Genomic DNA, 56,364 nt, shown 5'->3' with positions numbered 1-56,364 from the left:
CGCGAGACGGGCTACGACCGGGTGCCGCTGCACGCCGCGCATTCGCTGCGCCGGTTCTTCCGGATGGTCGACGGCGATCTGCCCCAGGTGACACAGCCGTTGCTGCTGCTGCACAGTCCGCAGGACCACGTGGTGCCCCCGGCCGACTCGACGCGCGTCCTGAGCCGCGTCTCCTCCCAGGACGTGACGGAAACGCTGCTGGAGCGCAGCTACCACGTCGCGACCCTCGACCACGACGCCGAGCGGATCTTCCGGGACAGCTACGAATTCGTCGTGCGCCTGGCCCCGGAGGCCGCGGCGGCGGACGGTGCGAAGGGCACGGCGAGCGGTGGCTGAGCGCGGCACCGGCCCCGGCCGGGGGGACGGCCCCGAGCCCGTCGACGAGGATGCGGCGTGGGCCGCGATCGTGGCGGGCTACGACGAGGAGGCTCCGGACGGCGGTGAGGACGGGGCCGGCCGGGCCCCCCTCTCCGAGGGCGCCGGAGACGGTCCGGCACACCGCGCGGCCGGCGGGCCGACCGGCACCGCTTCCGGAACGGCGGACACTCCGGGCACGCCCGACACGCCGGGCAGTGCCGCCGGGTCCGGCCCTGTCGCCCCCGTGAACCGGCCCCTCGGTTCCGGCATCACCGTTCACCCGGTGGGCATCGGTCCCCGGGACTGGAGCACGCCGGAGCCGCCGGGCGGTGACGACGACCACTTCGTGCCGCCCGAGCCCCCGCCCCTTCCCGAGGTCGACACCACGACGAAGTTCGCCTGGCTCGCGGTACTGGGCGGCCCGCTGCTGCTCCTCCTCACGGTGGTGCTGCAGTGGGACATGACGTGGTGGATCCTCACCCTCGGCATCGGCGGCTTCCTCGGGGGCTTCGCCACCCTGGTCGCCCGCATGAACGACGACGACGGGGACGACTACGACGATCCCGGCCGCGGCGCGGTCGTGTGAGTCGCCGCTCCGGCGCCGGTCACGTCGGACCGACGCGCGCGGCCCGGGTCCGGCCCGGTCCGGGCGGGGTCAGCCGGTGGCCGGCACCCGCAGCGCCGCGAGCACCGGCAGATGATCGGAGGCCGCGGAGAGGTCCGCGTCGGTGACCCCGGGCAGGCCCGCCGGAACACCACATCCCAGTACCTCGATGCCCGCAGTGGTGAGGACGGCGTCGATGCGCTGGTGCGGGCGCCGCGGTGTGGACGTGAACTCCCCGCCCCAGGGCCGGACCGCCCAGCCGTCCCGGAGCTGCCGGGTCAGCCGCTTGAAGGCCCGGCCGTCGGGGCGCTCGTTGAGATCGCCGGCGGCCACGGCGTGGCGGACGTCCATCGCCTCGAGCCGTTCGAGCAACAGCCTCGCCTGCGCGTCGCGCTCCCGGGCGCTGAGGCTCAGATGGCAGCTCACCACCCCCAGTCGCGCCTTGCCGAAGCGGACGACGGCGGTGGCGAATCCGCGCTGGTGCAGTCCGGGGGTGCGGGGCAGCAGCACGTCTTCGGTGTGCTCGACACGGGCCCGCAGCGAGCAGAGCAGCAACGGCCCGGCGGCGGTGGCCCCGCCGCTGAGAACCACCAGATCCGAGGCCGCCGCCAGCCATGCCGCGTGCTTGCGCCAGCGGAAGAAGCGCGGCGCCTCCTGGACACAGACGAGATCGGTGGCGCAGGCCCGGATCACCCGGGCCAGCGCCTCCCGATCGTCGCGCATCGAGCGGATGTTGTAGCTGAGAACGCGGATCACAGCCGCCCCGTCGGACTCGGTACGGGACTCGTCCAGGTCCTGGAGCACTGCCGCGTCCTCTCGTCCGCCTGCGCCGGTTCGGCGGCCGCTTCCGGCTGCCGTTCCCACCCTGCCGGATCAGCCCTGCCGGGCCAGGTCGGCCGCGCCGACCAGCCCCGCCTTCCCGCCGAGTCGTGCGGCGAGAACCTGGGCGTGCGGCCGGTACTGCCCGCCGACGAGCCAGCGGCGGAACGACTTGCGGATCGGGTCGAGGACCAGGTCACCCTCGTCGGAGACGCCGCCGCCCACGATGAATGCCGACGGGTCGAACAGCGAGGCCAGGTCGGCCAGCCCGGACCCGGCCCAACGGGCCAGCTCCCGGAAGGAGTCGACGGCCACCTTGTCGCCCTGCCGGGCCGCCTCGCTGACGTGCCGGCCCTCGATGCCCTCGGCGGTGCCGTCGCCCAGCCCCAGCAGGATCCCGGCGGCGTCGGGCGTGGCCACCGCACGCTGCCGGGCGTAGCGCAGGAGAGCGCGCCCGGAGGCGTACTGCTCCCAGCAGCCCTGGCTTCCGCAGCCGCACAGCAGTCCGTCCGGCACCACCCGGATGTGGCCGAACTCCCCTGCGACGCCGAAGCGTCCGCGGCGGAGCTTGTTGCCGATGATGATGCCGCCCCCGAGGCCGGTTCCGAGGGTGATGCAGATGACGTCCTCGTGGCCCTGGCCCGCGCCGAAGCGGTACTCGCCCCAGGCGGCCGCGTTCGCGTCGTTCTCGACCACGACGGGCAGGTCGACGCGCTGCTCGACCTTGTCCTTCAGCGCCTCGTGCCGCCAGTTGATGTTGGGGGCGAAGAGCACCGTGGCCCGTTTGTCGTCCACGTATCCGGCGGCACCGATGCCGACCGCCTCGACCTGGTGACCGGTGCTGACCGTGCGCACCGCGTCGGCGATGGCGTCCACGACCCCTTCCGGCGTGTTCGGAGTCGCGACCTTGCTCGTCTCGAGAATCGAGCCCTCTTCGTCGACCACGCCCGCCGCGATCTTCGTCCCGCCGATGTCGACGCCGATGGTGAGTCCCATGTGTCCCTCAGTTTTCGGTCGAACCCCGCCGTGGCCAACCGTACCGGAGGAGGTACGGGGCGCCGTCAACCAGGCAGCCGTCCGGCGGCCGGGCTCCCGGGTATCGCCGGGGCCCGTCAGTCGAGATCGATCCGCTCGGTGCCCGGGGGGCCGTCGTCGCCGCGGTCGGTGCCGTCGGCAGGCGTGCCGCGCGTCCAGCGGCGCTCCTGGCCCTCGACGGCGGCGCGGTAGGCGGCGAGCAGTTCGGAACCCGCGGCGGCCAGGTGCCCGAAGACCTCCGGGTTGCGTTCCACGACCGGTTCGACGGCCGCCCTGGCCTGGGTGACCAGTTGCTGCACGGCCTCCTGCGCGGCCATGCCGTACGGGGTCCGCAGAGCGCCGATCCGGTCGGCGACGGCGTCCGCCAGCCGGCGCAGTTCCTCGGCCGGGCTGCCGGGTTCCGCACCTTCGCGGCGGCGTCGGCGCTGCTTCTCGGCGGCGAGATCCTCCGCGCATGCCTGCGCCCAGGCATCGGCGTCCGCCCGGTTGCGGTCGGCTTCCGGGCGCTCGGTGGCATCGCTCATGGCGGGCTCCTGGGAGTACGGGACGATGTCTCGACCGTACCTTGGATGCGCACCTGCGCCGGGGCATGTCGGTGGTTCTCCGGTCCGCCCCGGGCGGGCGGCCCCCGTCACTCCTGCGGCCCGGCGGACCGCTCCTCCCCGGGCGGCCCGCCGGGCCACAGGGCGGTGTCGGGGGTGAACCTGACCTCCAGGACCTCGGCGTGCAGGCCGGCACCGGAGACCGTGCAGCGGCGCAGGGCGGACGGCAACGGCAGGACGCGCCGGAAGGGGCCGGTGGTGACCACGAGTTCGTCGCCGTGCCGCACCAGTCCGAGACCGTTCCGGTCCGCTCCGGGCAGGGGCAGACGCCACACCAGGACGCCGTCCTGTGCTAGCCGGTCCTCCACCTGCCGGTCCGCCGGGCCCGCGCGGCCGTCCTCGCGGGGTCCGCGGGGCCCCTCCGGGTGGACGGGGAGGACCGCCCGGCAGGCCAGCTCGGCGAGGTCGTCCCGGCCGCGCGGGTCACGCCCGAGGTGCGGCAGTTCGTGCAGGGCGAAGCCGCCGTCCCGCGCCGCGCGCCGGTGTTCCCCGAGCGCGGCCCGTTGCTGTCCGGACAGAGCGGCGAGCCAGGGATCCGGCGAGTCAGCGGGCAACAGCCGGTTCGCGACGACCGCGTCGAGCCGGTGGCCGTGGAGCGCCAGACCGGCCCGCGCACTGCGCACCGCAAGGTCCGCGCTCGGGCCGGGGTCGACGACGAGCCGCACGGTGGTGCCGACTGCCTCCACCGCTGCCTGGGCGGCGGCCAGTTCGGTCTCGATGCGCGCGGCGGTTCCGTACAGCGACTCGGCGGGCATGGCCACTCCGACGAGCTGCGCGAGCAGGGGGCGCAGCGCCCGGGCGGCCTGTCGTTCGGCGGGCAGCAGCCGCCGCAGGTAGCGCCGCAGCTGTTCGGGCAGGGCCAGCAGCGCGATCGTCTCCGGCGTCGGCGGCATGTCGACCACGACGAGGTCCCACGGCGGGGCCGACGGGCACGCGTCCTGGAGGGGAGTGTCCGGCGCCGTGTGCAGCAGGCGCAGGGCCCGGAGGACGGCGAGCGCCCGCGATCCGGGCAGTTCGGTCAGTTCGTCGTGGGCGAGAGGGGTCGAGCCGAGCAGGTCGAGGGCGGAACGGCAGCTCTCCTGGAGGGCGAGGAAACCGTCGCGGAAGCACGCGCCCGCGTCGAGTTGCGCGGCCCAGAGTCCGGGGGCGGCTTCGACGGGAGGCGTCCAGGGACTGCGGGGTTCCCGTGTTCCCGCCCGGCGGGCGGCGGGCAGTCCGCCGGGGCCGGACGGCCGACAGCCGAGGAGTGCCTCGAGCGGGCCGTCGGTGTCGGTGGTGAGCAGCAGCGTGCGCAGGCCGCGCCGGGAGTGTGCGAGCGCTGTCACCGCAGCGGTCGTGGTACGCCCGGCCCCTCCCCCGCCGGTGACGAGGACCGTGCGCACACCGCGGACCGCGTTCAGACCTGGCCGCCCGCTCCGGCGGCGCCGCTCTCGACCCGCTTCTTCAGCCCGGAAAGTGCCCGGTCGATGATGACCTTCTCGGCCTTGCGCTTGATCATGCCGAGCATGGGGATCTTGACGTCCACGGTCAGCTGGTAGGTGACCTCGGTGCGGTCGCCCGCGGCGAGGGACTCCAGGACGTACGAACCGTCGAGCTCGCGGAGCATCTGGGACTTGACGAGGGTCCAGCTGACCTCGTTCTCGCCGGTCCAGGTGTAGGCGAGGGTGTGGTCGTCCCGGATGGCGCCGGCATCGAGGAGCAGCCTCACCTGTTCGGCCCGGCCCTGGGCGTTTCGGGCGACGATCTCGGTCTCCTTGACCTCCCCGGTCCACTCGGGGTAGCGCTCGAAGTCGGCGATGACGGCCATGACCTCGGCCGGTGACGCCTCGATCGTGATGCTCGAACTGGTGTGTTCTGCCATCGCCGTGGATCCTCCTGGGTTCCGGGGACACCCCCGGGACTGCGCGGACCGGTCGCTGTCCGGCCGCTGCCTGGACTGCCTGCTGCTGAAGGCTATCGTGCGCAGATGAGCGCCCGGGCCGCCGGACCGTGTGTCACCACTCCAGGGCCCAGGGCGCGCCCGAGGACGCGAAGTGACCGACGTTCACGCACTCGGTGACGCCGATCCGCATCCGCTGGGCCAGGGGTTGGTGGACATGTCCGAACAGGGCGTAGCGCGGGCGGGTGCGGCGGATCGCGCCGAGCAGTGCGGAGCTGCCGCGTTCGAACCGGCGGGCCACGGTGTCGTAGCAGAGCTCCGGCACCTCGGGCGGTATGTGCGAGCAGAGGACGTCGACCTCACCGAGCGCCTCGACCTTGGCGGCGTACGTTTCGTCGTCGATCTCGTAGGGGGTGCGCATCGGGGTGCGCAGTCCCCCGCCGACGAACCCGAACACCAGGCCGCCGAGCTCCACCCGCTCGCCGTCCAGGACGCGGGTGCCGGGGCGGGCGTATTCCGCCCACAACTGGGGCATGTCGACGTTTCCGTAGGTGGCGTACGTGCGGTCCGGGAACGCGGCGAACATCTGGGCGTACTGCTTGCGCACGGCGGCCTCGATGGCGCTGCCGCGGTCGACTCCCGCCCAGAGCCGGGCGGCGAACTCACGCGCCTCGGCGAAGCGGCGGGCGGTGCGGAGTTCCACGATGCGGTCGGCGTTCTCCCGCCCGAAGAGGTCGGGGAAGATGCCGCGCGAATGGTCGGCGTAATCGAGGAACAGGACGAGGTCGCCGAGGCACAGCAGTGCGTCGGCCCCGTTGCCCGCCCGCGCGAGGTCCTCGCTGTTGCCGTGCACGTCGCTGACCACATGGACTCGCATGCGCCGACCCTACGCCGCCGGGGCCGCTACGGGAACGGCGCCCACCTGCGCTTACTTGGGGGTCGACACCCGGGTGGACTAGTCTTCGCTGTGCACCCCCGGACATGTGACGCATCGAACAACTGCCCTGCACCACTATCGGGAACCTTCTACCCGCGGGTAACGTCCGGTGGCGTCCCTTGCATGATCATGGACTGACAGCCGGCCCAGCACGCCGGAGCACCGTAACGCCGCCGGCGTCCGACGAGGAGCAGCAGTTTTGCGCGAGTTCAGCCTTCCGGCCCTGTACGAGGTTCCCGCCGACGGCAATCTGACGGACCTCATCCGGCGCAATGCCGCCCAGCATCCCGACGTCGCGGTCATCGGACGCAAACGGAACGGGCGTTGGGAGGACGTGACTGCGGCCGCCTTCCTCACCGAGGTACGCGAGGCCGCGAAGGGCCTGATCGCCGCCGGCGTGCAGCCCGGCGACCGGGTCGGCCTGCTGTCGCGCACCCGGTACGAGTGGACGCTCTTCGACTTCGCGGTGTGGAGCGCCGGTGCGGTGACCGTCCCCGTGTACGAGACCAGCTCGCCGGAGCAGATCGCCTGGATCCTCGGCGACGCCGGCGCGGTCGCGTGCTTCGTGGAGACCGACGCTCACGAGTTCGCGGTGGAATCCGTCCGGCACGGGCTGCCGCACCTCAAGCACGTGTGGCGGATCGAGGGCGGACCGGCCGGCCGGGGCGCCGTCGAGCAGCTGCGTCACGACGGCTCGGACGTGTCCGAGGCCGAGGTCGACCGGCGCAGTGCTCATGCCAAGGCCGATTCCCCCGCCACCATCGTGTACACCTCCGGCACCACCGGTCGCCCCAAGGGCTGCGTCCTGACGCATCGGAACTTCTTCGCCGAATGCGGCAACGTGGTCGAGCGCATGGGCCCGCTGTTCCAGGTGGGGGATTCGTCCGTGCTGCTTTTCCTTCCCGTCGCGCACGTCTTCGGGCGTCTGGTGGAGGTCGCGTCCGTCCTCGCCCCGATCAAGCTCGGGCACGTCGCCGACATCAAGAACCTCACCGACGAGCTCGCCGCCTTCCGGCCCACCATGATCCTCGGCGTGCCCCGCGTCTTCGAGAAGGTCTACAACTCGGCGCGGGCCAAGGCCCAGGCCGAGGGCAAGGGCAAGATCTTCGACAAGGCCGCGGACACCGCGATCGCGTACAGCCGCGCCCTCGACAACCCCGCCGGACCGTCGATCGGCCTGCGGTTCAAACACCGGGTCTTCGACCGGCTCGTGTACAGCAAGCTGCGGGCCGTCCTGGGCGGGCGGGCCACCCACGCCATCTCCGGCGGCGCGGCCCTCGGCGAGCGGCTCGGCCACTTCTACCGCGGCATCGGCTTCAGCGTCCTCGAGGGCTACGGCCTCACCGAGTCCTGCGCCGCGACCGCGTTCAACCCGTGGGACCGCCAGAAGATCGGCACGGTGGGCCAGCCCCTGCCGGGTTCCGTGGTGCGCATCGCCGACGACGGCGAGGTCCTGCTCCACGGCGAGCACATCTTCACCGGCTACTGGAACAACGAGACCGCCACCGCCGACGCGCTGTCCGACGGCTGGTTCCACACCGGTGACATCGGCACGCTCGACGAGGACGGCTACCTCGCGATCACCGGCCGCAAGAAGGAGATCATCGTCACCGCCGGCGGCAAGAACGTCGCCCCCGCAGTGATCGAGGACCGGATCCGGGCCCACGCCCTGGTCGCCGAGTGCATGGTGGTCGGCGACGCCCGTCCGTTCATCGGCGCGCTGATCACGCTCGACGAGGAGTTCCTGCCCCGCTGGGCCGAGGACCACGGCAAGCCGGCCGGTGCGACGGTCGCCGAACTGCGCACCGACCCCGATCTGCTGGCCGCGATCCAGCAGGCGGTGGACGAGGGCAACGCTGCGGTCTCCAAGGCCGAGTCGGTGCGCAAGTTCCGTATCCTGCCGACCCAGTTCACCGAGGAGGCCGGGCACATCACCCCCTCGCTGAAGCTGAAGCGGGGCGTCGTGACCAAGGAGTTCGCGGACGAGATCGAGGCCATCTACAGCGCCTGACCGCACCCCTGGCCCGGCTGAGGGGCCGTACCGGGAGCACCCTCCCGGTACGGCCCCTCAGCCGTGTTCCCGTGCCCCCGGTAGGGGTTCGGGATGCGCCGGTTGACCAGGCCCGAGTCCAGGACTCACCCCTGCTCACTGATCAGGAACGGTCAGAGGAGTTCGCGCAGACGTTCCGCGATCAGGTCCCAGCGCCAGCGGTCCTCCACCCACGCCCGGCCACGCTCGCCCATCCGCCTCCGCAGTGCCGGGTCACCGAGCAGCGTGACAATGCGTTCGGCCGCGTCCTGGGCCGACCCGCCGGGCACCACCCAGCCCGTCTCGCCGTCGAGCACCGCGTCCGGGGCGCCGCCGGAATCTCCCGCCACGACGGGCAGACCGGTGGCGGACGCCTCCAGGTAGACGATGCCCAGCCCCTCGACGTCAAGCCCGCCCCGGCGGGTCCGGCACGGCATGGCGAACACGTCGCCCGCACCGTAGTGGGCGGGCAGTTCCTCCCAGGGAACGGCTCCGGTGAAGCGCACGGAGTCGGCCACCCCCAGCTGAGCGGCCAGCTTCTCCAGCTCCCGGCGGTGGGGCCCGCCACCGACGACGAGCAGGACGGTCCCGGGTTCGGCCGCCAGGATCCGCGGCATCGCACGGATCAGCGTGTCCTGGCCCTTGCGCGCGACGAGCCGCGAGACGCACACCACGACAGGACGGTCGGACAGCCCCAGGCGCGCCCTGACCTCGTCACCCCCCGACTCCGGGTGGAACGTCTTCTCGTCGACACCGGGCGGGAGTTGGACCATCCGTTCCGCGGTCCGCGGGGTGAGGGCGGTGGCGATCCGCGAGCGCGTGTACTCGCCGAGGTAGGTGATGGTGTCGGTGCCCTCCCCGATCCGCCGGAGCAGCTGCCGGGCCCCGGGGAGCTGGGCCCAGCCCGCCTCGTGTCCGTGCGTCGTGGCCACCAGGCGGCGTGCCCCGGCCTTCCGCAGCGTCGGCGCCATCAGGCCCAGCGGCGCCGCGGCACCGAACCAGACGGACGTGCAGCCGTGTTCGCGCAGCAGGCCGGCGGCGCGGCGGGCGACCCGCGGGGTGGGCAGCAGCATCGTCGTCCGGTCACGGACGACGGGGAAGGGCTGCTCGGCGTCGAAGGCGGCGACTTCGCCGTCCTGCCCGCCGTTCCAGGTGGAGGCGTAGACCACCACCTCGGCCGGATCCAGACGCAGGGCCATGGAGTGCAGGAACGCCTGGATGCCGCCGGGCCGGGGCGGGAAGTCGTTGGTGACGATCAGGGTCTTGTCCATCGCCGCCGACAGTACCCCTCCCCGTGTCGTGCAGAATGCTGGGGACCACCGGGGGCGATGTGAACGAGGACGACATGGCAGGCACGGACATCCGCGACCGGGCCGGCGAGGGGCGTCGCCCCGAACCGCGAGGATCGGCTTCCGCGCCGCCCGGCCCCCGGACCGCGATCGTGGTCTGGGCGGTGACCCGCTCCCTGCTCCTGCTGCTGGTCTTCAAGCTGGTGACGCTGCCCGGCCCGGACGTGACCAGCGACATCTCGGTGATCTACCAGCGCTGGTACGGCGTCCTGCTCACGGGTGCCTTCCCCCTCGACGACGTGTCCTGGCAGTACCCGCCGCTGGCCGCGCTCGCGGTGCTGTCCCCGGCCCTGCTGCCGTTCCTCGACTACGCCTCCGCGTTCTTCCTGCTCGCGTTCGCGGCGGACGCGGTGGTCCTGGTGCTGCTGATCACCGTGGGCCGTCGGCCCGGGCGCCGGCTCTCCGGGGCCTGGGTGTGGATTGCCGGGGTGGCGCTCCTCGGCCCCACCGCGTACGCCCGTTACGACCTGATGGTGACCGCGGTCGCCGTCGCCGCGCTGCTGACGGCCGCCCGGCATCCGGCAACTGCGGGCGCGCTCACCGCCGTCGGCGCCCTGCTCAAGGTGTGGCCCGCCCTGCTGCTGGCCGGATTCGCGCCGGGCCGCCCCACCCGGCGGGCGTGGGCCGCGGCGACGGCCGCAGCCCTCCTCGCCACGGCTGCCTTCGCCGTGACGATGCCCGGCGCCCTCGCCTTCCTGACCTTCCAGCGCGACCGCGGTACGGAGGTCGAGTCACTCGGCTCGCTGGTCTTCCACGTCGCCCGCCACACCGGCTGGGACGGCCAGGTCCTGCTGAACTACGGCTCGGTGGAGTTCCTCGGCCCGTACGTCTCCGTGGTGAGCCGGATCGCGCTCGTGCTGACGTGCCTGGCCCTGGGCTGGATACTGCTGTGGCGGCTGCGGGCCCGCACCTGGACGTCCGCGACGGTCGCCGACGCGGCGTTCACGGCCGTACTGCTCTTCACCGTCACGAGCCGGGTGATCAGCCCGCAGTACATGGCGTGGCTGATCGGGATCGCCGCAGTGTGCATGACGACGCGCAGCACCTGCCAGCGCCTTCCCGCCCTGCTCGTCGTGGTCGCGACCGGGGTCACGCTCCTGGAGTTCCCGGTCTGGTTCGCGCACGTCGTCGCCAGTGACGCCCTCGGCATCACCCTCATCGCGGTGCGCAACGGCCTGCTCGTCGCCGCAACGCTCCTCGCCTGCCGGGGTCTGTGGCGGACGGCCGTGCACGGACAGCGGGCATCGGCAGCCGCCTGACCACGGCGCACGAGCCGGGCCCCTCAGCCCAGCTCGTGCGCCGCGAACCGGCGCCAGCGAGCGGTGAACTCCGCCCGGCTCAAGCCGAGTTCGCTGCGCAGGACGTGATCCGCCGCGCCCCGTCCCGTGGTTGCCGAGCCCATCGCCCGGTAGAAGCCGGTCAGCCGCCGCTCCCCCCAGTGGTCGGCGATCATCCTGCAGGCCAGCCAGCCGCGTTCGTAGGCCGACGCCCGGCTGCCGGAGTCGCCGTCGAAGCCGAACTCCTCGTCCCCTGGGAGCCCTCCGATCGCCTGCCCCGCTGCGATCCGGCGGGCGAGACCGGGAGCGATCCGTTCGGCCGGGCGTCGGGCGGTGCGGTAACCGGCCCAGTCGGCAAAGCCCTCGGACAGCCACATCGGCGTGGCGGACGAGGTGCTCGGGCGAGTCGCCACATGGGCGGTCTCGTGGGTGAGGACGACCTGCCGTCCGAAGTCCCCCAGGCTCGCGTACGCCTCCGGGTTGACGACGACCTGCCCCGACCGGTCCGCCCCCACCCGGCCTGCCTCCCCCGTGGTGACCGCCGCGATGTCCCGGACGGCCGGGGCCGGGCGGCCGAGCAGCGCGGCCATCTCCTCCTGGGTGCGCGGCACGAGCACCACCACATGCCGGTCCCAGCCGCGGGGCCACACCTCGGAGATCTCGTCCACCGCACGGTCGGCCCGGCGCGCCATCACCCTCAGGGCACCCGGATCGCGTCCCACCCCCAGGACCAGGCTGCGGCGGCCGCTGACCGCCGTGATCGGCCCCTGGTCCCACAGTTGCTGGACGCTGCGCCGGCCACCCGTCTCCGACCGGTCCTCGGCGGCGACGTACCAGCGGCCGGCCCGCTCGGTGAGCGTCAGTCGCTGCACGACGGTCAGGGGGGCCTCGGCCCTTCCCTGGCGGTGCGCGGCGGGACGGTGCTCGCCCAGCCGGAAGGCGAGCCGGACGTCCGCGGCGACCCGCTTGCCGTCCCCGGCGGCCGGGACGAACCGGCCGGTGTCCAGCAGCCGGTAGCGCCAACTGCGCAGCGGGACCCCGGAGAGGTTGCCGATCACCCTGCGCTGCTCCGCGCGGTAGCCGGTGGCCGAGCGGTCGACCACCGCCAGGAAACCGTCGGCGTCGTGGCGCAGCACAGCGGCGGCGCGCCGGTCGAGCATCCGTTGGATGTCACGGGCTTCGTCCTGCGGCGAGTCCGCCGGGCCGCAGCCCGCGCAGAGCGCGCCGATCAGGAGCAGGAGGGCCAGCACCGGCTGCCGCACCCGTGCCAGTCCCGGCCTGGTTCTCCGCTCCTCCATCCGGATGATGCTACGGGGGGCCGTACCGCCGCTCACCACCACTCCCGTCCCCGGCCGCGCGAGGCGGGGCGCACCGGGCCCGTGGACGCTTCGGGCCCCGCCCGTCAGGGCCGGGTGACGGAGGCGATCGGCATCATGGCGACCGGGTCGTAGCGGACCCTGGCCCCGGGGTGCGGCGCATGAACCACCTGTCCGTTGCCGACATACATGCCGATGTGGCTCGCATCGTCGCGGTAGACGACCAGGTCGCCTGGCCTGGCCTGGTCCAGCGGGACCTGACGGCCGGCGTGCCGCTGCGCCTGCGAGGTGCGCGGAAGCCCCACCCCGGCCTGCGCGTAGGCCCACTGTGTGAGCCCGGAGCAGTCGAAGGAGCCCGGCCCGCTGGCACCCCAGACGTACGGGGCGCCCACCGCGCGCCGGGCCGCCGCGACCGCTGCCGCGGCACGGGACGAGGAAGGAGCGGCCGCCCCGACGAGCGAGAGCGGATCGGTACGCCAGTCGGAGCGGGAGGACCGGAGGTAGGCCGCGCGCTCGTCCTCGGGAAGGGAGTTGAGCAGCCGTCGCGCCTTGGCGAGCTTGGCCGCCACGGCCTTCCGGTAGCGGGTGACGTCGGCGTGACTCCGCTCCAGTTCGGCGATCTCCGCAAGGGCCTCGGCCCGCTGCTGCATCAGGCGCTGCTGCATCAGCTGGAGGGCACGGAGCCGTCCGACCTGCTGGCTGCCGATGCGTCGTAGGACGGCCGCCTTGTCGAGGTAGCTGTCCGGGTCGGAGGACAGCAGGAGCTGGAGGGCCGGGTCCATCCCGGCGGAGCGGTACTGTGCGCCCGCCAGCGAGGCCAGGCCGTCCCGCATCCGGTTGATCTTCTCCTGGCTGCGGGCCACCCGGCCCCGTTGGTGCTCGACCCTCTCCCGCAGCGCGTCGGTGCGTTCGTCGGCCTCGTTGAACTTCTCGGTGACCCGCTCCGCCTGGGCGTAGAGGCGTTCCACCTCGGCCGCGGCACCGGAGCGGTCGCGCGGTTCGGCCTTCGCGGGTGCGGCGGACAGGGCCGCGGCCGTGGCCGCCACAGCGGACAGAACGGTCAGCCGGGTCGTCCGGGCCGGACCGGACGGCGTGGAACGGCGATGGGACGCCACGGGAAGCCGCACTCCTTCCACTGCGCCGCCCCGCCGCCCGGACGGGCGGATGTGCTCACGGGAGCCGCGCGCTGGCAGACAGTAGCCGTGCGACTGCGGGGCGTCCAAAAGCTGTTTCCGGGCACGCACAGTGACGCCCCGCCGGTTGTGCAGGTCACCGGCGGGGCGTGAGGTCAGCAGAGGCCGACGCGATTCGCCCGATCGGGCGCTGTGCGGGGGACCGTCAGATGCGTACGCCGAACATGAACGGCATGTTGTTGATCGACTCGTAGCGCACCGCAGCACCGGGCTTGGGGGCGTGGAGGATCTGACCATTACCCGCGTAGAGGCCTATGTGGTGCAGGTCGCTGTAGAAGAGCACCAGATCACCGGGCTTGAGCTGGGCCCGGGAGACACGGCTTCCGTTGTTCGCCTGGGCCTGGGACGTGCGGTCGAGCTGCACACCGGCCTGGCTGTAGGCCCACTGGGTCAGTCCGGAGCAGTCGAACGAGCTCGGCCCGGTGGCACCCCACACGTAGGGAGAACCGATCTTGGTCTTGGCGGCGGACAGCGCGGCGCCCGCACGCTGGGACTCGGGCACGTCGCTGCCGAGGTTCACGTTGGTGGAACCGCCGGCCGACATGAGCGAGGCCCGCTCCTTGGCGGTGAGGGTGTTGAGAAGGTCCCGGGCCTTGGCGAGCCTGCCCTGGATCTCGTCCTTCTTCTCGCCGAGCGCCTTGCGCGTGCTCTCGAGGTCCTCGAGCTTTCCGGCGGCCTCGGCGCGCTGCTGCGCGAGCATGCGCTGCTTCTCGGCGATCTTCCGGAGGGAGCCGGCCTGCTTCGTGCTCAACTGGTCGAGCGTGGAGGCCCGGTCGAGGTAGTTGTCGGGGTTGGAGGAGAGCAGCAGCTGGACCGAAGGGTCGATGCCGCCGGTACGGTACTGCGCCGTGGCCATCGAACCGAGGCCGTTGCGGAGCTGGTTCAGCTCGTCCTGGCCGCGCGCCACCTTGTCGCGGAGATCGTCGACCTGCTTCTGGAGCTCGGCCTGCCGCTCCTTTGCACCGTTGTATTTCTCGGTCGCAACCTCGGCCTCTTCGTAGAGCTTGTCGACCTTGGCCTTGACTTCCTTCTTCGTCGGCTTCGGGTCGGCGTGAGCAGCCTGGGACGTGAGGGCGACGGCAGCCGCCGCGGTCGCGGTCAGAACGGTGACGCGGGTGCGGCTCGGCTGCTTGGGTCGACGGTGGGACGCCACGAAGGCGAGCTCCTCTTCCTCCAGCCGCCTACCGGGTGAGTGGGGCTTGTCGACCCCGGCTCCGCAACTCGGCTCCCCCGTGGAGCTCTGCCGTTCAGCCGCGGACTCGGCGGTACCTTCGCCGACTATCCCGGATGGATTATCGACCGCGCGAAGGTTCGAACGTCGACCTTAGTAACCTTCGCTTGATCGGTTCAAATCCTGTGGGGAAAATCCTCCGTCAGGTCGCGTTTTCTTTACCGATTTCGTACGGGTAGTGGCTGCGCTCTCACGCTCCGTTGATTCCGGAGCGCATTCGGGACCCCGCCGGATCCGCGACGCGGGATCTCGACACGCTCTCAGGTCCGGGCAAGTCGCTTGAGGAGCAAGGCGGATGCCACGGGCCGCGCGCCGGCGCGCGCCACACCGTCCGCCACTTCACGGTCCGACGACACCACGACCACCGGACGTCCTGCGGGCTCCGCGCGCACCAGCCGCCGGATCAGCTCGTCCGCCGTCTGCCCGGGCCGGCTGAACAGCACACGGACGCCGCGGGGCGGAGCCAGGAGCACGGGCGCGGCCAGTTCGGCGCCGTCGAACACGCAGGTCATCTCGGCTCCGGTCTGCGCCGCGAGCACCGCGAGGCCACCGAGCAGCCGCAGCCGCTGCTTCTCCAACGGCATGGTCGGATAACCCGTTTTAGTCACGTTGTATCCGTCGACGACCAAATGTGCCTGCGGGAGCGCCAGCAATTGGTCGAGCAGCGCGGGGTCAGTGTCCGAAAGCGCACGGCTCGCAACGTCCTTGGGCGTCATGCGTCCCGGCTCGACGGCGTCGACCAGGTCGGCAGGGTGCTGGGCGGCCGGCGGGAGCGCCAGCTCACGGCGCAGACCCTGGGCAGCGTCGAGCACGGTGTCGAGGAGCAGCCGCACCCGCATGTCCTCGACGCTCCGCCCCTCGCGCGCCGCCCGGCGGCTCGCCTCCAGCGCCGACTCGGTCTCGGCCAACCGGGCCTTGACGCGCCGCATCTCGCTGTCGGCCGCAGCCTTCTCGACCGCGGCGGCGTTGCGGACGGACTCCAGCTCCGCGGTGAGCTTGCGCAGCGCCGCCTCGCCGCGCCGCACATCGCTCACCGCGCTGCGCAGCTTGCGATGGAGGACGTCCGCCTCCTTGCGGGCAGCGTCGAGTTCGGTCCGGGCCCGCTCACCCTCGGTGCGGGCGGCGCCCTGCGCCTCCGCCAACTCCTTGCGCAGCTTGCGGAGTTCACGGGCCGCCTCTTCGTCCATCCGTTCCGCACGGGCCCGCTGAACCTCCTCGCCGGCGGCGGCGACGAGCTTGACCCACCCCTCGGGCCGCAGGACGTACGCCGCCGCCGCCACGTCGAGAGGGTCGGCAGCGGCGGGCGGCGAGCCCGCTTCTACGGCCTCGGCCAGCTCGGCCTGCGTCTCCCGCACGCGTTCCGCGATGCGCTGCCGGAACAGGGAATGGGTCGCGAGGGCGGAGGCCATCGCGTTTCCGGCGAACTTGGCGCGACGGGAGGGGGTGAAGCGGGCATACTGCCGCAGCTGCGGCGGGAGTTCGGCGACCGTCAGATCGCCGAAGGCGTCGGCGACGAGTGCGACCACCTTCCGCCGGACACCCTCGGGCAGCGGCCGGTCGAGCAGCTCGGCGTCGCCGGCGGCTTCGTCCGTGCCGTCGGCGCCCTCGGCGTCGCCTGTCCGCTCCACCACCTGTCACCGCTCCGTTCTCAGGCGCTCGCGCCCGGACGGTCGACCAGTTCGACCTGGTCGACCGCGTTGCACCACCGGCAGCGCACCGACTCGATGCTCTCGCTGATCACGTCGCGCTCCTCGATGTCGGGTTCCCCGGCGAGGTCGAGGTGAACGTACTCGACGGCCCTGGTGGAGCGGGTGACATCGAAGCGGGTCAGGTTTCCGCACAGGGTGCAGCGCCACCGGGTCTCGGCTGTCGGCTGGGGAACGGCCATGGTGTCCTCGTCTTCGTCGCGTGCTGCCGGGCCCGCTCGGGTCGGACCCCGGACCCGCGGTGCGCCGTCGAACTGCGGGAGTACTCGCCGTAACCCTACGGCCTGGCGGGCCGCCGATGCGGCGGCCGGGCGGTGTTCGCTGCCACGGCGAGGCGTCCCGGCCCGAAAGGGCCCTTAAGGAATGATATGCCCATGATCAAGAAGGGCACAGGGTCCGACCGTCCCGTGATCACGTACACACTGATCGGTCTGTCCGTCGCGGTCTTCCTGCTCGGCCCCGCCTCGGCCACCGGTCTGCTGCCCGGCGTCGGGAATGCCCCGGCCGCCGCACAGACCGCTCACTTCGAGCGCTGGGGTGTCATTCCGAGCGAACTGGCGGCGGGGCGTCCGCACGCCCTGCTGTCCCCGCTGACCGCACTCTTCGTCCACGGCAGCTGGATCCACCTGCTGGGTAACATGCTCTTCCTCCACGTCTTCGGCCGGATGACCGAGCGGCGCATGGGGCACCTGCAGTTCGCCGCGTTCTATCTCGCGACCGGCTGGATCGCGCTGGTGGGATTCGCCGTCGCACACCCCGGTTCCCAGCAGACGCTGGTCGGCGCGTCCGGGGCCGTCTCGGGGATCCTCGGCGCCTTCCTCTTCCTCTTTCCCCGGGCGCGGGTCACGAGCCTCTTCCCGTTCCTGCTCTTCCTGCCGCTCCGCTTCCCCGCCTGGCTCGTGCTCGTCTTCTGGTTCGCGCTCCAGTGGCCGGCCGCGCACACCGACCGGGCTCAGCCCGGGGTGGCCTACCTGGCCCATCTGGTCGGCTTCTGCGCCGGGTTCCTCTACGCCTGGGTGCGCCACTGCGGTGGGAGTAGGGTGAACGGCGCAGCCAGGGCCACCGAGGGAGACAGCCAGCCGTGATCACCGCGATCGTTCTCATCAAGACCAGCGTGGACCGGATCCCCGAGATCGCGGAGTCGATCGCCGCGCTGGAGAGCGTCAGCGAGGTCTATTCGGTGACCGGGACGTACGACCTGATCGCCATGGTCCGGGTGGCGGAGCACGACGACCTCGCCGAGATCATTCCGGGCTCGATCAGCAAGATCCCCGGGGTGGAGGCCACGGACACCCACGTCGCGTTCCGCACCTACTCGCAGCACGACCTGGAGGCCGCGTTCGCGATCGGCCTCGACGCCTGAGGACGCTGCCGGGCAGCCCACAGGTGCGGGTCCGCACCACCGCGGGCCCGCACCGGCGTCCCATCAGCCGTTGCTGGCACCGACCCAGCGCTCGAGGGCGCGCCGGGCGGCTCCGCTGTCGATCGACTCCGCTGCCTTTCCGACCGCGTCACCGATCTGCTCGGTGAGCGGAGCCCCGGTCGGCCGGAGTGCGACCAGGGCGGCGGCCGAGTTCAGCAGCACCGCGTCCCGCACCGGCCCTTCCTCACCGGCCAGCAGCCGCCGCGCGACATCGGCGTTGTACGAGGCATCGGCCCCCCGCAGGGCTTCCACCGGGACCAGGGGGATGCCGATGTCGCGAGGGTCGAACGCCGCCTCGCTGACGCTGCCGTCGCGGACGAACCACACCCGGGAGGTGGCGGTGGTGGTGAGTTCGTCCAGCCCGTCGTCACCGCGGAACACCAGCGCCGAGGATCCGCGGTCGGCGAGCACACCGGCCATGATGGGGGCCATCCGGGCATCCGCGACGCCGGTCGCCTGGGCCTGCACCCGCGCCGGGTTGGTGAGCGGCCCGAGCGCGTTGAAGATGGTCCGGACACCCAACTCTCGTCGCGCGCGCGCGACATGACGCAGCGACGGGTGAAAATTCACAGCGAAGCAGAAGGTGATGCCCGCCTCCTCGGCGACCTCGACCACGCGCTGCGGGCTCAGATTCAGATCAACCCCGAGCTTCTCCAGGACGTCCGACGCGCCACTCGCCGACGACGCCGCCCGGTTTCCGTGCTTGACCACCTTGGCCCCGGTGCCGGCGACCACGATCGACGACATCGTGGAAATGTTCACCGTCTTCGCCCGGTCGCCGCCGGTGCCGACGATGTCGACGCTGGGACCGGGCACGTCGATAAGCCTGGCGTGGCCGTACATGGCCCGGACGAGACCCGACACCTCGGCCACCGTCTCGCCCTTGGCGCGCAGGGCGACCGCGAATCCGGCGATCTGCGCGTCGGTGGCCTCGCCCCGCATGATCCGGTCCATTGCCCAGGCGGTGTCGTCCGCGGTCAGGCCGACCCCGTCGAGCAGTGCGGAGAGCAGGTCCGGCCAGGTGCGGACCGTTGCGTCGTCGCTCCCCCTGACGTCGTCGGGGCCGCCCCCGCCTGCCGGGGTCACAACGTTCATGGTCCGCTCCAGGATCCGTTCGACGTGTCGTGAGGGCTCGGGTACGGCCCCGTCGTCAAGCCTATCCAGTCGCCCGCCGAAGCCAGAGAGCCCCGTCCGGAATCCGGACGGGGCTCTCGGTGAGGACCTGCGGAAGGTCAGTGGTGACCGTGACCGCTGGTGATCTCCTGGTACTCCTCGACGGTCGGCTTGGGGATCTGGCTGTCCTGGCCGTAATACCCCTGCGAGAGCTTCGCCCGCAGCTTCTCCGCCATGGTCCGCTTGCGCTCCACACCGTTCTCGTCGACCACCGGGCCGGCCTCGATCGGCTGGTACTGGTGGTGCTGCGTCAGCGCGTGCAGCTGCTCCTGGCCGAGCGGCTCGTGCACCTCGACGAACTCACCGTGCGGGAGACGCTTGATGATGCCCGACTCGCGGCCGTGCAGCACCGTGTCCCGGTCCCGGCGCTGGAGGCCGAGGCAGATCCGCTTGGTGACGATGAACGTCAGCACCGGCACCGCGAAGAAGCCCACGCGGACGAACCAGGTGATGGCGTTGATCGACATGTGGAAGTGCGTGGCCCACAGGTCGTTGCCGCCGCCGATGAGCAGAACCCAGTAGAGGCTGATCCACGCGGCACCGAACGCGGTGCGCGTCGGGGCGTTGCGCGGGCGGTCCAGGATGTGGTGCTCGCGCTTGTCCCCGGTGACCCAGGACTCGATGAACGGGTAGACCGCGATGGCCGCCAGCACCAGCGGGAAGATCATCAGCGGGATGAACACGCCCAGGACCAGCGTGTGACCCCAGAGGTTGATCTCCCAGCCCGGCATGATGCGGATCAGACCCTCGGAGAAGCCCATGTACCAGTCGGGCTGGGCTCCGGTGGACACCTGGTCCGGCCGATACGGGCCGAGGGCCCAGATCGGGTTGATCGTCGCGATCGCCGCCATGGCGGAGATGACACCGAAGACCAGGAAGAAGAAGCCTCCGGCCTTGGCCATGTAGACCGGCATCAGCGGCATGCCGACGACGTTCTTGTTCGTCTTGCCGGCGCCCGGGAACTGCGTGTGCTTGTGGTAGAAGACCAGGATCAGGTGCGCCACCAGCAGGCCGAGCATGATGCCCGGCAGCAGCAGGACGTGGATCGAGAAGAACCGCGGCACGAAGTCGGTGCCGGGGAACTCGCCGCCGAACAGGAAGAACGACAGGTACGTTCCGACGATCGGCACGGACAGGACCGCGCCCTCCATGAACCGCACACCGGTACCGGACAGCAGGTCGTCGGGCAGCGAATAGCCGGTGAAACCGGTGAACATGCCGAGGACCAGCAGCAGGAAGCCGAACAGCCAGTTGATCTCACGCGGCTTGCGGAACGCGCCGGTGAAGAACACGCGCATCATGTGCACGAGCATCGCCGCGAGGAAGACGATCGCACCCCAGTGGTGGATCTGCCTGATGAGCAGACCGCCGCGCACGTCGAAGCTGATGTCCAGCGTCGAGGCGTAGGCCTCGGACATCAGGATGCCGTGCATCGGTACGTAACTGCCGTGGTACTCCACCTCGTTCATGCTCGGGTGGAAGAACAGCGTCAGGTACACACCCGTGAGGATGATGATGATGAAGCTGTAGAGCGCGATCTCGCCCAGCATGAAGGACCAGTGGTCCGGGAAGATCTTGCGCATGTTGGCCTTGGCGAGGCCGTAGATGCCCAGGCGGCCGTCCGCCCAGTCGGCGACCCGCTCACCCGCGGGCGCCTTGCGCCCGTCGGTGCCGCCCGCCGGGTTCGTGCTCGAGGTACTCATCCGCGCTCCCAGAAGCTCGGGCCGACGGGCTCGTCGAAGTCGCCGAGCGCTTCGAGGTAACCGTCCTTGTTCACGCCGATCCGCAGCTGCGGCAGGGCGTGACCGGCGGGACCGAAGATCACTCGTGCGCCGTCGGAGAGGTCGAAGGTGGACTGGTGGCACGGGCAGAGCACGTGGTGGGTCTGCTGCTCGTACAGGCTGATCGGGCAACCCACGTGGGTGCAGATCTTCGAGTACGCCACGATGCCCTCGTGCGACCAGTCGAGTTCGCGCTTGTCCTTGATGTCCTCCGGCTGGATCCGGACGATCATCAGGGCCGCCTTCGCGACCTCCTTCTGGAAGTCGTGGTCGTCCTCCTCCAGGCCCTCGGGCACGGCGAAGGTCAGTGAACCCACGCCGACGTCCTCGGGGCGCAGAGGCTCGTTGGTGTTCTGGTTGACCAGGAGCTTGCCCTTGCTCCACAGGGTGTGGCGCAGCTTGCCTTCGGGCAGCGGTCCCAGGTCGCGCAGCAGGATGACGCCGGACAGCGGCACCATCGCCAGCGCGCCGAACAGGGTCGTGCGGATCAGCTTCCGCCGGCCCATGCCGGACTCCTCGGCACCCTGCTTGAAGTCGGCCATCACCTGGGCCTTGACCTCGGGCGGAGCCTCGATCGGGTGCCGCTCCTGGGCGTGTTCCTCGTCCGACATCAGCGTGCGCGCCCAGTGGACCGCGCCGGCGCCGATGCAGAACAGTGCGAGCCCGAGCGTGAGACCCAGAGCGAAGTTCAGGGCGCTGATGTGGCCGAACGGCCACACGTACACGATCTTGTCGATCGGCAGGACCACATAGCTGGCGATGAAGCCCACCGTGGCCAGCATCGACACCGTGAACAGCAGTGCGACGGTGCGCTCGGAGCGCTTGGCGGCCCGCTTGTCGATGTCCTGGACGCGGGGCTCGTGGGGCGGCAGGCCCGGGTCGGCGAACGGGTCGTCCGCGACCTCACCCAGAGACTTCGTCCTGGGAGGGACCCCCATGGCGCCCTCGTGAGCCGTTGCCTGCTCACTCGGCAGGTTTTCTTCGGACACGTCTTTGTTGGATCCAGTCTGACTCATGACTTCTTGGCCTTTGCAGTCCGGGCGGCGACCCAGATGGCGACAGCGATCAGCGCACCCAGGCCGAAGACCCAGCCGAAGAGACCTTCGGCGACCGGGCCGAGCCCGCCGAGCTCCAGCCCGCCCGGGCTCTCGGACTCGCCGCTCGCGACGGTGCCGAGGTACGCGATGATGTCCTGCTTGTTCTTCTCCGGCATCACCGACTCGGGGAAGGAGGGCATGTTCTGCGGACCGGTCTGCATGGCCTCGTAGATGTGCTTCGGGGTGACGCCGTCGAGCTCCGGGGCGTACTTGCCGCCCGTGAGGGCACCGCCCTTGCCGGTGAAGTTGTGGCACTGGGCGCAGTTGGTGCGGAAGAGTTCTCCACCCTTCGCCACGTTCGCGCCCTCAGGGCTGTACTGGTCCTCGGTGGGCTTGATCGGGCCGGCGCCCAGGGAGGCGATGTACGCACCCAGCTGGTCCGTCTCGGCCTGCGTGTAGATCTTGGGCTTCTTCGGCATCTGGGCGCCCGGCTGCTGCGCCGGCATACGTCCGGTGCCCACCTGGAAGTCCACGGCCGCGGAGCCGACGCCGACCAGGCTCGGGCCGTCGGACGTGCCCTGACCGCCCGTTCCGTGGCAGCTGGCGCAGCCCACGGAGTAGAGCTTCTTGCCCTCCTCGATGGCAAGGGACTGGGCGGTCGTGTCGGCCTGGGCCTTGTCCGCAGGAGCGAACGCGGCGTACAGCCCCCCGGTGACCGCCAGCGCGAAGAGTAGGACGACAAGCGCCGCCAGCGGATGGCGCCGTCGTGCGGAGAGCTTTTTCACGGATTACCCCGGTGTCAGGATCTTCTGCGTCGATACTGCTGTGTCTGTCTGGTTCTCACGCGCACCCGGTGGGCGCAGGGTTACTTGATCATGTAGATCGTGGCGAAGAGGCCGATCCAGACGACATCGACGAAGTGCCAGTAATAGGACACGACGATGGCCGCAGTGGCCTGTTCGTGGGTGAACCTCCGGGCGGCGTACGTCCGGCCGAGGACCAGCAGGAAGGCGATCAGACCGCCGGTCACGTGCAGGCCGTGGAAGCCGGTCGTCAGGTAGAACACCGAGCCGTACGGGTTGGACGAGAGCGAGAGGCCCTCGTGCTTGACCAGCTCCGTGTACTCGAAGACCTGACCGCCGATGAAGATGGCACCCATCACGAAAGTGATCACGAACCACATGCGCAGCTTCTTCACGTCGCCGCGCTCGGCGGCGAAGACGCCGAGCTGGCACGTGAGGGAGGAGAGCACCAGGATCGTGGTGTTCGTCGCCGAGAACGGGAAGTTCAGCGTGTCCGCCTGGGACTTCCAGAACTCGGCGCCCATCACCGATCGCAGGGTGAAGTACATCGCGAAGAGGGCCGCGAAGAACATCAGCTCGGAACTCAGCCAGATGATGGTTCCGACGCTGGTGAGGTTCGGCCGGTTGACCGACGGGTGCGCGTGCCCGGTATCTACTGTCGTTGCTGTCGCCACGACCGACATTATGTCGGTCGCTTATCCCGCCCTCACTCCGGGGGGTGCCGTTCGGTGTGTCCGGGGCGTATGCCCTGCTCGTACGAGGGCGAAAACCGGGTCGCACGAGGGTCCCCGGCAGCAGGGGACCGTACCGGCGGCAGCAGCGGGCAGCGGTGGGGAACTGCCGTGGGAAGGGTCGCCCGCCAGGGGGACCCCGAGCGAGCACGTGCGGGGCGGGCGGACCCTGACGCCGGATCGGGCCGATCTTGGATGCCGCCGAAGACTCCTCCGCCGGGCCTGCCTGGGAGTAGCATCCGCGGCAACGGCCCATCCCGTACAGCGCAGTCCGGATTCCTGGAGGAACGATGCAGCCCACCGCCACGGTGCTGGTCTACAGCGATGACGCCAACACCCGCGAACAGGTGCGGCTCGCCGTCGGGCGCCGCCCGGCAGCGGACGTGCCCCCGGTGGAGCTTCTGGAGTGCGCCACGCTCCCCGCGGTGCTGTCCGCCCTGGAGTCCTCCCGCGTGGACGTCTGCATCCTGGACGGGGAGGCGGTCCCGGCGGGCGGCATGGGCGTGTGCCGGCAGATCAAGGACGAGATCTTCAACTGCCCGCCGGTGCTCCTGCTCATCGGCCGCCCCCAGGATTCCTGGCTGGCGACCTGGAGCCGGGCGGATGCGGCCGTGACCCACCCGGTCGACCCGGTCGACCTGGCGGACGCCCTGGCCGGCCTGCTGCGCACCCGTACGAGGTTCGCCGTCGAGGCCTGAGGCCGGCCCTGGCGCCGCCGCCGCGAGGGGGCCGCTCACGTCCTCGGACGGAGCCGGGCGGGATCGGCGGGTCCGCCGCCGCCCGGCGCCGCCGCGGCCTTCACGGAGCTGCCCTTGGTCCATTCCTCCCAGGACATGTTCCAGTCGCCGAAGCCGTTGTCGAACGCCGTCATCATGTCGCCGCTGCTGTTGACGACCTGCACGATGTCGCCCAGGCGGATCGTGTCGAAGAACCACTTCGCGTTCTCGGTGTTCATGCCGGTGCAGCCGTGGCTGGTGTTGGCGACGCCCTGGGAGCCGACGGACCAGGGGGCCGCGTGCACGTACTCGCCGCTCCAGGTGACCCGGGTGGCCCAGGAGACCTGGAGGTCGTAGAAGTCCGAGGAGCCGATGCTGGCGCTGGTCATCCGGACGGACGGCTCCTTGGCGAGCACGACCTTGATGCCGTTGCGGGTGTCGTAGCCCGGTTTCCCGGTGCTCACCGGGATGGTGCGGAGCACCTTGCCGTTGCGCTTCACGGTGAGCTGGTGGGCCGCGACGTCCGTGATGGCCTCCACCCGGTCGCCGGTCCGGATCTCGAGGGGCTTGGCCGGGCCGCCGTAGAGGGAGCCCTTGATCCGCACGCCGTCGAGGGCGCTGCGGACATCGATCGTGGCGTTCGCCGGCCAGTACTCGCGGGGCCGGTAGTGCAGGGTCTTGGAGTCCACCCAGTGCCAGCGTCCGGCCACGTACGGGTGGGCCTCGACCCTCAGCCCCCGTTCGACGACCGCCCGGGCCTCCGCCCCCTTGACGGGCTTGCTCAGCTCCGCGGTCACCGGCTGGCCGACGCCGTAGGTGCCGCTGTCCGGGCCGAAGGTGACCCGCAGCCGTTTGTCCGCCGCGACGGTGTCGAACCCGATGCTGCGCAGGCCGGGTTCACCGTCCTCGTTCTCCGTGCTGACCCGCACGGTGTAGTGCACGCCGGCCGCCAGCGGTGAGGTGCTGCGCCAGCGGGTGCCGTCCTCGCTGAGCGCGCCCCGCACGAAGCGCCCTGCTGCGTCCGTGGCCGTGACGTCGGTTATTCGGTCGTCGCCCCCCTTCACGGTGACTTCCAAGGGCTTGCTCGGGTCCACCTGGCGGCTCTCGTCGTCCACGTTGAACGCGAGCCGTCCGGTCGCGTCGTAGGGCTTGGCGGAGAGCGGGTGCTCGGTGCTGCAACCGGTCGCCGAGACGGCGAGAGGCGACACCAGAAGGGCGCAACCGAGGACCGTGCGTATGCGAGGTATGTGACTCATAACCACAAAAGTATGAAATGTCAGCCGACTCGGCGCGTCGGACGGCTGCAATCGGGTTGCATCGTGTAATGGACGCGGACCGGCACGCCGTAGCACGAGGCGGGCCCGGACACCATCAGGTGTCCGGGCCCGCCTCGTGCTGCCCGCGTACGGGCGGTGCTCACTGGGTGCGGTTCACGCCGTGGTAGTACTCGAAGACCCAGCCGAACAGTCCGACCAGAATGACCGGCAGGGAGAAGTACAGCAGCCACCAGCCGAAGATGATGCCCAGGAAGGCCAGGGCGCCACCGATGGCCAGGGACAGCGGCTGCCAGCTGTGCGGGCTGAAGAAGCCCAGCTCGCCGGCGTCGTCCGCGACATCCGCCTCCTTGTTGTCCTGAGCCCCGGTGTCCACCCGGCGAGCCGTGAAGGCCAGGTAGTAGCCGATCATGATGCTCAGACCGAAGGCCAGGAAGAGCGCCGTGGTGCCCACCGGCTCCTTGGACCACACGCCGTAGACGATGGCCATGGCCAGGATGAAGACGGCCAGCCAGATGAACATGCGTCCCTGGATCTTCACTTCCCGGCCTCCTTGCCGCCGATGACCTTGTCCTCGCCCACGCCGGTGTTCTCGATCGATTCGAGGGCGGCGATCTCCGGGTGGTGCAGGTCGAATGCCGGGGATTCGGAGCGGATCCGCGGCAGCGTGAGGAAGTTGTGCCGCGGCGGCGGGCACGCGGTCGCCCATTCGAGTGAACGACCGTAACCCCACGGGTCGTCGACCTCGATCTTCTTGCCGTACTTCGCCGTCTTCCAGACGTTGTAGAGGAACGGCAGCATCGACAGGCCCAGGACGAACGAGGCGATCGTCGAGAACGTGTTCAGGGCGGTGAAGCCGTCGGCGGCCAGGTAGTCCGCGTACCGGCGGGGCATGCCCTCGGCGCCCAGCCAGTGCTGGACCAGGAACGTGCCGTGGAAGCCCACGAACAAGGTCCAGAACGTGATCTTGCCGAGCCGCTCGTCGAGCATCTTGCCGGTGAACTTCGGCCACCAGAAGTGGAAGCCGGCGAACATCGCGAAGACGACCGTTCCGAAGACGACGTAGTGGAAGTGCGCCACCACGAAGTACGAGTCGGAGACGTGGAAGTCCATCGGCGGCGAAGCGAGGATGACACCCGTCAGACCACCGAAGAGGAACGTGACCAGGAAGCCCACCGACCAGAGCATCGGCGTCTCGAAGCTGAGACTTCCCTTCCACATGGTGCCGATCCAGTTGAAGAACTTCACACCGGTCGGAACCGCGATCAGGAAGGTCATGAAGGAGAAGAACGGCAGGAGGACGCCACCTGTGACGTACATGTGGTGCGCCCATACCGTGACCGACAGGCCGGCGATCGAGATGGTGGCCGCGATCAGACCGATGTAGCCGAACATCGGCTTCCGGCTGAAGACCGGGATGACCTCACTGACGATGCCGAAGAACGGCAGCGCGATGATGTACACCTCGGGGTGGCCGAAGAACCAGAACAGGTGCTGCCACAACAAGGCACCGCCGTTGGCCGCATCGAATACGTGCGATCCGAATTTCCGGTCGGCCTCCAGCGCCAGCAGCGCGGCAGCCAGCACCGGGAAGGCGAGCAGCACCAGCACACCGGTGAGCAGCACGTTCCAGGTGAAGATCGGCATGCGGAACATCGTCATGCCGGGAGCCCGCATGCAGATGATCGTGGTGATGAAGTTGACCGAGCCCAGGATCGTTCCGAATCCGGAGAAGGCCAGACCCATGATCCACATGTCGGCGCCGATGCCCGGCGACCGGACCGCGTCCGAGAGCGGCGAGTAGGCGAACCAGCCGAAGTCGGCCGCGCCCTGCGGGGTGAGGAAGCCGCCCACCGCGATCAGCGAACCGAACAGGTAGAGCCAGTAGGCGAACATGTTCAGCCGCGGGAACGCCACGTCGGGCGCGCCGATCTGCAGCGGCATGATCCAGTTCGCGAAGCCGGCGAACAGCGGCGTCGCGAACATCAGCAGCATGATCGTGCCGTGCATCGTGAACGCCTGGTTGAACTGCTCGTTCGACGAGATCTGCAGTCCGGGACGGGCGAGCTCGGCGCGCATGAAGAGCGCCATCACTCCGCCGATGAGGAAGAAGGCGAACGATGTGGTCAGGTACAGGGTTCCGATGGTCTTGTGGTCGGTGGTCGTCATCCACTTGACCACGGCCGACCCGGGCTGCTTGCGGCGCAGCGGCACTTCGTCCTCGAACGGTGCCGCCTCGGCTGCACCCTGAGGTTCGTTGAGGATGCTCATGGGTTGTTGGTCTCCGCGTTCTTTGCGGCGTCAGTCTGGGGGATGCCCGCCGGGATGTAGCCGGTCTGCCCCTTCTTGGCGAGGTCCTTGAGGTGCTGCTGGTACCGCTCCGGGGAGACGACCTTGACGTTGAAGAGCATCCGGGAGTGGTCGACGCCGCAGAGCTCGGCGCACTTGCCCATGAAGGTGCCCTCCCTGTTCGGAGTCACCTCGAAGACGTTGGTGTGGCCGGGGATGACGTCCTGCTTCATCAGGAACGGCACCACCCAGAACGAGTGGATGACGTCCCGCGAGGTGAGGACGAACTGGACCTTCTCGCCCTTCGGCAGCCACAGCGTGGGGCCGGGATTGCCGGTCTGCGGGTTCTCTTCACCCGGGGTACCGGTCTCGTGGACGCCCTCGGCACCCTTCGGGAAGCCGTCGGTCCACTTGTCCGGGATCGCGTCGAGCTGCGCGGGAAGCTTGGCCGGGGTGCCGGTCTCACCGTCCACGTTCTCGATGTAGTTGAAGCCCCAGCTCCACTGGTAGCCCACCACGTTGACGACGTGGTCGGGCTTCTTGGAGGTCTTGAGGAGCGCTGTCTCGTCACGCGCGGTGAAGTAGAAGAGCACCGCGACGATGATGATCGGGACCACGGTGTACAGGGCCTCGATCGGCATGTTGTACCGCGTCTGCGCGGGAACCTCGATCTTGGTCCTGCTGCGGCGGTGGAAAACTGCCGCCCAGAGGATCAGGCCCCATACCAGAACACCTGTGGCCAGGGCGGCTGCCCATGAACCCTGCCACAGGGAGAGGATCCGCGGCGCCTCTTCCGTTACCGGGGTGGGCATTCCGAGGCGGGGGAAGTCCTTGTATGTGCAACCGGTGGCGGTCGCAAGGACCAGGCCCGCGGCCAGTGCCTGCGGCAGCTTCCGCCGCATCGGGCGCCGCGACATGGGGGAACCGCCCACGCCCGGCGGGCGGTGGGGGAGGTCGGAGCCGTTGGGACTCACGTAGCGCCTTCCCGAGAGTCTCGCCCGCCGGCCGGCTGCGGCCGTCTCTCTGGTCGGTCGCCGGCCCTGTCGGGCAGGGGTTTGGATGTTTATGCGGACCAAACCCTACTGGACTCGATTTTGGGCTGCGCGGGGAGGGTGCCCAACGCGCCGCCCCCCTCCCCGAAGGGGTGGTCCGGCCCATCCGGGCGTGCCCCTTCGCCCCGTCAGATCCCGGTACGGGACGCCTGTCGGGCGGTTCTCACGACGCGCCGGGCGGAGACGGGCGGCGGGTACGTCGTCCGTCTCCGCACCGTGCGGCGCTAGCGTTCGACCGTGCCCTACTTCGACGCCGCCTCCTCCGCGCCCCTCCATCCGGTTGCCCGTCAGGCCCTGATCGCCTCCCTCGACGAGGGCTGGGCCGACCCCGCGCGTCTGTACCGCGAGGGCAGGCGGGCACGAATGCTGCTCGACGCGGCCCGCGAGGCCGCCGCCGAGGCGGTCGGCTGCGCTCCCGGTGAGCTGTCCTTCACGTCCTCCGGCACCACGGCCGTGCACCGGGGTGCGGCCGGCGCGCTGGCCGGGCGGCGGCGCGCCGGGAGACACCTCGTGGTATCAGCCGTCGAACACTCGTGCGTGCTGCACGCCGCCGACGCGCATGAACGCGACGGCGGCACGGTCTCCCGGGTGACCGTGGACCGCGGGGGCCGGGTCGCCGTGACGGAATTCCGGGAGGCCCTGCGCGCCGACACCGCCCTCGCCTGTCTCCAGTCCGCCAATCACGAGGTGGGCACCACTCAGCCGATCGCCGAGGTGGCGGGGACATGCCGGGAGGCAGGCGTACCGCTGCTGGTGGACGCCGCCCAGACGATGGGCTGGGAACCGGTACCGGGCGACTGGTCCGTCCTGGCCGCGAGCGCCCACAAGTGGGGTGGCCCGGCGGGGGTCGGTCTGCTCGCCGTACGCAGGGGCACCCGGTTCGCTCCCCAGGGGCCGGCCGACGAACGCGAGTCGGGGCGGGCCGCCGGATTCGAGAACATCCCGGCAGTGGTCGCCGCGGTGGCCGGCCTGCGCGCCGCCCGGGCCGAGGCGGACGCCGAGGCGCAGCGGCTGCGGAAGCTGGTGGAGCGGGTCCGCACCCGGGTTACGGAACTGGTGCCCGACGTCGAGGTGGTCGGGGACCCCCGGCACCGGCTGCCGCACGTCGTCACCTTCTCCTGCCTGTACGTCGACGGAGAGGCGCTGCTTCACGAGCTGGACCGGGCCGGTTTCTCCGTGTCGTCGGGGTCCTCGTGCACCTCGAGCACGCTCGAGCCGAGCCACGTCCTGCGGGCCATGGGGGTGTTGTCCGAGGGGAACGTCCGGGTGTCGCTGCCCCGGGGGACGTCCGCGGAGGAGGTGGAGCGGTTTCTCGGTGTGCTGCCCGGCGCGGTCTCCGCGGTCCGTGAGCGGCTGGAGGCGCCGGCGGGTCCCGTCGCCCGGTCCCGGGCGGAGGCCAGTGGCGACGAGCCCGCGCTGACGGTCGATTCGCTGGGCAAGCGGTGCCCGATCCCGGTGATCGAGCTGGCGAAGGCCATCACCGGGGTACCCGTCGGGTCGGTGATCGCGGTGCTGTCGGACGACGAGGCGGCTCGGCTGGACATCCCGGCCTGGTGCTCGATGCGCCGGCAGGAATACGTGGGCGAGCGGGCGGCGGAGCGCGGCGCCGCGTATCTGGTGCGGCGCCGCGCCTGAGCCGGATGCGTCAGGCCAGGAACTCGCGGACCTCGGCGGCGGCGTCCTCGCCGTAGGCCTTGGTGAAGCGGTCCATGAAGTGGCCGCGGCGCAGTTCGTACTCCTGGGTGCCGAGCGTCTCGATGACGAGGGTGGCGAGCATGCAGCCGAGCTGGGCGGCCCGCTCCAGGGAGAGGTTCCAGGAGACGGCGGCGAGGAAGCCGCCGCGGAAGGCGTCGCCGACGCCGGTCGGGTCGACCTTGGCCTCCTCCTCGGGGCAGCCGACCTCGATCGCCGGCTCGCCCGCCCGCTCGACCCGGACACCCCGGGCGCCCAGGGTCGTCACGCGGGTGCCGACGCGGCCCAGGATCTCCTCACCGCTCCAGCCGGTCTTGCTCTCGATCAGCGCGCTCTCGTACTCGTTGGTGAAGAGGTAGGCGGCGCCGTCCACGAGCACGCGGATGTCCTCGCCGCCGAGGCGCGCGAGCTGCTGTGAGGGGTCGGCGGCGAACGGGATGCCGCGGGTCCGGCACTCCTCGGTGTGGCGGATCATCGCCTCCGGGTCGTCCGCACCGATCAGCACCAGGTCCAGCCCGCCCACGCGGTCGGAGACCGGCTGGATCTCGATGTTGCGGGCCTCGCTCATGGCGCCGGTGTAGAAGGAGGCGATCTGGTTGTGGTCGGCGTCGGTGGTGCACACGAAGCGGGCGGTGTGCAGAACCTCGGAGATGCGGACCGAGTCGGTGTCCACGCCGTGCCGGTCGAGCCAGGAGCGGTACTCGGCGAAGTCGGCCCCCGCCGCGCCGACGAGGACGGGGCGCAGGCCCAGCAGTCCCATGCCGAAGCAGATGTTGGGCCCGACGCCGCCGCGGCGGACGTCGAGTGCGTCGACCAGGAAGGAGAGGGAGACCGTGTGCAGCTGGTCCGCCATCAACTGGTCGGCGAAGCGGCCGGGGAAGGTCATCAGATGGTCGGTGGCGATGGAGCCGGTGACAGCGATACGCACGACGACGTTGCTCCTGCTGGTGCGACGGGGGTGAAGGGTCCGGGCAGTAACGCTACCCGCTCGGGGCCCGGTCGCCGACTCGGCAGAACTACCCGATAGTAGACCTATCGCCGCTTCGCAGCGCGTGTTTACCGTTGCCGGGTGAGAGGCCGCGGGTCACGCGGCCCCGCAACGTCGGGAGTCAGCAATGCCGCAGCACGTCGGGACCGCGCGTCCTCCCGCCGACCGGATCGTCGTCACGCTCGTCGACGACGAGGTCGAGAGCCTGCTCCAACTGCGTGGCGACTGCGCCCGGATGGCCCCGCGCTGGACTGCGTCCCACCGGGCCGCCGAGACCCCGGTCCCCCCGTCCCGCATTCACGGCGTCGTCGTGACCCCGGCGGCCGCAAGGCTGCTCGACGCGATGTCCGATTACGGCGACTGAGCGCCCGGAGGGAACCGCTGAGCCGCGTGCTCCGTCTGATCCGCATCCCCCCGCATGGGGGCCGGTGGCCCCGGCCGGGGCGCCGGTTGTCGAGCGGAGCCGAAGGAGCGCAACGGTGAGCAGCGAGAAGGCACCCGAGGGCAAGCCGGAAGAATTGCCGGCCGACAGTCGTGCGGCCATGGACGCGGAACCGCCCAGGCGCAGGCGGTCGTCGCTCGTGGTCGTGTCGGTGGCGGCAGCCGTCCTGGTGGCCGGGGGCGGCGGCGCCTACTGGGCATCGACGAGTTCGCACGACGTGGGCTCGGCCGGCGCCGACGGCGGCCCGCCGCCGCTCCAGCTGGACGGCTACGGGCAGCAGGAGTCGTCGGACGCGCGGGACTCCGGTATCGCGCCGGGCGAGCCCAACCCCGGAGGGCCTGCTTTCCGCGCCACCGGGCCGCTGCCCGAGGGACCGGGGTCGGCGAAGGTGTACCACCCGGCGGCCGAGGTGACCCGCGCCGACGTCGAGCGGCTGGCCGAGGCACTGGACCTGGCCGGAAAGCCCGAACTGACCGGCGGTTCCTGGAAGGTCGGCGGGAAGGACGCCTCGGGACCGGTGCTGACCGTGAACAGCAAGACGCCCGGGATCTGGACGTACACGCGGCACGCCGTCGGCGGCTGCAGCGAGCCGTCCAAGAGCGGGCCGAAGGGTTCGGAGGGCGACGGCGCGCCGTCCCGGTGCCCGGCGCCCGGAGAGATCCGCAGCGAGCCGTCCGACGGGTCGGTGAAACCGGTGTCGGAGCAGGAGGCCGAACGGGTGGCGACTCCGGTTCTCGAGGCCGCCGGCGTCGGTGACGCCGAGGTGGACGCGAGCCGGACCGCGGGCGCGGTGCGGACGGTGAGCGCCGATCCGAAGGTCGACGGCCTGCCCACCTACGGCCTGACAACCGGCCTGCAGGTCGGCGCGGACGGGAACGTGGTCAGCGGCAACGGCCGGCTGGGCGAGCTGCGCGCCGGCCCCGAGTACCCGGTGAACAACGCCGAGGAGACGCTGAAGCGCCTCAACGAGTCCCGCGGCGGTGGCAAGGTCGGTATCGGCGGCTGCGCCTCGGCCATGCCCGATGCGGCCGTGGCCTCGGGGAAGACACCGAAGGCCGACCCCTGCGCGTCGGAGGGCAAGCAGAACGAGCGGGAGCCTGCGAAGGTGCGCAAGGCGACGTTCGGACTGGCGGCGCAGTTCGTCGAGGGCAAGCAGGCGCTCGTGCCGTCCTGGCTGTTCGAGGTGGAACTGCCCGGGGCCACCGGCCCGCAGGCAACCTTCACCGTCACGCACCCCGCGGTGAAGCCGCAGTACATCGCCCGGCCGGACCAGGGCGGCGAGCAGCGGGGCGGGGAGCAGGGGACGAAGCCCGGCGCCGGCATGCCGGACGTCACCTCGTACAGCGCGGAGGGCCGTGAACTCACGGTCGGGTTCTGGGGCGGCGTCTGCGACGACTACCGGATCACCGCCGACGAGTCCGGCGACGCGGTGAAGGTGAAGGTCACGGGCGAGCCGAAGAAGCCGGGCCAGAACTGCATCAAGGTCGCCAAGAAGCTCGAGGAGAAGGTCACCCTGGACAAGCCGCTCGGGGACCGGAAGGTGGTCGACGCGAGGACCGGCAAGGGCATCGGCAAGCGCTGACCAGCGGCATCCTCGTCGACGACGAATGGCGGCGGCCCCCGGGGGCCGCCGCCATCGCGGTCTTCGCGTCCGAGCCCCGGCCGGTGCGCGGGGCGGACGGATCAGCTGAAGGAGTCGCCGCAGGCGCAGGAGCCCGTGGCGTTGGGGTTGTCGATCGTGAAGCCCTGCTTCTCGATGGTGTCGACGAAGTCGATGGAAGCGCCGTGCAGGTAGGGGGCGCTCATCCGGTCGGTGACGACCTTGACTCCGTCGAAGTCCTTGACCACGTCGCCGTCGAGGGAACGCTCGTCGAAGAAGAGCTGGTAGCGCAGGCCGGAGCAACCGCCGGGCTGGACGGCGACGCGCAGGGCGAGGTCGTCGCGACCCTCCTGCTCCAGCAGGCCCTTGACCTTGGCTGCGGCGGCGTCGGACAGGAGGATGCCGTCGCTCGCGGTGGTCTTCTCGTCCTGAACGGACATCTGCTTCTCTCCCGGGTTGGTGCGGACTGCTTGCCGTCGGCCTCAACCGACGGAGCCCCGGATTCATTCCGGGCCTGGCACGTTCTTCCTCAATCATGCTCGCACACCGGCGCAGTGGCGGTCACGGCGCTCGGAGCGCCCCGGATGCCGAGATGCGTCACAACGACACGATGCCCATCGTCAAAGTGACATGAAGCGGCTATCATGGATAGTGTCAATCAGACGAAAAGGCGTCTGCAGAACCCCAGAAAGGGTGCGTGCCGTGACCACCGCCCAGCCTCTCGACGTACAGCCCACGCCGCTCGCGCTCCTCCTGCTCGGCCGCGAGGCCGACCCGAAGAGCGAGCGCGGCGTCGAGTGCCCCGGCGATTTGCCCGCACCCTCCGACCCCGATCTCGTCGAGCGTGCCCGCGCGGCGAAGGAGCAGCTCGGCGACCGGGTCTTCGTGCTCGGCCACCACTACCAGCGCGACGAGGTCATCCAGTTCGCCGACGTCACCGGCGACTCGTTCAAGCTGGCCCGGGAGGCTGCCGCGCGGCCCCAGGCGGAGTTCATCGTCTTCTGCGGCGTGCACTTCATGGCCGAGTCGGCCGACATCCTGACCTCGGACGCCCAGCAGGTCGTCCTGCCCGACCTGGCCGCGGGCTGTTCGATGGCCGACATGGCGACCGCCGAACAGGTCGCCGAGTGCTGGGACGTACTGACCGAGGCGGGGGTCGCCGAGACGACCGTCCCGGTCTCGTACATGAACTCGTCCGCCGACATCAAGGCCTTCACCGGACGGCACGGCGGCACGATCTGCACCTCGTCCAACGCCAAGCGGGCACTGGACTGGGCCTTCGAACAGGGGGCCCCCCGGCAGAACAAGGTGCTGTTCCTGCCCGACCAGCACCTCGGGCGGAACACCGCGGTCCGTGACCTGGGCATGTCGCTCGACGACTGCGTCGTCTACAACCCGCACAAGCCGGGCGGCGGCCTGACCGCGGAGCAGCTGCGGGCCGCGAAGATGATTCTCTGGCGCGGTCACTGCTCCGTGCACGGGCGCTTCTCGCTGGACTCCGTCCGGGACGTGCGCGAGCGGATCCCCGGCGTCAACGTGCTGGTGCACCCGGAGTGCAAGCACGAAGTGGTCTCGGCCGCCGATCAGGTGGGCTCCACCGAGTTCATCATCAAGGCCCTCGACGCCGCCCCCGCCGGTTCCAAGTGGGCCATCGGCACCGAGCTGAACCTGGTGCGCCGGCTGGCCCTGGCCCACCCGGACAAGGAAATCGTCTTCCTCGACCGGACGGTCTGCTTCTGTTCGACGATGAACCGGATCGACCTGCCGCATCTCGTGTGGGCTCTGGAGTCCCTCGCAGCCGGCAGGACCGTGAACCGCATCCAGGTCGACCCCGAGACGGAGAAGTTCGCCAAGCTCGCCCTGGAGCGGATGCTGGCGCTGCCGTAACGGGGTGCGGAGGAAGGTGGCGGGCCCGGCACGGGGGCGGGTCCGCCACCTTCATCAGGTCACGTCAGATCGTGGAGGCGTCGATCACGCAGCGGTACCGGACGTCACCGGCCGCCACCCGCTCGTACGCCTCGTTGATCTCCTCGGCACGGATGAGCTCGATCGTGGCGCCGATACCGTGATCGGCGCAGAAGTCGAGCATCTCCTGCGTCTCCGGGATCCCGCCGATCATGGAACCGGCGAGTGTCTTCCGGCCCGCGATCACCGAGAAGAGGTTGAGCGACACCGGCTCCTCGGGCGCCCCCACGTTCACGAGTGCGCCGTCGACCTTGAGCAGCGACAGGTACGCGCCGAAGTCGAGCGGCGCGGAGACCGTGGAGAGAATCAGGTCGAAGGTGCCGGCCAGGTCCTCGAACGTCTTCGGGTCGCTCGTCGCGTAGTACCGCTCCGCGCCCAGTTCGATCCCCTGCTGCTTCTTGGCCAGGGTCCGGCTGAGAACCGTCACCTCGGCGCCGAGGGCCCGGGCGATCTTGACGCCCATGTGACCGAGGCCGCCCATGCCGACGACGGCGACCTTCTTGCCCGGCCCGGCCCGCCAGTGGCGCAGCGGAGAGTAGGTGGTGATGCCGGCGCACAGCAGTGGTGCGGCGACATCCAGCGCCAAGGCGTCCGGGATGCGCACCACGTAGTTCTCGTCGACCACGATGTGGGTCGAGTAGCCGCCGTACGTGGGCTCGCCGTTCCGGTCGAGGGCGTTGTACGTGCCGGTCATGCCTTCGACGCAGTACTGCTCGAGGCCCTGCTTGCAGTACTCGCAGGTGCGGCAGGAGTCGACGAAACAGCCGACGCCCACCCGGTCGCCGAGCGCGTGGCGGGTCACACCGGACCCCGTCTCGACCACGACACCGGCGATCTCGTGTCCGGGCACCATCGGATAGATGCCCTCACCCCAGCCGTCCTGGGCCTGGTGGATGTCCGAGTGGCAGATTCCGGAGTACTTGATCTCGATGAGGATGTCGTGCTCGCCCACCTCGCGCCGGGGGACGGTGGTCCGCTCCAGCGGGGCCTTGGCCGAGGGGGCGGCATAAGCGGCAACGGCAGACAGCGCGGTCATGTGGGTGTCCTCCTGGAAGACGTGGTGCGTGCCCGGCGGTGCGATGTGCCGGGCACGCAGCCTCGCCTGCCCGAGACGACGCGCTTTACCCCACTCGTCCGCGGCCGCGGCGTGCGCGGACGGTGCCGGGATCGTGAGTCAGCCGGGGATGAGCCCGTTGTCGCTGAGCATCTCGCGGACTTCCTCGATGGTGGCGTCCGGCGTGGGCAGGATCAGCTCGGACGGCTCCAGCGCGTCGGCGGGCAGCGGCTCGCCCAGCCGCCGCACGGCCTCCAGCAGGGCGGAGAAGGTGCGCCGGAAGCCGGCTTCGTCGCCGCTCTCGATCTCGGCCAGCAGTTCGTCGTCCAGCTTGTTGAGCTCGGCGAGGTGGCTGTCCGCCAGCCTCACCTGCCCCTCCCCCATGATCCGAACGATCATGACGACCTCCTTGGGTGATCTCCGGTGGATCGCAGCCGTGCCGCCGACGGAGGCCTACTGCTTGTCGAACCTGCCCTGCCCCTGCCCGGTGCCCTGCTGCGGGTCCGCCTGTCCGCCCTCGATCTGCTGCTGGGCGTTGCCGGACCCGCCGGTCAGCTCCGCCTTCATCCGCTGGAGCTCCAGCTCGACGTCGTTGCCGCCGGAGAGACGCTCCAGTTCGGCGGTGAGGTCGTCCTTGGCCGTGCCGCTCTGGTCGTCGAGGGCACCCGAGGCGAGCAGCTCGTCGATGGCGCCGGACCGCGCCTGGAGCTGAGCCGTCTTGTCCTCGGCACGCTGGATCGCCATGCCGACGTCACCCATCTCCTCGGAGATCCCGGAGAAGGCCTCGCCGATCTGGGTCTGGGCCTGGGCCGCCGTGTAGGTGGCCTTGATGGTCTCCTTGCGGGTGCGGAAGGCGTCGACCTTGGCCTGCAACCGCTGGGCGGCCAGGGTCAGCTTCTCCTCCTCGCCCTGCAGGGTCTGGTGCTGCGTCTCCAGGTCGGTGACCTGCTGCTGCAACGCCGCCTTTCGGGACAGCGCCTCGCGCGCCAGGTCCTCGCGGCCCAGCGCCAGCGCCTTGCGGCCCTGCTCCTCCAGCTTCGTGGACTGCCCCTGCAGCTGGCCGAGCTGGAGCTCCAGCCGCTTGCGGGAGGTCGCCACGTCGGCGACTCCCCGGCGGACCTTCTGCAGCAGCTCCAGCTGTTTCTGGTACGAGTAGTCGAGCGTCTCGCGCGGGTCCTCGGCCCGGTCAAGGGCCTTGTTGGCCTTCGCGCGGAAGATCATCCCCATACGCTTCATGACACCGCTCATGGGCCTCGCGCGCCCCCTTCTCCGGGCTCGGAACTCCAGCAACTCCTGGCTCCCAGACTACGGGGCCGGGTTCCATTACCGCACTGTTCCGGCCCTGATCGGCTCCTCCTGAAGGACGATCGCGTGCCGCGCCCCTCCGGCGCGAGGAGTAGCCGCCCGCCGACCGCGCCACCGGCGTCCGTATGACCGTTGCGCCCCGGTACGCGGCCGCCGTTGCGGGATCGTTCCCCTCGGGTCTGGGTCCGGACCCGTCGACCACGTACCCTTGGTGCTTGTGTTCCGAAGCCGTTCGAAGGATGAGCGGGCCGGGTCGCCCGGGAGCAAGCGCTCCGCGGTGACCCCGAGCCCGCCCCAGCAGCCCCGCGACCCGCAGGCCCCCAAGGGCCGCCCGACGCCCAAGCGCGCCATGGCCCAGTCCCAGCGCCGCAGCCTGGCGTCGACACCCACCAACCGCAAGGACGCCTCGAAACGCCAGCGCGAGGCGCGGCGCGCCGACCTGGCCCGGCAGCGGGAGGCCCTCGCCAGCGGCGACGAGCGTTACCTGCCGGCACGCGACAAGGGTCCCGTGCGCCGCTTCGCCCGCGACTACGTGGACTCCCGGTTCTGCGTGGCCGAGTTCTTCCTGCCGCTCGCGGTGCTCATCCTGGTGCTCAGCGTGCTGCCGCAGCCCGAGATCAAGACGATCTCGCTGCTGCTGTGGCTGGCCGTGATCGTGCTGATCGTTCTGGACTCCATCGGCACCGGCTTCCGGCTGCGCAAGGAGCTGCAGAGCCGGTTCCCGAACGAGAACCGCCGCGGCGCCGTTGCCTACGGCCTCATGCGCACCCTGCAGATGCGCCGGCTGCGTCTGCCGAAGCCGCAGGTCAAGCGCGGGGAGAAGCCCTGAGCACGACCGTTGCCGGCCTCCGGGACACGGTGCCCGCCCCGTCCCGCGCGGAGGGGACGCGGCACGACGTCCGCCGGGAACTGGTCGCGCGACAGCTCTCCGAGCAGATGGCCGCCCGCTTCACCGGCGGGCGGCAGCTGCGGGTCCTGGACGTGGGGGCCGCGCGCGGCTCCCAGGCCCTGCGGCTGGCTCGCGCGGGTCACAAGGTGACCGGCGTCGAATCCGACTCCGCTCTGCTGTCGGCGGCTCGTTCCGCGCTTGCGGCCGAGCCCGAGGACATACGGCGCCGGGTGCGCCTGCTGGAGGAGGACGGCCGGGAGACCGGCGCGCACTTCCTTCCCGGGACGTTCGACGTGGTGCTGTGCCACGACGCGCTGATGCACGTGGCCGAGCCCGACCCGTTGCTCGCCGGGCTCGCCCGGGTGCTGGCCACCGGCGGGCTGCTGTCGATACTGATCCGCAACGCGGACGCCCGGGCGATGGGCCCCGCAGCGGCCGGCGACTGGACGGCCGCCCTCGCTGCCCTCGGCCCACCGGAGGCGGCCGAAGCGCCGGAAACCCCCGAGCTACAGGGCGGTGCCGGACCGCGCGGCCGTCCGCTGCGCGCCGACCGTCCCGCCACGCTCCGGACGACGCTCTCCGGCATCGGCGCCCCGCTGCACGCCTGGTACGGGGTCGGGCTCTTCACGGAAGTCACCGGGAAGGCAGTTCCGCCCGTCGCCGGGGCGGAGTTCGAACGCATCATGGCCGCCGAGGAACGGGCCGGGCGCGCGGACCCGTACCGTGCCGTCGCTCCGCTGCTGCACCTGTGCGGGGTCCGCGACTGAGTCCGCCCGCGCTGCCGCACACCGAAGGGGCTCACCGGGCCGCCGGCCCGGTGAGCCCCTTGCTGCGTCCGCTCAGCCCTCGGCGGCGCTGAGGCTCATCGGACCGTAGATCTTCGAGCCGTCCTCGAAGAGGACGACCTGCTCGGTGCCGCCCTCGAGGAGCTCCTTCCAGACCTCGCCGAGCCAGGTCTCGGCGTCCCCCTGCGTGCCGAACTCCTCGGGCTCCACCGCGGGAACGGTCTCCGTCCCGTCGGCCTTCTCGAACCTCCACGTCCACGCCATGTGCGCCTCCCGGTCCCGCTGACGTTGTGCCTGCCTGTCCGCAGGGTAACGGGCCCGTTCGGTCCTGTGACCGTGCGGCCCCGCGCGCTCGTCGCGGGGCGGCGCGAGACGATCAGGGTGTGGAACTGACACTGCTCGGCACCGGGGCCCCCGGTGGACTGCCCCGGCCGGACTGCCCGTGCGCCTCCTGCGCGACCGCGATCGGGGAGGACGCCCGTGCCTCGACGTCGCTGCTCGTCGACGGTGCCCTGCTGCTGGACCTCACTCCCGGCATCGCCTTCGCAGCGGCGCGCGCCGGGCACTCGCTCTCCGGAGTCCGCCAGGTGCTGCTTTCCCATCCGCAGAACGGCCCCGCCCTGGAAGTTCCGGCAGGACTGCCTGCGCCCGGCCGGGTACCGGACGGCCGTGAGCTGGCCCTGATCAGCGGGCACCGGGTCCGCTCGGTCCCCGTCGACGCACCCGGTTCGGGCTACGAGGTGACCGCCCCCGACGCCGGGCACACCGGTGTTCCCCGGCCCTCCGGTGTTCCGCTGCGGCTGCTGTACCTGCCGCCGGACTGCTCGCCGGCCGGGCCGGTGGAGGGGGCGAACGGGGCGGCCTCGGGGCCGTACGCCATGGTGCTGCTCGACGTGCTGGGACGGCCGGACGCGCTGGCGAAGCTGCGCGCCACCGGGGCGGTCACCGCCACCACGGACGTGATCGCCGTCCACATCGACCACACCATCCCCCAAGGGCCGGAGCTGCAAAGGCAGTTGGCGGCCGCCGGGGCGCGGGCGGTGCCGGACGGCGAGACGCTGCACGTCGGCGAGTACCACGCCATTCCCGAACCGCCCCGCAGGACCCTGGTGCTCGGCGGCGCCCGCTCCGGCAAGTCGGTGGAGGCCGAACGCCGGCTGTCGGCATTCCCCGGCGTCGTCTACGTCGCCACCAGCGGGACCCGGGAGGGCGATCCCGAGTGGGCCGCCCGGATCGGCACGCACCGCGAGCGGCGCCCGTCGTCCTGGAAGACGGTGGAGACCTGCGACCTGGTTCCGCTGCTCGCGGCGGACGGGCCCCCGCTGCTCGTCGACTGCCTGGCGCTCTGGCTCACCGACGCGATGGACGCCGTGGACGCCTGGGACGACCACGCGTGGACCCGGGGTGGTGAACGGGCCCTGCGGGAGCGGGTGGACGCGCTGGCCTCGGCGTTCCGGGAGACCCGTCGGACGGTGGTGGCCGTGTCCAACGAGGTGGGTTCGGGCGTGGTGCCGGCGACCGCCTCGGGACGCCGTTTCCGGGACGAGTTGGGCCGGCTGAACACCCGGGTGGCGGACGAGTGCGAGCAGGTGCTGCTGGTGACGGCCGGCCAGGCGCTGCGACTGCGGGGCTGAGCACAGCCACCCGGCGGACGGGCCGGCCGCGCAGCCGTGCAGGGTGTCGTGGCATCCGTCGGCCGAGCAGCTCACCGCCGCCGGGACACGCCGGCTCCCCGACAGGTCGCACGGAACCCGAGGGGATGGGTGTGCAGCCGAGCCGGAGGGTAGGGTTCGGCGGATGAGCGGGCTGAATCTTGACGACTTCTCCGATCTGATCGAGCGTCCGGACGCCGGTGTGCGCCGGGACGCCGAGGAGCGACGGGAGCGCATGGCGTTGAAGCCCGGCGCCCTCGGGCGCCTCGACGACCTGGGCGAGTGGCTGGCGGGCGCTCAGGGAGCGGTCCCCGTCAGGCCCGTCGAGCAGCCCCGGGTCGTACTGTTCGCCGGCGACCACGGCGTCGCCGGACTCGGCGTCTCGGCCAGGCCGGCGGGCGGCACCCGGGACCTGGTGCGCGAGGTGCTGGAGGGCCGGAGCCCGGTGGCGGTGCTGGCCCGCCGCTTCGACGTCGCCCTGCGCATCGTCGACCTGTCCGTGGACTGCGACCCGGGCGAGCTGCCCGCGGAGCTCGTGCGCCACCGGGTGCGGCGCGGCTCGGGGCGGATCGACATCGAGGACGCGATGGCCCCCGAGGAGGCCGAGCAGGCGTTCCGCGCCGGCATGGCCGTGGCGGACGAGGAGGCCGACGCCGGGACCGATCTGGTCGTCCTCGGCGACCTCAGTGTCGGCGGCACCACCGCCGCGGGCGCCCTCGTGGCCGGGCTGTGCGGTGTCGACGCCTCCCAGGTGACCGGCCGCGGCGGCGAGGAGATCGACGACCTGGCGTGGATGCGCAAGTGCGCGGCCATCCGGGACGCCCTGCGGCGGGCCCGACCCGTGCTCGGCGACCAGCTGGAACTGCTGGCCACCGCCGGGGGCCCGGATCTGGCGGGCATCACCGGCTTCCTGCTGCAGTGCGCCGTGCGCCGCACCCCGGTGATCCTCGACGGCGTGGTCTCCGCGGCGTGCGCCCTGGTGGCGCAGCGGATCGCCTTCCGGGCACCGGACTGGTGGCTGGCCGGTCAGGCCAGCGGGGAGCCCGCTCAGGCCAAGGCATTCGACCGCCTGTCGCTCGAACCGCTGCTGGACCACTCGGTCCGGGCCGGTGAGGGCACCGGTGCGCTGCTGGCACTGCCGCTGGTGCGGGCCGCGGCGGCGCTGTCGGCCGAACTGCCGGTGCGCGACTGAGGGTCGCGCCGGCCCGCCGCCCCACGGCCGATGTGCTTGTGCCGCCCCGCGGCGAAGCATCGGGGTGCGCCGGTGACGACCGCCCTCGTCCGGGCGCGGGAGCCGCGGGATAGCCTCCGGCGATGACCGACACGACGCACGGCCCCTCCCCCGCTGCGAAGCCGTCCCCCGGCGACGCCCTGCGCTTCGCCTTCGGCATGCTGACCGTCCTCCCGGTCCGGGTGACCCGCTGGGACCGGGCGGCGGCCCGCGGCGGGATGCTCTGCGCCCCGCTGGCCGGCGCCGTGACGGGGCTGTGTGCGGCGGTGCTCGGCATCGCCGTCGTGCTGCTCGGCGGCGGCCCGATGCTCGCCGCGGTCGCCGCGGTCGCCGCGCTCGCTGTCCTGTCCCGGGGACTCCACCTCGACGGGCTCGCCGACACCGCGGACGGTCTCGGCAGCGGCCGGCCGGCGGCGGACGCCCTGCAGATCATGAAGCGATCCGACATCGGCCCGTTCGGCGTCGTCACCCTGCTGCTGGTTCTCCTGGCTCAAGTGGCCGCGCTGACCGCGATGTTCGGCAGCGGACCCGCCGCGGGCGCCCTGGGCGCGCTGCTGTCCGGGGTGACGGCCCGGAGCGCCCTGACGGTTGCCTGCCGGACCGGGGTCCGCAGCGCCCGGCCCGACGGCCTGGGCGCCGCCGTGGCGGGTGCCGTGTCCTCACACGCCGCCGTGGCGACGGCGGTTCTCACCGTCGCGGGCAGCGCAGCGCTCGGCGCGGCTGCGGGCCCCGGCGCCGCGTTGCACGGGGCGCTCGCGGCCACGGCCGGGCTGGGGGCGGCGGAACTGCTGCTGCGGCGCTGCCGGTTGCGGCTCGGTGGGGTGAACGGCGACGTCTTCGGCGCTCTGGCGGAGACCGCGGGGACAGCCGTCCTGGTCGTCCTGGCGGTGGGCTGACCCGGCGTTCACCCGCGTCCGGACGTCCTGTTTCGGGGCCTGTTCGGAGACCGAGCGATACCTCACGCATCCGGCGGAATACGATGCTGCCAGCGCCCGGCGCCGTGCGCGACCGTATGGCCCGGTGGGCGGGCCTGTTCGGCTGGCCCGAGCGGCGGCCGGCCCACCGACTGGCCGAGGAAGCGATCGGAAGAGGAACACCGACACTGTGACTGCACTGACTCTGAGCACCTCCTCCGCGGACGCGCTGCGCGCGGACGCCATCGTCGTCGGCGTGGCCAAGGCGGCCAAGGGGAGCCCGGCACTCGTCGTCGCCCCCGGCGCCGAGTCCGTGAACCGCGCTTTCGACGGGAAGCTCGCCGACATCCTGGAGACTCTGGGTGCCACCGGCGGCGAGGGCGAGATCCTCCGGCTGCCTGCCCCGTCGGGCTTCAAGTCCCCGGCCGTGCTGGCCGTGGGACTCGGGGATGCCCCCACGAAGGGCGAGCGGTTCGACACCGAGGCTCTGCGCCGTGCGGCGGGCTCCGCGGCCCGCGCGCTGGCGGGCGCCAAGAACGGCGGCTTCGCGCTGCCCGTCGAGGACGCGGACGACGCGGCGGCGGTCGCCGAGGGCGCGTTGCTGGGCGCCTACGCCTTCACCGCATACCGCAGCAAGGGCAAGGACGCGAAGAAGAACGACAAGAACACCCCGCTCGCCGAGGTGACGCTGCTCGGCGGCAAGGCCCGCGACAAGGCGTTCAAGGCCGCGGCCGACCGCGCCACTGCGGTCTCCGAGGAGGTCAACCGCGCCCGCGACCTGATCAACACCCCGCCGAACGACCTGACGCCGGCGACCTTCGCGGAGGCCGTGCAGGCGGCGGCGAAGGAGCACGGCCTCAAGGTCGAGGTGCTGGACGAGAAGGCACTGATCAAGGGCGGCTACGGCGGCATCATGGGCGTCGGCCAGGGCTCGCACAACCCGCCGCGGCTGGTGAAGCTCTCCTACACGCACGGCAAGGCCAAGAAGCACCTGGCCCTCGTCGGCAAGGGCATCACCTACGACTCGGGCGGCATCTCCCTCAAGCCGGCCGGTCACAACGAGACGATGAAGTGCGACATGAGCGGCGCGGCCGCGGTGTTCTCCTCGGTCGTGGCGGCTGCGCGCCTGGGCCTGAAGGTCAACGTGACCGGCTGGCTGGCGCTGGCGGAGAACATGCCGTCCGGCTCGGCGGTGCGTCCCGGCGACGTGCTGAGCATGTACAGCGGCAAGACGGTCGAGGTGCTGAACACCGACGCCGAGGGCCGGCTGGTGCTCGCCGACGCCATCACCCGGGCCTGTGAGGAGAAGCCGGACGCGCTCGTCGACGTGGCGACCCTGACCGGTGCCATGGTGGTCGCGCTCGGCAACCGCACCTTCGGCGTCATGTCGAACGACGATGCCTTCCGCACGTCGCTCCACGAGATCGCCGGAGAGGCCGGCGAGCAGTCGTGGCCGATGCCGCTGCCCGCCGAGCTGCGCAAGGGGCTGGACTCCCCGACCGCGGACCTCGCGAACATCGGTGAGCGGATGGGCGGCGGCCTGGCGGCCGGCGTCTTCCTGAAGGAGTTCGTGTCCGAGGGCACGAAGTGGGCCCACCTGGACATCGCGGGCCCGGCCTTCCACGAGGGCACGCCGTACGGATACATCCCCAAGGGCGGCACCGGTTCCGCCGTGCGCACCCTGGTCCGGCTCGCCGAGCGGACCGCGGACGGCGACCTCGGCTGAGTCGTGTGACACATCTGCCGGTCCCGGGGCGAGGTGTCCCGGGACCGGCATTGGCGCGTTCTGGACGGTTCGGAGTTCGCCCTCGACGAAATCGGCCCGGTCTACGAACGAGTAACCCGGGGTATGCGGCTCCGAGGGAGGACGGAGCCCGGCCCGGCGTCCCGCCCTCCGCGAACAAGTGCGAAGATGTTGTCTCGGCAGGACACGGCCACCGGCTCGCACAAACCGAACGAGCCGGACCAAAGAGCCGAACTTGACAGCGGCCGAACACCAGCCGCCCGGTCCGACGGCGACCGGCTCCGGCGCACCCATGCATGGAGGACGTGACGTGGCGAACGACGCCAGCACCGTTTTCGACCTAGTGATCCTCGGAGGCGGCAGCGGCGGTTACGCAGCCGCCCTGCGCGGGGCGCAGCTGGGCCTGGACGTCGCACTGATCGAGAAGGACAAGCTGGGCGGGACCTGCCTGCACCGCGGATGCATCCCCACGAAGGCTCTGCTCCACGCCGGTGAGCTTGCCGACCAGGCGCGCGAGGGCGCCGAGTTCGGCGTGAAGACCACGCTCGAGGGCATCGACATGGCCGGCGTCCACAAGTACAAGGACGGCGTGGTCTCCGGCCTGTACAAGGGTCTTCAGGGCCTGGTCGCCAGCCGCAAGATCACCTACGTGACCGGCGAGGGCCGGCTGTCCTCGGCGACCTCGGTCGACGTGGACGGCCAGCGCTACGAGGGCCGTCACATCCTGCTGGCGACCGGCTCCGTGCCGAAGTCGCTGCCGGGCCTGGAGATCGACGGCGACCGCGTCATCTCCTCCGACCACGCACTGGTCCTGGACCGCGTCCCGAAGTCGGCCGTCGTGCTCGGCGGCGGCGTCATCGGCGTCGAGTTCGCCTCCGCCTGGAAGTCCTTCGGCACCGACGTCACCATCGTCGAGGCCCTTCCGCACCTGGTCCCGGCCGAGGACGAGGGCAGCTCCAAGCTGCTGGAGCGCGCCTTCCGCAAGCGCGGCATCAACTTCTCACTGGGCTCGCGCTTCTCCGGCGTCGAGTACACGGACAACGGTGTGAAGGTCTCGCTGGAGAACGGCAAGACCTTCGAGGCGGAGCTGCTGCTCGTCGCCGTGGGCCGCGGCCCGGTCTCGCAGGGCCTGGGCTACGAGGAGGCCGGGGTCGCCATGGACCGCGGTTTCGTGCTGGTCGACGAGTACATGCAGACCAACGTGCCGACCATCTCCGCCGTGGGCGACCTGGTCCCCACCCTCCAGCTCGCCCACGTCGGCTTCGCCGAGGGCATGCTGGTGGCGGAGCGTCTGGCCGGCCAGAAGACCGTGCCGATCGACTACGACGGTGTGCCGCGGGTCACTTACTGCCACCCGGAGGTCGCCTCCGTCGGCATCACCGAGGCCAAGGCGAAGGAACTGTACGGCTCCGACAAGGTCGTCACCCTCAAGTACAACCTGGCCGGCAACGGCAGGAGCAAGATTCTGAAGACCGCGGGCGAGATCAAGCTCGTCCAGGTGCGCGACGGTGCCGTGGTCGGCGTCCACATGGTCGGTGACCGTATGGGCGAGCAGGTCGGCGAGGCGCAGCTGATCTACAACTGGGAGGCTCTGCCGGCGGAGGTCGCGCAGCTCGTCCACGCCCACCCGACGCAGAACGAGGCGCTGGGCGAGGCCCACCTGGCGCTGGCCGGCAAGCCGCTGCACTCGCACGACTGAGTCCGGGCGCGACCACATCCGCACAGATCGTTAAGGAGCAACCGAAACCATGGCGGTTTCCGTAACCCTGCCGGCGCTCGGCGAGAGCGTGTCCGAGGGCACCGTCACCCGCTGGCTCAAGGCCGAGGGTGAACGAGTCGAGGCCGACGAGCCGCTGCTCGAGGTCTCGACCGACAAGGTCGACACCGAGATCCCGGCCCCGGCGGCCGGCGTCCTCTCCTCCATCAAGGTGGCCGAGGACGAGACCGTGGAGGTCGGCGCCGAGCTGGCCGTCATCGACGACGGTTCGGGGGCGGCGGCCGAGGCTGCGGCGCCCGAGGCCGAGGCCGCTCCGGCGGCCGAGGGGGCCACGTCGACGCCCGAGCCCGCCGCGGAGCCGGAGCAGGCTCCGGCTGCCGAGGAGGAGGCCGCTCCGGCGCCCGCCGCCGGAGCGGGCGACGGCACGCCGGTCGTGCTGCCCGCGCTCGGCGAGTCCGTGACCGAGGGCACCGTCACCCGCTGGCTCAAGGCCGTCGGTGACTCCGTGGACGTCGACGAGCCGCTGCTCGAGGTCTCGACCGACAAGGTCGACACCGAGATCCCGTCGCCGTCGGCGGGCACGCTGCTCGAGATCCTGGTCGGCGAGGACGAGACGGCCGAGGTCGGCTCGAAGCTCGCCGTGATCGGTGAGGCGGGCGCCGCCCCGGCGGCCCCGAAGGAGGAGGCACCGGCTCCGAAGGAGGAGGCACCTGCCGCTCCGAAGCAGGAAGCACCCGCCCCGGCCGCCGAGCAGCCTGCTCCGGCCCCCGCCCCGAAGCAGGAGGCACCGGCTCCGGCCGCCGCCCCCGCGGCCGAGAAGCCCAAGCCGGCCCCCGCCCCGGCCGCCCCCGCTCCGGCTCCGGCCACCGGCGGGGAGGGTGACGGCGCGTACGTCACCCCGCTGGTGCGCAAGCTGGCCTCGGAGCACGGCGTCAACCTGGCGACGGTCAAGGGCACCGGTGTCGGTGGCCGGATCCGCAAGCAGGACGTCGTCGCTGCTGCCGAGGCCGCCCAGGCCCCGGCGCCGGCCGCCGAGCCCGCTGCCGCCGCCCCGAAGGCCGCAGCCGCCGAGCCGTCCCCGCTGCGCGGTCAGACGGTCAAGATGACCCGCATGCGCAAGGTCATCGGCGACAACATGATGAAGGCGCTGCACGGTCAGGCCCAGCTCACCAGTGTGGTCGAGGTGGACGTCACCAAGATCATGCGGATGCGGGGGAAGGCCAAGGAGTCCTTCCTGCAGCGCGAGGGCGTCAAGCTGTCGCCGATGCCGTTCTTCGTCAAGGCCGCTGCCCAGGCGCTGAAGGCCCACCCGGTCGTCAACGCCCGGATCAACGACGACGAGGGCACCATCACCTACTTCGACTCCGAGAACATCGGGATCGCGGTGGACTCCGAGAAGGGCCTGATGACCCCGGTCCTCAAGGGCGCCGGTGACCTCAACCTCGCCGGTATCGCCAAGAAGACCGGTGAGCTGGCCGGCAAGGTCCGCTCCAACAAGATCAGCCCGGACGAGATGTCCGGTGCCACCTTCACGATCAGCAACACCGGTTCGCGCGGTGCGCTGTTCGACACGGTGATCGTGCCTCCGAACCAGGCGGCCATCCTGGGCATCGGTGCGACCGTCAAGCGTCCGGTGGTCATCACCCACCCGGAGCTGGGCGAGACCATCGCGGTCCGTGACATGACCTACCTGTCGCTCTCCTACGACCACCGTCTGGTGGACGGCGCCGACGCGGCCCGCTACCTGACGGCCGTCAAGGAGATCCTGGAGGCAGGCGAGTTCGAGACCGAGCTCGGCCTCTGAGACAGCTCGTCACGCAGACGGCCCGTGCCCCGACCGGATCGCTCCGGCCGGGGCACGGGCCGTTTCCGGCGCACGCCGGGCCGCGCCGCTCCACGGCGTTCGGGGCCGCCCGGCGTGCGGGGCGGCCCCGAACGCCTGATGCTGGTCCCGTGATGATGGATGAGACCGAGTTCTGGGAGATCGTCGACAGCACCCGCGAGGCCGCCGGAGACGACCCGGAGGAGCACGCCGACGTGCTCTTCGAGCGGCTGCTCGGATTCGACCCCGACTACGTCCGGGACTTCGCCCGTCATTTCGAGGTGCGCTACAACCGCACCTACCACTGGGACCTCTGGGGCGCCGCCTGGGTGCTCCTCCGGGGTGCGAGCGACGACGCGTTCGACAGCTTCCGCTGCTGGCTGATCGGCCAGGGGCGGAAGGTCTACGAGGGCGCCGTGCACGACCCCGACGCCCTGGCCGATCTGCTCGACGACTTCGACGAGGAGATCGACGGGGACGCGGAGGACCTCGGCTACGCGGCCGACGACGCCTACGAGCAGCTCACCGGCGGCCCGCTTCCCGACCTCGGCATGCCCGACCCGCCGCCCGAGCCGGAGGGCGAGCCACTGGACCTCGAGGACGACACGGCGCTGGCGAAGCGCTTCCCCCGGCTGTGGGAGCGGTTCAGGGATTAGGAGGCGCCGGGGAAGCCCGCCTTCGCCACGGCAGCCCGGTGGCCGGGGTGCCGGTGTCCGCCGCGAGCGCTCGCCCCATCAGGACGTCGTCCACGTACTCCCCGTCGAGCAGGAACTCCCCCGGCAGCACGCCCTCGACGGCGAAGCCGCAGGCGGCGTACAGCCGTTGCGCCGGGGCGTTGTGCCCGAGCACGCGCAGCGTGATCCGTACGGCGCCCTGCCGGCGCGACTCCTCGCACGCGGCCTCGACGAGCGCCCGGCCGACCCCCTGTCCGCGCGCCGCGACGTCCACGGCGAGCCCCTGGATCTGCCGCACGTGGGCGTTCGAGGGCAGCGAGGACGCCGGGACGATCCTGATGTAACCCACGGGGCCCTCGTCCGCGGACTCGGCGACGAGGACGTGCTCCGGCAGGTGCAGGCCGTCGAAGAAATCGTCCCCGGATCCCGTCGGCTCCGGGGTCACCGCGTGCAGGGAACTCCAGGTCCGGCGGTCGAGCACGGCGAGGGCGGCGCCGTCGGCGTGCACGGCCGGGCGGATGGTCAGGGAGGAGGAGTGCGGTGGCGGCGCGGACGACGGCATGCCGGACACTCTGTCATTCCGGAGGGCGGCGCGGTTTCCGGTGTCCGGGCTGACTGAACCACCCGGTGAGCGGCCCATGAACCCCGGACGTGCGGGCAGGATGGCCGTATGCGTATCGCGGTCACCGGTTCCTCCGGTCTCATCGGCTCTGCCCTCGTCCGCTCCCTGCTCCGGGACCGGCACGAAGTCGTCCGTCTGGTGCGGCGTCCGTCCCGGGCCGAGGACGAGGTGGAGTGGGACCCGAAGCGGCAGTACGTCGACGCGGCGGGGCTGGCGGGCTGTGACGCCGTCGTCCACCTGGCCGGGGCGGGCGTGGGTGACCACCGCTGGACCGAGGCGTACAAGAAGGAGATCCGCGACAGCCGGGTGCTCGGCACGGCCGCCGTCGCGGAGGCGGTCGCCTCGCTCGGCACCCCGCCGCGGGTGCTGCTGTGCGGGAGCGCCATCGGCTACTACGGGGACACCGGGGAGCGCGCGATCGACGAGAGTGCGCCCCCCGGTGACGGGTTCCTGGCCGACGTCTGCCAGGAGTGGGAGGCGGCGGCCGCGCCCGCCGTGGAGGCCGGCATCCGGACCGTCCACGCCCGCACCGGGCTGGTCGTCTCCCAAAAGGGAGGCGCCTGGGGCCGCCTCTTCCCCGTTTTCAAGCTCGGGCTCGGCGGACGGCTCGGCAGCGGGCGCCAGTACTGGAGCTTCATCTCGCTGGCCGACCAGGTCGCCGCCCTCCGGCACATCCTCGTCACGGAGGAACTCACCGGCCCGGTGAACCTCACCGCCCCCGAACCCGTGACCAACCGCGAGGTGACGGCGGTGATGGGCAAGGTGCTGCACCGCCCGACCCTGATGACCGTGCCGCCGCCCGCCCTGCGCGTCGCCCTCGGCGAATTCGCGCAGGACGCGCTCAGCAGTCAGCGGGTGATCCCGCGCAAGCTCCTGGATTCCGGCTTCGCCTTCGAGCACCCGACGGTCGAGGACGCGGTGCGCGCGGCCCTGCGACCCTGATCCGCGACGCCACCCCGGTGACGCCCCGGACCGGCTCTGCCCCGACCCGACCGTCGTGCGACCGTTGTGCGCCCGTGCCCGGTCGATGCGCGACTGCATGAGTCGGAATTCGCGCCTAGGATCATCCGAACTCGGGCATTCCGTCGGCCTGTTGAGGGCATGAACGGGGCATCGACAACGAGGCGTCTCCGGCCGGCACGTTCCGGACGCGGGGTCGCCCGGCGCGTGGACACGACCTCGGGGAGGGCACGTGCGCGGATCACGCAGTACGGAGCGGGCGGACGTCATCGTCGTGGGGGCCGGACCGGCCGGGCTGTCGGCAGCCCTCGGTCTGGTGGAGGCAGGGATGTCCGTCATCGTCCTGGAGGCCGCCGGGCGGCCCGGCGGGAGAATGACGACCGACCACGTCGACGGCTTCCGGCTCGACCGCACCGGACTGCTGCTGACCACGCCGCCGCCCGGGAGCAGCCGCACCCCGGGAGTCGACGGCCTGCCGCTCGCGCCGCTCTCGGCAGGTGTCCTGGTGCGCAGCGGCGAGCGCAGCCTGCGCCTCGGGGAGCCGCGGAGCACGCGGCGGGTCAGGGACGCGGCGCGCGTCCTCGCCGTGTCCGGCGGCCGTCCCCCGTCGTCGGCGCCCGGGGCGTGCCGCACGCCGCTGACCGGTTCCGGCTCACGCGTGCTGATCACCGAAGCGTTCGACCAGGCACGGCTGTCGGCGTTTCTGCGCCGGATCGCGGCGACCCCCGCCGACCGGCTCCGCACCCGCCCGGAAACCGCGGCGGCGGAGGCGCTCGGGAACCGGGGACTGCCGGCCCGGACCGTCGAAACCTTCCTGCGCCCGTTGCTGTCGGCGCTGCTGTGCGATCCCGGCCTCGTCACGTCCAGCCGTTGCGCGGACCTCGCGCTGCGCGGATTCGCCAGGGGCCGCATCTGTCTGCCCGCGGGCGGCGCCTCGGCGCTCCCGGAACGGCTGGCGGCGGCGCTCCCCCCGGGGACGGTGCGCACGTCGGTGCGGGCCCTGACGGCCTCCACGAGGAGCGTGGTCACCGACGAGGGCGGCGAACTGGCGTGCCGGGCCGTGGTGGTGGCCACCGGCGCACGCTCAGCGGCCGGGCTGCTGCCGGGCCTGCGGGTCCCGGACTTCCACCCGGTGACGGTCCTGCACCACACCGCGGACGTCCCGCCGTTGCGCGAGTCCGCCCTCGTCCTGGACGCGGACGGGCGCGGCCCCGTCACGCACACCTTCGTCGCCAGTGAGGTCGACCCCTTCCGCGCACCGCGGGGACGGGCCCTGATCACCTCCACCGTCCTCGGGGCCGCCGCGGGCGAGCCGCTCGGCACCCTGGACAAGGCCGCCCGGATGCAACTCGGCGAGCTGTACGGGACGTCGGCCGACGGCTGGGACCTCGTCGGCGCCCATCACGACCCGGATGCGGTCCCGGTGATGGCCGCTCCGCACGATCCGCAGCGGCCGGTCCGGGTGCTCTCGGGGCTGTACGTCTGCGGCGACCACCGGGAAGCGAGCACGGTGCAGGGCGCGCTGAGGTCGGGCCGCCGGGCGGCCGCGGCGCTGCTGCGCGACTTCGGGGTGCGCACCGGGCCGGCACCGGCGTCACTGCCTACGGCGGCCTGAGAGCTGTGGTCGGGTTCGGTCCCGGGCAGGAGTCGGACAACAGCTTCTGAGCGCCCGACCGGCCCGGCTGCGGGCGCGGGGGCCGTGGGCCGCCGCCGGCGGGCGTTCCGCTCCGGGTGCGGCCGCGCCGGTCACGTCCGACGCCGTGCCGACGGTTCAGGACGTCCGGGGCCGCCGATCAGGATCGGCGGCCCCCGCCGCCCACCCGCTCCCGGTAACCGCGCACCGCGGCCGAGTCCTTGTACAGCTCGAGCCGCCGCTCGAACTCCCGGACGTAGTCGGCCGCCCGCGCCGAACGCATGCCGTCCGCCGCTCGCGCGGCCTCCGCTCCGACCGAGCAAGCCCGCTCCAGCTCACCGAGGCCCAGCAGGGCGGTGGCCAGCACCACGCGGCAGAACAGCCTGCTGCGCACGTGGTCCGGGCTCCGGAGGTCGAGCGAGCGCTCCGCGTGCCGGGCTGCGGTCCGGTACTGCTGGAGGTCCCGATGGCAGTGGCCGAACTCGTCGGCCAGCTGCCCCTCGTCGAAGAACCGGGCCCAGAAGGGGAGGTCGTCGCCCGTCCGGGCCGTCTCCAGCGCCTGCTCCGCCCGGAGCAGTGATGCGGTGCAGGCCCGTACGTCCCCGAGCACCCCGTGGCCCCTGGCCTCCACGGCGTGCAGCAGAGCCAGCACCGCCGGGGGCGCGGCGCTGCCGACGCCCTGCTGGGCGACCCGGGCGAGCTGGACGGCCTCCCGGCCGTGGCCCAGGTAGACCGCCTGGCGGCTCATGGTGCTCAGCACGTATGCCCCGTACATCCGGTCCCCCGCGGCCTGGGCCAGGCGCAGCGCCTGGACGAAGTAGCGCTGGGCCAGGCCGTGTGCGGCGATGTCGTACGAGGTCCAGCCGGCCAGCCGGGTCAGGTCGGCGGCCGCCGCGAACAGGCCGCGGCCGGTGGTGTCGCCGTAGGTGCCGCGGAGCATCGGCTCCAGCTCGTGCTCGAGGTAGCGCACGAGCGCCTGGCGGGCGTGGCCGCCGCCGTAGACCTGGTCGAGGTTGCGGAAGAGTGTGCCGACGGTGCGCAGCGCGGCGATGTCGCTCGCGGTGACCTTCTCCCCGGGGGCCCGCTCGGTCTGCTGCTGGCGGGGCAGGGGGTTGCGTGACGGCGCCGGGGGCGGGGTCCCGCTCCCCGGCGCCGGGGAGCCGTGCGGTCCGGCCTGCTCGGGGATCCGGGCCACGCGTTCGTCGGCCCGGCCGATGAGCCAGTCCCGGCTGGGCACCACGAGGCCGGCGGCGGTGAACGCGATCTTGCGCAGGTCGGCGTGGTTCCCGGTGTCCTTGCGCCACAGCCCGCTGACGATGTCCACGGCCTCGGAGGGCGTGGCCGCGAACTCCAGCCCCGCGTACACCGGGACCCAGGTGTCGAGGCCGAGGTCCTGGGCGGTCAGACGGCGTCCGAGGCGGCGGCTGAAGACCTCGGCGATCAGCGCCGGCGTGGTGCCCCGCGGCTGCTGGCCACGCAGCCACCGGGTCACCGAGGTCTTGTCGTAGCGCAGGTCGAGGCCGTGCTCGAGGCCGAGCTGGTCCACCCGGCGGGCCAGGCCGGCGTTGGAGAATCCGGCTTCGGCGATGAGCGCCGCGAGCCGGCGGTTGGGGGTGCGCCCTCGTGTGTTCCCGCTCCCTGCCGGGGGCGCCTGTGCGTCACTGCCGGGGGTTGCCCGTTCGGTGCCGGACGGGGCGGCGGGACGGGCCGGTGCCGGTCCGTGCCGGGTTTCCCCGGGGCGGACGGCGGGACGGGCTGCCCCGTGGGTCGGGTCGGGGGACGGTCGCTCCGTCATCAGCTGTGAGCTCTCCTGCCTTCAACGCCTTCGAAGGACGCGACAGGTTTTCGGGTGCCTGTGCCTCCTTCCGTATCCCTCCCGGGACGGGGGGAATGTAACGGCCGGCCGGCGCCGCTCCCCGGCCCCTCACGGGTGTTCATCCGATCGTGTGAGCACACGGCGCCCGGGTATCGAACACGTCTGCGGACCTGCGACCGCGGCCGTGTACGGCGGCCCTGGCGGCCGCCGTACAGTGGCATGAGCGCCGAGAGGCGTGGAGACCCCCGAGGAGCTGCCGTGAGTGAGCTGCGCTTTGCCCGTCTGGGCTTCGGTGCGGATGCCGTCGAGTACCAGGAGGCCTGGGAGGAGCAGCGGCGTGTGCACGCGGCACGGTTCGCGGACGAGATCCCCGACACCTGCCTGCTGCTGGAGCACCAGGCGGTCTACACCGCCGGCCGCCGCACCGAGGACAGCGAACGTCCGCTGGACGGCACCCCCGTGATCGACGTCGATCGCGGCGGGAAGATCACCTGGCACGGCCCGGGCCAGCTCGTGGGCTACCCGATCCTCAAGCTGCCGCGGCCGGTCGACGTGGTCGCGCACGTGCGGCGGCTCGAGGAGGCCCTGATCCGCACCTGCGCGGACTTCGGTCTGGCGACCACCCGGGTCGAGGGGCGCAGCGGCGTGTGGGTGCTCGGGGACGCGGTGCGCCCCGGTGCGGCGGGCGGCTCGCTGGGCGGGCTCTCCCTGGACTTCGACCCGCGCCTGCAGGACGAAGAGTTCGACCCGCGCCTGAGCGGGCCGGAGTACGCCCCGTCCAACGCGGGGCAGCGCCGGGAGGACCGTAAGCTCGCGGCGATCGGCATCCGGGTGGCCAAGGGCGTCACCATGCACGGGTTCTCGCTGAACTGCGATCCGGACAACACGGCGTTCGACCGGATCGTGCCGTGCGGCATCCGCGACGCCGGTGTGGCCTCGCTCTCCGGGGAGCTGGGGCGGCGGGTGCCGGTGGACGAGGTGCTGCCGGTCGTCGAGAAGCACCTGACCGAGGTGCTGGAGGCAGCCGCCCCGCTGCCTCGCGCGGTCTGACAGCCACCGCGGTCCCTCCGGGCCCCGCCCGGGAATGCGCCGGGGTGCCGCCGGGTTGCCCAGGGGAGGCGGGAGCCGCCCTGGTCCCGCCCCGGTGGCTCGGCCGAGGAAATGGCGGGCGTACCCTGGTGTTCGCCGAAGATTCGAAAGCCGCGCAAGCAGAGGGAGTGCTGGACGTGTCCGCAGTCGCACCCGACGGACGCAAGATGTTGCGCCTCGAGGTCCGTAACAGCCAGACCCCCATCGAGCGCAAGCCCGAGTGGATCAAGACGCGGGCGAAGATGGGCCCCGAGTACAACGCCCTGCAGAAGCTGGTGAAGGACGAGGGTCTGCACACCGTCTGCCAGGAGGCCGGCTGTCCCAACATCTTCGAGTGCTGGGAGGACCGGGAGGCCACCTTCCTCATCGGCGGCGAACAGTGCACCCGGCGGTGCGACTTCTGCCAGATCGACACGGGCAAGCCCCAGGAACTCGACCGTGACGAACCGCGGCGGGTCGCCGAGTCCGTGCAGCAGATGGACCTGCGGTACGCGACCGTCACGGGCGTGGCCCGCGACGACCTGGAGGACGGCGGGGCCTGGCTGTACGCCGAGACCGTCCGGCAGATCCACGCCGCGATGCCGGGCACCGGCGTCGAGCTGCTGATCCCCGACTTCAATGCGGTCCCCGAGCAGCTCGCCGAGGTCTTCTCCTCGCGACCCGAGGTGCTCGCGCACAACGTGGAGACCGTCCCGCGGATCTTCAAGCGCATCCGTCCCGCCTTCCGCTACGAGCGCTCCCTCGAGGTCATCACCAGGGCACGCGAGGCGGGTCTCGTCACCAAGTCCAACCTGATCCTCGGCATGGGCGAGGAGCGCGAGGAGATCAGCCAGGCCCTGCAGGACCTGCACGACGCGGGCTGCGAGCTGATCACGATCACCCAGTACCTGCGGCCGTCGCCGCGGCACCACCCGGTGGAGCGCTGGGTGAAGCCGCAGGAGTTCGTGGAGCTTCAGGAGGAGGCCGAGGAGATCGGCTACGCCGGTGTCATGTCCGGCCCGCTCGTGCGCTCCTCCTACCGGGCCGGCCGGCTCTACCGGCAGGCGCTGGACAAGCGCCGCAGCGACGAGGCGGTGGCCTGAGACCCGGCCCCGGCGTCACCCGTCCGGACCGGGTGCGTACGGCGGCAGCGGAACGCGAAAGCGGCCCGCGACTCC

Annotated in this window: 53 protein-coding genes (1 of these 53 only partly in view); 24 read left to right on the top strand and 29 right to left on the bottom strand. The window is 71.7% G+C overall.

Going from position 1 to position 56,364, the window contains the following annotated elements:
- Together M1E25_RS03450 and M1E25_RS03445 are read left to right on the top strand one after the other, a co-directional pair.
- Positions 1–336, top strand: partial view of an alpha/beta hydrolase gene (locus tag M1E25_RS03450; RefSeq protein ID WP_251409312.1) — the 3' portion only. Its footprint begins 456 nt before the window's first position; only the last 336 of its 792 coding nucleotides appear in the window; the start codon falls outside the window, past its left edge; its stop codon occupies positions 334–336.
- Positions 329–943 carry a hypothetical protein gene (locus M1E25_RS03445; RefSeq protein ID WP_251409309.1) on the top strand — a complete coding sequence of 205 codons (615 nt, stop codon included), beginning with the start codon at positions 329–331 and terminating at the stop codon, positions 941–943. Before M1E25_RS03450 ends, M1E25_RS03445 begins: the two co-directional genes overlap by 8 nt.
- A gap of 69 nt (positions 944–1,012) precedes the next feature.
- On the opposite strand, the gene M1E25_RS03440 is transcribed toward M1E25_RS03445, so the two are convergent.
- The 6 genes from M1E25_RS03440 to M1E25_RS03415 form a co-directional block, all read right to left on the bottom strand.
- A complete protein-coding gene (locus tag M1E25_RS03440; protein WP_251409307.1) occupies positions 1,013–1,765 on the bottom strand; it encodes an endonuclease/exonuclease/phosphatase family protein in 753 nt (250 codons plus the stop codon).
- 69 nt (positions 1,766–1,834) lie between these two features.
- A complete protein-coding gene (locus M1E25_RS03435) occupies positions 1,835–2,776 on the bottom strand; it encodes an ROK family glucokinase (protein ID WP_251409302.1) in 942 nt (313 codons plus the stop codon).
- 116 nt (positions 2,777–2,892) lie between these two features.
- A complete protein-coding gene (locus M1E25_RS03430) occupies positions 2,893–3,339 on the bottom strand; it encodes a DUF5304 domain-containing protein (protein WP_251409299.1) in 447 nt (148 codons plus the stop codon).
- A 107-nt stretch (positions 3,340–3,446) separates the two neighbouring features.
- On the bottom strand, positions 3,447–4,799 hold the full coding sequence (locus tag M1E25_RS03425) for an ArsA family ATPase (protein ID WP_251409296.1): 1,353 nt from the start codon (positions 4,797–4,799) through the stop codon (positions 3,447–3,449).
- Between the two features lie 14 nt (positions 4,800–4,813).
- A complete protein-coding gene (locus tag M1E25_RS03420) occupies positions 4,814–5,278 on the bottom strand; it encodes an SRPBCC family protein (protein ID WP_251409293.1) in 465 nt (154 codons plus the stop codon).
- Positions 5,279–5,411: 133 nt separating this feature from the next.
- On the bottom strand, positions 5,412–6,173 hold the full coding sequence (locus M1E25_RS03415; RefSeq protein ID WP_251409290.1) for a metallophosphoesterase family protein: 762 nt from the start codon (positions 6,171–6,173) through the stop codon (positions 5,412–5,414).
- 259 nt (positions 6,174–6,432) lie between these two features.
- Between M1E25_RS03415 and M1E25_RS03410 the strand changes: the two genes are divergently transcribed.
- On the top strand, positions 6,433–8,244 hold the full coding sequence (locus M1E25_RS03410) for an AMP-dependent synthetase/ligase (RefSeq protein WP_251409286.1): 1,812 nt from the start codon (positions 6,433–6,435) through the stop codon (positions 8,242–8,244).
- A gap of 152 nt (positions 8,245–8,396) precedes the next feature.
- Here the strand turns inward: M1E25_RS03410 and M1E25_RS03405 are convergent, their stop codons facing one another.
- A complete protein-coding gene (locus M1E25_RS03405) occupies positions 8,397–9,533 on the bottom strand; it encodes a glycosyltransferase family 4 protein (protein WP_251409283.1) in 1,137 nt (378 codons plus the stop codon).
- Positions 9,534–9,607: 74 nt separating this feature from the next.
- Between M1E25_RS03405 and M1E25_RS03400 the strand changes: the two genes are divergently transcribed.
- A complete protein-coding gene (locus M1E25_RS03400) occupies positions 9,608–10,870 on the top strand; it encodes a glycosyltransferase 87 family protein (protein ID WP_251409280.1) in 1,263 nt (420 codons plus the stop codon).
- A 23-nt stretch (positions 10,871–10,893) separates the two neighbouring features.
- Here M1E25_RS03400 and M1E25_RS03395 read toward each other — a convergent pair whose 3' ends face one another.
- From M1E25_RS03395 to M1E25_RS03375, 5 genes are all read right to left on the bottom strand, one after another.
- Complete coding sequence (locus M1E25_RS03395) at positions 10,894–12,186, bottom strand: gluzincin family metallopeptidase (RefSeq protein ID WP_251409277.1); 1,293 nt, start codon at positions 12,184–12,186, stop codon at positions 10,894–10,896.
- Positions 12,187–12,290: 104 nt separating this feature from the next.
- The gene (locus M1E25_RS03390) at positions 12,291–13,319 is read right to left on the bottom strand and encodes a C40 family peptidase (protein ID WP_251409274.1); all 1,029 of its coding nucleotides are present in this window, start codon (positions 13,317–13,319) and stop codon (positions 12,291–12,293) included.
- Between the two features lie 223 nt (positions 13,320–13,542).
- A complete protein-coding gene (locus tag M1E25_RS03385) occupies positions 13,543–14,550 on the bottom strand; it encodes a C40 family peptidase (RefSeq protein WP_251409270.1) in 1,008 nt (335 codons plus the stop codon).
- Positions 14,551–14,888: 338 nt separating this feature from the next.
- Entirely contained in the window at positions 14,889–16,256 is a 1,368-nt protein-coding gene (locus M1E25_RS03380; RefSeq protein WP_251409661.1) for an NYN domain-containing protein, read from the bottom strand.
- 20 nt (positions 16,257–16,276) lie between these two features.
- Positions 16,277–16,516: a hypothetical protein gene (locus M1E25_RS03375; protein ID WP_251409267.1), complete on the bottom strand. Its 240-nt coding sequence runs from the start codon at positions 16,514–16,516 to the stop codon at positions 16,277–16,279.
- 192 nt (positions 16,517–16,708) lie between these two features.
- Between M1E25_RS03375 and M1E25_RS03370 the strand changes: the two genes are divergently transcribed.
- On the top strand, positions 16,709–17,419 hold the full coding sequence (locus M1E25_RS03370) for a rhomboid family intramembrane serine protease (protein ID WP_251409265.1): 711 nt from the start codon (positions 16,709–16,711) through the stop codon (positions 17,417–17,419).
- Positions 17,416–17,697: an Lrp/AsnC family transcriptional regulator gene (locus M1E25_RS03365; RefSeq protein ID WP_251409262.1), complete on the top strand. Its 282-nt coding sequence runs from the start codon at positions 17,416–17,418 to the stop codon at positions 17,695–17,697. Before M1E25_RS03370 ends, M1E25_RS03365 begins: the two co-directional genes overlap by 4 nt.
- A gap of 63 nt (positions 17,698–17,760) precedes the next feature.
- Here the strand turns inward: M1E25_RS03365 and trpD are convergent, their stop codons facing one another.
- From trpD to ctaE, 5 genes are all read right to left on the bottom strand, one after another.
- Entirely contained in the window at positions 17,761–18,852 is a 1,092-nt protein-coding gene (gene trpD, locus M1E25_RS03360; protein WP_251409259.1) for an anthranilate phosphoribosyltransferase, read from the bottom strand.
- A 137-nt stretch (positions 18,853–18,989) separates the two neighbouring features.
- Entirely contained in the window at positions 18,990–20,633 is a 1,644-nt protein-coding gene (qcrB, locus tag M1E25_RS03355) for a cytochrome bc1 complex cytochrome b subunit (RefSeq protein WP_251409256.1), read from the bottom strand.
- Positions 20,630–21,727: a cytochrome bc1 complex Rieske iron-sulfur subunit gene (gene qcrA, locus M1E25_RS03350; RefSeq protein ID WP_251409253.1), complete on the bottom strand. Its 1,098-nt coding sequence runs from the start codon at positions 21,725–21,727 to the stop codon at positions 20,630–20,632. Before qcrA ends, qcrB begins: the two co-directional genes overlap by 4 nt.
- Complete coding sequence (gene qcrC / locus M1E25_RS03345; protein WP_251409250.1) at positions 21,724–22,533, bottom strand: cytochrome bc1 complex diheme cytochrome c subunit; 810 nt, start codon at positions 22,531–22,533, stop codon at positions 21,724–21,726. Before qcrC ends, qcrA begins: the two co-directional genes overlap by 4 nt.
- Before the next feature lie 80 nt (positions 22,534–22,613).
- The gene (ctaE, locus tag M1E25_RS03340; protein WP_251409246.1) at positions 22,614–23,234 is read right to left on the bottom strand and encodes an aa3-type cytochrome oxidase subunit III; all 621 of its coding nucleotides are present in this window, start codon (positions 23,232–23,234) and stop codon (positions 22,614–22,616) included.
- Between the two features lie 338 nt (positions 23,235–23,572).
- Between ctaE and M1E25_RS03335 the strand changes: the two genes are divergently transcribed.
- Entirely contained in the window at positions 23,573–23,980 is a 408-nt protein-coding gene (locus M1E25_RS03335) for a DNA-binding transcriptional response regulator (RefSeq protein WP_251409243.1), read from the top strand.
- Between the two features lie 35 nt (positions 23,981–24,015).
- On the opposite strand, the gene M1E25_RS03330 is transcribed toward M1E25_RS03335, so the two are convergent.
- The 4 genes from M1E25_RS03330 to ctaC all read right to left on the bottom strand — a co-directional run bounded on the left by M1E25_RS03330 (position 24,016) and on the right by ctaC (position 28,535).
- Complete coding sequence (locus tag M1E25_RS03330) at positions 24,016–25,254, bottom strand: L,D-transpeptidase (protein WP_251409239.1); 1,239 nt, start codon at positions 25,252–25,254, stop codon at positions 24,016–24,018.
- A gap of 160 nt (positions 25,255–25,414) precedes the next feature.
- Positions 25,415–25,813: a cytochrome c oxidase subunit 4 gene (locus M1E25_RS03325; protein WP_251409236.1), complete on the bottom strand. Its 399-nt coding sequence runs from the start codon at positions 25,811–25,813 to the stop codon at positions 25,415–25,417.
- Positions 25,810–27,543: an aa3-type cytochrome oxidase subunit I gene (ctaD, locus tag M1E25_RS03320; RefSeq protein WP_251409233.1), complete on the bottom strand. Its 1,734-nt coding sequence runs from the start codon at positions 27,541–27,543 to the stop codon at positions 25,810–25,812. The genes M1E25_RS03325 and ctaD overlap by 4 nt, the downstream gene beginning before the upstream one ends.
- On the bottom strand, positions 27,540–28,535 hold the full coding sequence (ctaC, locus tag M1E25_RS03315) for an aa3-type cytochrome oxidase subunit II (protein ID WP_251409230.1): 996 nt from the start codon (positions 28,533–28,535) through the stop codon (positions 27,540–27,542). Before ctaC ends, ctaD begins: the two co-directional genes overlap by 4 nt.
- Before the next feature lie 315 nt (positions 28,536–28,850).
- Between ctaC and M1E25_RS03310 the strand changes: the two genes are divergently transcribed.
- Complete coding sequence (locus M1E25_RS03310; RefSeq protein WP_251409227.1) at positions 28,851–30,248, top strand: cysteine desulfurase/sulfurtransferase TusA family protein; 1,398 nt, start codon at positions 28,851–28,853, stop codon at positions 30,246–30,248.
- A gap of 10 nt (positions 30,249–30,258) precedes the next feature.
- Here M1E25_RS03310 and M1E25_RS03305 read toward each other — a convergent pair whose 3' ends face one another.
- Positions 30,259–31,233, bottom strand: a complete 975-nt coding sequence (locus M1E25_RS03305) for a carbohydrate kinase family protein (protein ID WP_251409224.1) — start codon at positions 31,231–31,233, stop codon at positions 30,259–30,261.
- A gap of 187 nt (positions 31,234–31,420) precedes the next feature.
- Here M1E25_RS03305 and M1E25_RS03300 point away from each other — a divergent pair, with 187 nt between their 5' ends.
- Positions 31,421–31,657 carry a hypothetical protein gene (locus tag M1E25_RS03300; RefSeq protein ID WP_251409221.1) on the top strand — a complete coding sequence of 79 codons (237 nt, stop codon included), beginning with the start codon at positions 31,421–31,423 and terminating at the stop codon, positions 31,655–31,657.
- Positions 31,658–31,772: 115 nt separating this feature from the next.
- Positions 31,773–33,317, top strand: coding sequence for a hypothetical protein (locus M1E25_RS03295; RefSeq protein ID WP_251409218.1), 1,545 nt, complete (start codon positions 31,773–31,775; stop codon positions 33,315–33,317).
- A 101-nt stretch (positions 33,318–33,418) separates the two neighbouring features.
- Here the strand turns inward: M1E25_RS03295 and erpA are convergent, their stop codons facing one another.
- Positions 33,419–33,775 carry an iron-sulfur cluster insertion protein ErpA gene (gene erpA / locus M1E25_RS03290; protein ID WP_251409215.1) on the bottom strand — a complete coding sequence of 119 codons (357 nt, stop codon included), beginning with the start codon at positions 33,773–33,775 and terminating at the stop codon, positions 33,419–33,421.
- 253 nt (positions 33,776–34,028) lie between these two features.
- On the opposite strand from erpA, the gene nadA reads away from it, so the two are divergent.
- A complete protein-coding gene (gene nadA, locus M1E25_RS03285) occupies positions 34,029–35,222 on the top strand; it encodes a quinolinate synthase NadA (protein ID WP_251409212.1) in 1,194 nt (397 codons plus the stop codon).
- Positions 35,223–35,286: 64 nt separating this feature from the next.
- On the opposite strand, the gene M1E25_RS03280 is transcribed toward nadA, so the two are convergent.
- The 3 genes from M1E25_RS03280 to M1E25_RS03270 form a co-directional block, all read right to left on the bottom strand.
- Positions 35,287–36,336 carry an NAD(P)-dependent alcohol dehydrogenase gene (locus M1E25_RS03280; protein ID WP_251409209.1) on the bottom strand — a complete coding sequence of 350 codons (1,050 nt, stop codon included), beginning with the start codon at positions 36,334–36,336 and terminating at the stop codon, positions 35,287–35,289.
- A 138-nt stretch (positions 36,337–36,474) separates the two neighbouring features.
- Positions 36,475–36,753 (bottom strand): PspA-associated protein PspAA, encoded by a 279-nt coding sequence (gene pspAA / locus M1E25_RS03275; RefSeq protein ID WP_251409206.1) that lies wholly within the window; start codon positions 36,751–36,753, stop codon positions 36,475–36,477.
- A 54-nt stretch (positions 36,754–36,807) separates the two neighbouring features.
- Positions 36,808–37,590, bottom strand: coding sequence for a PspA/IM30 family protein (locus tag M1E25_RS03270; RefSeq protein WP_251409203.1), 783 nt, complete (start codon positions 37,588–37,590; stop codon positions 36,808–36,810).
- Positions 37,591–37,936: 346 nt separating this feature from the next.
- Between M1E25_RS03270 and M1E25_RS03265 the strand changes: the two genes are divergently transcribed.
- Both M1E25_RS03265 and M1E25_RS03260 read left to right on the top strand, forming a co-directional pair.
- Positions 37,937–38,488, top strand: a complete 552-nt coding sequence (locus M1E25_RS03265) for a DUF3043 domain-containing protein (RefSeq protein ID WP_372500510.1) — start codon at positions 37,937–37,939, stop codon at positions 38,486–38,488.
- Positions 38,489–38,595: 107 nt separating this feature from the next.
- Positions 38,596–39,315 (top strand): class I SAM-dependent methyltransferase, encoded by a 720-nt coding sequence (locus tag M1E25_RS03260; RefSeq protein ID WP_251409655.1) that lies wholly within the window; start codon positions 38,596–38,598, stop codon positions 39,313–39,315.
- A 72-nt stretch (positions 39,316–39,387) separates the two neighbouring features.
- Here M1E25_RS03260 and M1E25_RS03255 read toward each other — a convergent pair whose 3' ends face one another.
- Positions 39,388–39,597 carry a hypothetical protein gene (locus M1E25_RS03255; protein ID WP_251409200.1) on the bottom strand — a complete coding sequence of 70 codons (210 nt, stop codon included), beginning with the start codon at positions 39,595–39,597 and terminating at the stop codon, positions 39,388–39,390.
- Between the two features lie 119 nt (positions 39,598–39,716).
- On the opposite strand from M1E25_RS03255, the gene M1E25_RS03250 reads away from it, so the two are divergent.
- From M1E25_RS03250 to M1E25_RS03220, 7 genes are all read left to right on the top strand, one after another.
- Positions 39,717–40,967: a bifunctional adenosylcobinamide kinase/adenosylcobinamide-phosphate guanylyltransferase gene (locus M1E25_RS03250; protein WP_251409197.1), complete on the top strand. Its 1,251-nt coding sequence runs from the start codon at positions 39,717–39,719 to the stop codon at positions 40,965–40,967.
- A gap of 163 nt (positions 40,968–41,130) precedes the next feature.
- The gene (gene cobT, locus M1E25_RS03245) at positions 41,131–42,177 is read left to right on the top strand and encodes a nicotinate-nucleotide--dimethylbenzimidazole phosphoribosyltransferase (protein WP_251409194.1); all 1,047 of its coding nucleotides are present in this window, start codon (positions 41,131–41,133) and stop codon (positions 42,175–42,177) included.
- Positions 42,178–42,299: 122 nt separating this feature from the next.
- Positions 42,300–43,112, top strand: a complete 813-nt coding sequence (locus tag M1E25_RS03240) for an adenosylcobinamide-GDP ribazoletransferase (protein WP_251409190.1) — start codon at positions 42,300–42,302, stop codon at positions 43,110–43,112.
- Positions 43,113–43,320: 208 nt separating this feature from the next.
- Entirely contained in the window at positions 43,321–44,856 is a 1,536-nt protein-coding gene (locus tag M1E25_RS03235) for a leucyl aminopeptidase (RefSeq protein ID WP_251409187.1), read from the top strand.
- 328 nt (positions 44,857–45,184) lie between these two features.
- Complete coding sequence (gene lpdA / locus M1E25_RS03230; protein WP_251409184.1) at positions 45,185–46,573, top strand: dihydrolipoyl dehydrogenase; 1,389 nt, start codon at positions 45,185–45,187, stop codon at positions 46,571–46,573.
- Between the two features lie 49 nt (positions 46,574–46,622).
- Entirely contained in the window at positions 46,623–48,395 is a 1,773-nt protein-coding gene (gene sucB / locus M1E25_RS03225) for a 2-oxoglutarate dehydrogenase, E2 component, dihydrolipoamide succinyltransferase (RefSeq protein ID WP_251409181.1), read from the top strand.
- 155 nt (positions 48,396–48,550) lie between these two features.
- Positions 48,551–49,069: a DUF4240 domain-containing protein gene (locus tag M1E25_RS03220; protein ID WP_251409652.1), complete on the top strand. Its 519-nt coding sequence runs from the start codon at positions 48,551–48,553 to the stop codon at positions 49,067–49,069.
- Here M1E25_RS03220 and M1E25_RS03215 read toward each other — a convergent pair.
- Positions 49,059–49,649 (bottom strand): GNAT family N-acetyltransferase, encoded by a 591-nt coding sequence (locus tag M1E25_RS03215; RefSeq protein WP_251409179.1) that lies wholly within the window; start codon positions 49,647–49,649, stop codon positions 49,059–49,061. The two genes, M1E25_RS03220 and M1E25_RS03215, sit on opposite strands and share 11 nt — an antisense overlap.
- A gap of 108 nt (positions 49,650–49,757) precedes the next feature.
- On the opposite strand from M1E25_RS03215, the gene M1E25_RS03210 reads away from it, so the two are divergent.
- Positions 49,758–50,651 (top strand): TIGR01777 family oxidoreductase, encoded by an 894-nt coding sequence (locus tag M1E25_RS03210; protein WP_251409176.1) that lies wholly within the window; start codon positions 49,758–49,760, stop codon positions 50,649–50,651.
- A gap of 250 nt (positions 50,652–50,901) precedes the next feature.
- Entirely contained in the window at positions 50,902–52,284 is a 1,383-nt protein-coding gene (locus M1E25_RS03205; protein ID WP_251409173.1) for an NAD(P)/FAD-dependent oxidoreductase, read from the top strand.
- A 178-nt stretch (positions 52,285–52,462) separates the two neighbouring features.
- Here the strand turns inward: M1E25_RS03205 and M1E25_RS03200 are convergent, their stop codons facing one another.
- The gene (locus M1E25_RS03200; protein WP_251409170.1) at positions 52,463–54,097 is read right to left on the bottom strand and encodes an NsdA family TPR-like regulatory protein; all 1,635 of its coding nucleotides are present in this window, start codon (positions 54,095–54,097) and stop codon (positions 52,463–52,465) included.
- 279 nt (positions 54,098–54,376) lie between these two features.
- Between M1E25_RS03200 and lipB the strand changes: the two genes are divergently transcribed.
- On the top strand, positions 54,377–55,168 hold the full coding sequence (gene lipB / locus M1E25_RS03195) for a lipoyl(octanoyl) transferase LipB (RefSeq protein WP_251409167.1): 792 nt from the start codon (positions 54,377–54,379) through the stop codon (positions 55,166–55,168).
- A gap of 176 nt (positions 55,169–55,344) precedes the next feature.
- Positions 55,345–56,289, top strand: coding sequence for a lipoyl synthase (gene lipA, locus M1E25_RS03190; RefSeq protein ID WP_251409164.1), 945 nt, complete (start codon positions 55,345–55,347; stop codon positions 56,287–56,289).
- The last annotated feature ends 75 nt before the right edge of the window (positions 56,290–56,364 follow it).

The sequence above is a fragment of the Streptomyces meridianus genome (assembly GCF_023703325.1).
In the GTDB taxonomy this organism is placed as follows: Bacteria; Actinomycetota; Actinomycetes; order Streptomycetales; family Streptomycetaceae; genus Streptomyces; species Streptomyces meridianus.
Note: the sequence above shows the minus strand (reverse complement) of the source record. Positions and strands in the feature narration are given on the sequence as shown.

Coding starts and splice junctions, on each gene's coding strand:
- M1E25_RS03255 (WP_251409200.1), bottom strand. CDS start 39,597: ATGGCGTGGACGTGGAGGTTCGAGAAGGCCGACGGGACGGAGACCGTT.
- sucB (WP_251409181.1), top strand. CDS start 46,623: ATGGCGGTTTCCGTAACCCTGCCGGCGCTCGGCGAGAGCGTGTCCGAG.
- M1E25_RS03415 (WP_251409290.1), bottom strand. CDS start 6,173: ATGCGAGTCCATGTGGTCAGCGACGTGCACGGCAACAGCGAGGACCTC.
- M1E25_RS03240 (WP_251409190.1), top strand. CDS start 42,300: ATGACCGACACGACGCACGGCCCCTCCCCCGCTGCGAAGCCGTCCCCC.
- trpD (WP_251409259.1), bottom strand. CDS start 18,852: ATGAACGTTGTGACCCCGGCAGGCGGGGGCGGCCCCGACGACGTCAGG.
- M1E25_RS03215 (WP_251409179.1), bottom strand. CDS start 49,649: ATGCCGTCGTCCGCGCCGCCACCGCACTCCTCCTCCCTGACCATCCGC.
- M1E25_RS03210 (WP_251409176.1), top strand. CDS start 49,758: ATGCGTATCGCGGTCACCGGTTCCTCCGGTCTCATCGGCTCTGCCCTC.
- M1E25_RS03300 (WP_251409221.1), top strand. CDS start 31,421: ATGCCGCAGCACGTCGGGACCGCGCGTCCTCCCGCCGACCGGATCGTC.
- M1E25_RS03280 (WP_251409209.1), bottom strand. CDS start 36,336: ATGACCGCGCTGTCTGCCGTTGCCGCTTATGCCGCCCCCTCGGCCAAG.
- M1E25_RS03395 (WP_251409277.1), bottom strand. CDS start 12,186: ATGGAGGAGCGGAGAACCAGGCCGGGACTGGCACGGGTGCGGCAGCCG.
- M1E25_RS03330 (WP_251409239.1), bottom strand. CDS start 25,254: ATGAGTCACATACCTCGCATACGCACGGTCCTCGGTTGCGCCCTTCTG.
- ctaD (WP_251409233.1), bottom strand. CDS start 27,543: ATGAGCATCCTCAACGAACCTCAGGGTGCAGCCGAGGCGGCACCGTTC.
- M1E25_RS03220 (WP_251409652.1), top strand. CDS start 48,551: ATGGATGAGACCGAGTTCTGGGAGATCGTCGACAGCACCCGCGAGGCC.
- erpA (WP_251409215.1), bottom strand. CDS start 33,775: ATGTCCGTTCAGGACGAGAAGACCACCGCGAGCGACGGCATCCTCCTG.
- M1E25_RS03260 (WP_251409655.1), top strand. CDS start 38,596: ATGGCCGCCCGCTTCACCGGCGGGCGGCAGCTGCGGGTCCTGGACGTG.
- ctaE (WP_251409246.1), bottom strand. CDS start 23,234: ATGTCGGTCGTGGCGACAGCAACGACAGTAGATACCGGGCACGCGCAC.
- M1E25_RS03430 (WP_251409299.1), bottom strand. CDS start 3,339: ATGAGCGATGCCACCGAGCGCCCGGAAGCCGACCGCAACCGGGCGGAC.
- cobT (WP_251409194.1), top strand. CDS start 41,131: ATGAGCGGGCTGAATCTTGACGACTTCTCCGATCTGATCGAGCGTCCG.
- M1E25_RS03200 (WP_251409170.1), bottom strand. CDS start 54,097: ATGACGGAGCGACCGTCCCCCGACCCGACCCACGGGGCAGCCCGTCCC.
- pspAA (WP_251409206.1), bottom strand. CDS start 36,753: ATGATCGTTCGGATCATGGGGGAGGGGCAGGTGAGGCTGGCGGACAGC.
- qcrA (WP_251409253.1), bottom strand. CDS start 21,727: ATGAGTCAGACTGGATCCAACAAAGACGTGTCCGAAGAAAACCTGCCG.
- M1E25_RS03405 (WP_251409283.1), bottom strand. CDS start 9,533: ATGGACAAGACCCTGATCGTCACCAACGACTTCCCGCCCCGGCCCGGC.
- M1E25_RS03270 (WP_251409203.1), bottom strand. CDS start 37,590: ATGAAGCGTATGGGGATGATCTTCCGCGCGAAGGCCAACAAGGCCCTT.
- M1E25_RS03375 (WP_251409267.1), bottom strand. CDS start 16,516: ATGGCCGTTCCCCAGCCGACAGCCGAGACCCGGTGGCGCTGCACCCTG.
- qcrB (WP_251409256.1), bottom strand. CDS start 20,633: ATGAGTACCTCGAGCACGAACCCGGCGGGCGGCACCGACGGGCGCAAG.
- M1E25_RS03370 (WP_251409265.1), top strand. CDS start 16,709: ATGATCAAGAAGGGCACAGGGTCCGACCGTCCCGTGATCACGTACACA.
- M1E25_RS03335 (WP_251409243.1), top strand. CDS start 23,573: ATGCAGCCCACCGCCACGGTGCTGGTCTACAGCGATGACGCCAACACC.
- M1E25_RS03435 (WP_251409302.1), bottom strand. CDS start 2,776: ATGGGACTCACCATCGGCGTCGACATCGGCGGGACGAAGATCGCGGCG.
- M1E25_RS03400 (WP_251409280.1), top strand. CDS start 9,608: ATGGCAGGCACGGACATCCGCGACCGGGCCGGCGAGGGGCGTCGCCCC.
- M1E25_RS03420 (WP_251409293.1), bottom strand. CDS start 5,278: ATGGCAGAACACACCAGTTCGAGCATCACGATCGAGGCGTCACCGGCC.